Source organism: Streptomyces sp. NBC_00258 (assembly GCF_036182465.1).
In the GTDB taxonomy this organism is placed as follows: domain Bacteria; phylum Actinomycetota; class Actinomycetes; order Streptomycetales; family Streptomycetaceae; genus Streptomyces.
This window is the reverse complement of record NZ_CP108081.1, coordinates 2177494-2235164: the sequence shown is the minus strand read 5'-3', so window position 1 is coordinate 2235164 and position 57671 is coordinate 2177494. Positions and strand designations below refer to the sequence as shown.

Genomic DNA, 57671 nt, shown 5'->3' with positions numbered 1-57671 from the left:
CCCGCCCGCCGTACGGGCCGGCATGCGCGGCGGCGTGCGCGAACCGCAGCAGCGCGTCCGCGTACGCCGCCATCGAGCCGCTCACGTCCACCAGCAGCACCACCCGGCGCGGTCGCTCGGCCCGCGCCCGCATCCGGGGCGGCGCGGGCTCGCCGCCCCGCCGCAGCACCTCCTGCACGGTGCGCCGCGGATCGACGACCCCGCGCCTGGCCGGCCGCAGCCGTGCGGTTCGCCGGAGCTCGCCACGCAGCGCGAATGCGACCAGCAGCCGCCGGAGTTGACCCCGCTCGGCGTCGGTGAGCCCGGCGAAGTCCCGGTGCCGCAGCACCTCGGCGGAACTCGCCAGGACCGCTGTGGGTACGGCATCCCGCTCGCCCTCGACCTGCGCACGGGGAGCGGGCCCCGCGTCCCGTACGGTCATCCGCAGCCGCGGCGGGGGAGCGGCACGCATCCCCCGTCCCTCTGACGCGGCGCCCCCGAAGTAGGCGGCGAACACCCGGTCGTACCGCTCCAGATCGTCCCGGCTGCCGCACAGCGTGAGCCGCCCCGACCAGTACACGTCGGACCGCATCCCGGGCCGAAGTACGTCGAGCGCGCCGAGGAAGGCCTGCACGCGGTCGGGCCCTGCCTCGACCCCGGCGGCGCGCAGGGCACGGGCGAAGCCGACCAGGACGGCGGGCACGTCGACGGACGCCCCGGCACGCTCCCCGACGTCGGCCCCGCTCTCTGTCCCGGTCACCTCAGGCCCCGCTCCCCACGCATCTCACGCGCCCCGCACCGCCAGCAGCGCCGCCAGATCGAGCCCCCGGGCCCGCTCCAGGTCCTCCCGGTACTTCAGCACCGACCCCAGCGTGGCCACCGCCAGCTCCGCGTCGACCTCCGTGGCGCCGAGCGCGTCCAGCGCCTCCGCCCAGTCGATCGTCTCCGCGACCCCCGGCGGCTTCACCAGATCCTCCCCGCGCAGCGCCTGTACGAGGCCGGTCACCTGCTCGGCGAGCCGTGCCGTGACACTCGGCAACCGCCTTCGCACGATGGCGAGTTCGCGGGAGAAGCCGGGATGGTCGAACCAGTGGTAGAGGCAGCGCCGCTTCAGCGCGTCGTGCACCTCACGGGTCCGGTTCGACGTGAGGACCACGACGGGCGGCGACTCGGCGCGCAGGGTGCCGAGTTCGGGGACGGTGACCGTGTACTCGGACAGCAGCTCCAGCAGGAACGCCTCGAACTCGTCGTCGGCCCGGTCGATCTCGTCGACGAGCAGCACGCACGGCTGGGTCTCCAGGGCCCGCAGCAGCGGCCGGGCGATCAGGAACCGCCGCCCGTACAGCTCGCCCTCAAGACGGTCGGCGTCGGTGACACCGGCCGCCTCGGCCGCCCGCAGATGCAGCAGCTGGCGCGGGAAGTCCCAGTCGTACAGCGCCTGCGAGGCGTCGATGCCCTCGTAGCACTGGAGGCGGATCAGCGGAGCGTCCAGCGCGGCGGCGAAGGCCGACGCGAGCGCGGTCTTGCCCACGCCCGCGTCACCCTCGCAGAAGATCGGCCGACGCAGCTTCAGGGCGAGGAAGCACGCGACCGCCAGGCCGTCGTCGACGAGGTATCCGGTCTCCTCGAGCCGCTCCCGCACGTCCCCGGGTCCCGTCGGCCAGGCTGCCCCGCCACCGGGCGGCTCGTCCTCGTCCGAGCCGCCGAGGGACGCCCCACGGCCGCCCGGCCGGTCGTCGGAGGGCCCGTCGGCGCTCAAGTGGCCGTCGGGAAACTCGCCATGGCCCGAGCCCGGCCCGGAACCCGAGCCTGCACCCGGCCCTGGCGACGTCCCGGACCCCGGCCCCGCCCCATCCATGCGTGCGATCGGCTCCTCACCCCATCCCCGCGGCGGCCAGTACCGAACGACGCGTCAGCACCCGTGCCAGATGCGCCCGGTACTCGGGCGAGGCGGACGGATCGCCGGTCGGCCGGGTCCCCTCCGCCGCCGACCGGGCAGCCAGTGCCACCCCGTCCGCGTCCGCACCCGACAGTGCCTCCTCGGTCGCCGAGGCGCGCAGCGGAGTGGACCCCATGTTGCCGAGACCGATCCGCGCCTCGGCGATGTACCCGTTCTCGCGCCGCACCAGCGCCGCGACGCCGACCATGGCCCAGGCCTGTGCCACCCGGCTGAACTTCTCGTAGTGGAAGCCCCAGCCGTCGGACTCGTCGGTCTTCGGGAGCCGCACCTCCACGAGCAACTCGTCCGGCCGCAACGAGGTCTGGAGGTAGTCGACGAAGAACTCCTTTGCGGGGATGGTGCGTTGGCCTCCCGGCCCCGCCGCGACCAGTTCCGCGTCCAGCGCGAGCGCCACCGCCGGCAGATCACCCGCGGGATCGGCGTGGGCGAGCGAGCCGCCGAGGGTGCCCCGATGGCGTATCGCGGGGTCGCCGACCGTCGCCGTGGCCGCCGCGAGAAGGCCCGCGTGACGGCGTACCAGCGGATCCGCGAGGACGTCGTGGTGCGTGGTCAGCGCGCCGATGACGAGCGTGCCGCCGTCCTCGCGCACCCCGCGCAGCCCGGGTATCCGGCCGACGTCCACGACCAGTTCGGGGAAGGCGAGCCGCAACCGCAGCAGCGGGAGCAGGCTCTGCCCGCCCGCCAGTACCTTCGCGTCCTCGCCCGCGTCGCCGAGCGCCCGTACGGCCTCGTCGACGCTCGTGGGCCTGACGTAGTCGAATGCGGGAGGAATCATGACGACCCGGCCTCCTTCGCCGACGGCCGAGCGGACTGAGCGGCCTGCAGGGCCTCCCAGACCCGCCCCGGTGAGCAGGGCATCGCTATGTCCTGGACGCCCAACGGCCGCAGCGCGTCCACGATCGCGTTGACGACGGCGGGTGTCGAGGCGATCGTCCCGGCCTCGCCAACTCCCTTGACCCCCAAGGGATTGGAGGTGGCCGGCGTCTCCGTGCGACCGGTCGTGAACTCGGGCAGATCCACCGCGGAGGGCACCAGATAGTCGGCCATCGTGCCGGATACTAGGTTGCCCTCGTCGTCGTACACCGCTTCCTCGTACAGCGCCTGCGCGATGCCCTGGGCGAGCCCGCCGTGCACCTGTCCCTCGACGATCACGGGGTTGATGACCCGGCCGACGTCGTCGACGCAGACGTACGAACGGATCGATGTCCGCCCGGTCTCCGTGTCGACCTCGACCGCGCACAGGTGCGTGCCGTGCGGGTAGGAGAAGTTGTCCGGGTCGAGCAGGTGCTCGGCGTTGATGGTCGGCTCCATGCCGTCGGGCAGATCGTGCGAGGAGAACGTCTCGAAGGCGACCTCCTGGATCGTCTTCCGCGCCTCGGGCGAACCCTTCACGGAGAACACGCCGTCCGTGAACTCCAGGTCCTGCTCGCTCGCCTCCAGCAGATGCGCGGCCACCTTCCGTGCCTTGTCGACGACCTTCTGGGCGGCGTGATGGACTGCCGAGCCTCCGACGACCAGCGACCGCGACCCGTACGTGTCCATGCCCTGCGGCGCCGACCTGGTGTCGCCGTGCACGACCTCGACGTCCTCGAAGGGCACCCCGAGCACATCGGCGGCGATCTGGCTCCAGCAGGTCTCGTGCCCCTGCCCGTGCGGGCTGGTCCCGGTGATCACCTCGACCTTGCCGGTGGGCAGCATGCGGATGCTCGCCGCCTCCCAGCCGCCGGCCGCGTACCGCAGATCCCGCAGCACCCGGCTGGGCGCGAGCCCGCACATCTCGGTGTACGTGGACACCCCGATCCCGAGCCGCACGGAGTCACCGCTCTCGTTCCGCTTGGCTTGCTCGGCACGGAGTTCGTCGTACCCGAAGAGGGTGAGCGCCTTGTCGGTGGCGGCCTCGTAGTTGCCGCTGTCGTAGGTCAGCCCGGCGACCGACGTGTACGGGAACTCGTCGTGCCCGATCCAGTTCCGGCGTCGCAACTCCACCGGATCCAGGCCGAGTTCGACGGCCAGCTCGTCCATGATCCGCTCGATGGCGTACGTCGCCTCCGGTCGCCCGGCACCCCGGTACGCGTCCGTGGGCGTGCGCGTCGTGAAGACACCCGTGCACGTGAAGTCGTACGCGTCCATCTTGTAGATCGCCGGATACATGAAGGCGCCCAGGATCGGGATGCCCGGCGTGACGAGCATCAGATACGCGCCCATGTCGGCGAGCAGGTCGACCTTGAGGCCGAGCAGCTTGCCCTCGCGGGTCGCGGCGATCTCGATGTCCTGGATCTGGCCGCGCCCGTGGTGGGTGGCGAGGTAGCCCTCGGAGCGGGACTCGGTCCACTTGACCGGCCGGCCGAGGCGCCGCGCGATGTCGAGGGCGATGACCTCCTCGCCGTACACCTGGAGCTTGGACCCGAAGCCGCCGCCGACGTCGGGGGCGACCACGCGCAGTTTGTGCTCGGGGACGCCGGTGACCATGGAGAGCATCACGCGCAGGACGTGCGGGACCTGGGTCGCCGAGTACACCGTGTACTCGCCGGACGCGGCGAGCGGGGTGACGACCACCGCGCGGGGTTCCATGGCGTTGGGGATGAGCCGCTGCTGGAGATAGCGGCGGCGCACGACGACGTCGGCGCGCTGCCGAGCCGTCTCGTAGTTCTCGCCCGTGGCCAGCGGCCAGACGTAACAGCGATTGGTTCCCTTGTCCGAGTGGACCAGTGGCGCGTCGTCGGCGAGGGCGGCCTCCAGGTCGAGCACCGGGGGCAGCGGCTCGTAGTCGACCTCGATCGCTTCGAGCGCGTCGGCGGCCGCGTACCGGTCGCGGGCCACGACGACCGCCACCGGATCGCCCGCGTACCGCACCTCGTCGACCGCGACGGACGGGTGGTCCGGCAGCACGATGTCCTCGGTCACCGGCCACGCGCACGGCAGCGAGGCCGTACCCTCCGCGAGGTCGCGGCCGGTGAACGCGGCGATGACACCGGGCCGTTCGAGCGCGGGCGTCACGTCGACACGGTCGATGCGCGCGTGCGCCATCGGGCTGCGCAGGATGGCCAGATGCAGCAGTCCGTTGACGCTGATGTTGTCGGTCCAGTTCGTCTGACCGGTGATCAGCCGGGCGTCCTCCTTGCGGGCACGGGACCGGCCGACCTCGCGCTCGGTGATCTGCTCGCTCATGTCCTCGCCTCCTGGCCGGAGGCCGCGGAGGCCGCAGCGGTGGTGGAAGCGGTGGAGGCCACCGATGCCTCAGGGGATCCGGAGGCGGCGAGCACCGCGCGCACGATGTTCTGATAGCCCGTGCACCGGCAGAGGTTGCCTTCCAGCGCATGCCGTACGTCGTCCGCGCCCGGCTGCGGATTCTCGCGGAGCAGATCACGCGCGGCCATGATCATCCCTGGCGTGCAGTACCCGCACTGCAGGGCGTGGCACTCGTGGAACGCCTTCTGCAGGGGATGCCACTCCCCGTTCGAAGCGAGCCCCTGGACCGTGGTCACTTCGCTCCCGTCGGCCTGGACCGTCAGCACGGAGCAGCTCTTGACGGTCTCGCCGTCCAGGTCGACCGTGCAGGCCCCGCAGTTGGAGGTGTCGCAGCCAATCGGGGTGCCGGTCAGACCCAGCCGGTCACGCAGATAGTGGATCAGCAGAAGACGGGGTTCCACCTCGTCCTCGTACGTCGTGCCGTCCACCTTCACCGAGATACGGGTCATGTGCCCTCCCAGGGAACCGTGCGAGGGAAATCAGCCACCGGACGTGATGGGCGTCACTCTAGGACCGTGTCCGGGGAGGGGCGAGTGCCGCGACAGGCTTTGTTGAGCGTTAATCCGTTGCTCGCGTATGCCGGGGTCTGGTGGACTGAAAAGGATCAGCCGCTAGGCACGGTCGACCGGAATCAAGGAGCAGCAATGCGCGCACCGTTCATGTCCACCCAGGAAGGAATCCCCCTCACTTCAAAGGACATGACAAGCGGTGCACACGCTGAACCTGGGAATTCTGGCGCACGTAGACGCCGGTAAGACAAGCCTGACCGAGCGGCTGCTGCACACCGTCGGGATCATCGACGAGATCGGCAGCGTCGACGACGGCAGCACCCAGACCGACTCGCTCGCGCTGGAACGACAGCGCGGTATCACCATCAAGTCGGCCGTCGTCTCGTTCGAGATCGACGACGTCACGGTCAATCTGATCGACACACCCGGCCACCCGGACTTCATCGCCGAGGTGGAGCGCGTGCTGAGCGTGCTCGACGGCGCGGTGCTCGTGGTCTCGGCCGTCGAGGGCGTCCAGGCGCAGACGCGTGTCCTGTTGCGGACGCTGCGGCGGCTGCGCGTTCCCACGCTCGTCTTCGTCAACAAGATCGACCGCCGGGGCGCACGCGACGAGGCCGTGCTCCGGGCCGTCACCGAGCGTCTCACCCCGGCCGTGGTCGCGATGGGGCGGATCGCCGGGCAGGGCACGCCCGAGGCGCACTTCGTCCCGGGGCTCACCCCGGACGCGCTCGACGTGCTGGCAGACCACGACGACCGGCTGCTCACCGCGTACGTCCAGGGCGGCGTGCCGGACGGCCTGCTCCGCGCGGCACTCGCGGACCAGACCAGGCAGGCTCTCGTGCACCCGGTGTTCTTCGGCTCCGCCATGACGGGCGCGGGCGTGGACGAGCTGATCGCCGGCATCAGGGACCTGCTCCCCGCGGGCCGGGGCAACACCGAAGGACAGGTCTCCGGCACGGTGTTCAAGGTCGAGCGGGGCCGGGCGGGGGAGCGCGTCGCGTACGCGCGGATGTTCTCGGGCGCCCTCCGCACCCGGGACCGGGTGACCTTCGGAGACGGCAAGGAAGGCAAAGTCACCGCGGTCCGTGTCTTCGAACGAGGCTCGGACGCCCGGGACGGCCTGCTGTCCGCCGGCCGGATCGGCAAGCTGTGGGGCCTCGACGGCATCAGGATCGGCGACAGCATCGGCGTACCGCGCCCGTCGTACGAGCACTTCTTCGCTCCGCCGACCCTGGAAACCGTCGTCGTACCGAACCGCCCCGCCGACAAGGGCGCCCTGCACACCGCACTCACCCGGCTCGCCGAGCAGGACCCGCTGATCAACCTGCGTCTGGACGAGACGCGGCGGGAGATCTCCGTGTCCCTCTACGGCGAGGTGCAGAAGGAGGTCGTCCAGGCGACCCTGGCCGACGAGTTCGGCCTCGACGTCGGCTTCCGCGAGACGACGACGATCTGTGTCGAGCGGCCCGTCGGCAGCGGCGCGGCGGTCGAGTCCAACGGCAAGGAACCCAACCCGTTCCTCGCCACGGTCGGACTGCGCGTGGATCCGGCGCCGGTCGGTTCCGGCGTGGAGTTCCGGCTGGAGGTCGAGCTGGGTGCGATGCCGTACGCCTTCTTCAAGGCCGTCGAGGACACCGTGAAGGAGACCCTGGAACAGGGACTCCACGGCTGGCGGGTCACCGACTGCACGGTCACCATGACCCACTCCGGCTACTCGCCCCGGCAGAGCCACGCGCATCAGGGCTTCGACAAGAGCATGTCGAGCACGGGAGCGGACTTCCGCGGCCTCACCCCGCTCGTCCTGATGGAGGCACTGCGACAGGCCGGCAGTCAGGTGTACGAGCCGATGCACCGCTTCCGCATGGAGGCCCCGGCGGACACGCTGGGCGCTCTGCTCCCGGTCCTCGCCAGGCTGCGGGCGGTGCCCCGGACGACGGAGACGCGGGGCAGGTCATGTGTGCTGGAGGGCGCGATCCCCGCGGCCCAGGTGCACGGCCTTGAGCAACAGCTACCGGGTCTGACCAGCGGAGAGGGTGAGTTGGAGGCCGCGTTCGACCACTACGCGCCGGTAGCACGCGGCACGGTCCGGGAGCGGCCGCGAACCGATCACAACCCGCTCGACCGCAAGGAGTACCTGCTGAACGTGACGCGGCGAATCGGCGGGTGATCTGCACAGCGCCATTCCGGAAAAGGTGACTTACTCTCAAGTCAGGAGTCTTGACGGGCCAAAGATGCACCCGCGACTGTTGTGCACATGTCGAAGTTGCGTGTGCATCTGCTCGGCGTCCTCGTACTCCTGACCGGTCTCCTGACGACCGCCGGAGCTCAGCCCGCCTCAGCCCTCCCCGACGATCTGTGGTTCGACCCGGCCGCCGCCGCGACCCTCACGGTCCAGAACGGCCGCTTCACCGACGGCCTCGGCCGCGAGGTCGTGCTGCGCGGCTACAACGTCTCCGGCGAGACGAAACTCAAGGAGAACAACGGCCTTCCCTTCGCCTCGGTCGCGGACGCCAAGAAGTCCGCGACCGCGCTCCGGGCGCTCGGCGGCGGCAACTCCGTCCGCTTCCTGCTCTCCTGGGCGTACGCGGAGCCCACGCGCGGCCAGGTGGACCAGGCCTATCTGGCCGCGGCCACCGGCCAGATACGTGCGTTCCTGGACGCCGGCATCCGCGTGTACCCCGACTTCCACCAGGACCTCTACTCCCGCTGGCTGTTCGACTCGGACAGCTGGTACACCGGCGACGGCGCCCCCAAGTGGGCCGTCGACCTCGGTGACTACCCCGACGAGTACTGCGGCATCTGCCCGTTCTGGGGCCAGAACATCACCTCCAACGCGGCCGTGACACAGGCGACTTACGACTTCTGGCACAACGAGTACGGCCTCCAGGAGGCCTTCCTCGACACCGCCCAGAAGACGATGGCGTACGTGAAGCAGAACCTCACCGCGACCCAGTTCGCGGGCGTCGTCGGCTTCGACCCGTGGAACGAGCCGCACCCGGGCACCCTTGACTCGGGCCAGACCAGCCGGGCATGGGAGAAGGACGTCCTGTGGCCGTTCTACGTCAAGTTCCGCGCCCGTATGGACGCGGCGGGCTGGCAGGCCAAGCCGGCCTTCGTCGAGCCGAACCTCTTCTGGAACGCCAACATCGACTTCCAGAAGCAGGAGGGCGGACTGCTCGACGCGACCCTCGGCTCGCGCTACGTCTTCAACACCCACTTCTACGACCAGAAGGCCATCTCCGGCGTCTTCATGTGGGGCAAGGCGGAGGACGGCCAGTACGTCGGTGACTTCGGCACCGTCCGCGACCGGGCCACGGCCACCGGGACGACGGCGATCATCAGCGAGTTCGGGCACCCGCTCGCCGGCTCCGTCTCCGACAAGGCGCCGACGGTCTACAAGGCGATGTACCAGGCCCTCGACTCCCGAGTGAAGGGAGCCAACTGGTGGGCGAACCCGGCGAGTTCGGGTCCCGTCCTGTCCGGCTCACAGTGGCAGTGGGACATCTACAACGGCCGCCACCACGAGCTGATGAACGACAACCCGAACGAGGTGCAGACCGAGGGCGACGCCTGGAACGACGAGGACCTGTCCGCGGTACGCCTCGACGACTCGGGCAAGGCCGTACTGCGCCAGGACGCGCGGATGCTCGACCGCGTCTACCCCAGCGCCACGGCGGGCCGCTCGCTCGCCTTCACCTTCGAGGACCGTTCACGGGACGGCTCCACGACGCTGACGTGGAACCCGGTGCCGAGCTCCCTGCCGAACGTCGCCCAGCTGGTGGGCTCGGGCCAGTACGCGCTCCAGGTCTGGCGCTCCGACGGCAGTGCCGAGCCGACGGAGCTGCATCTCCCGGCGTCCTTCCCGAACGCGTCGACCACGGTGGTCTCCGACCTCGGGACGGTGTTCGGTCCGCCGGCGTACACCCGCACGACTCCGATCGCCGCGGCCGCCGAGCCGGGTGGTACCGGCAGCCGCCGGCTGCTGCTCACCGCGGCCGACACGGGCACGCTGCACTACGCCCTGGTCACCAATGGCGCGACCGCCCCGTCTGCTGCGGTGCTGAGCGCGGCGCGTTCGGAGCTGTCGTCGTGGATGGCTTCTGAGTTCAGCTAAGGGCTCCGCCGGTTCCGGTGCTTCGGACGCGGGTCCGTTGTGACTGGTCGCGCCCACGCGGCGGAGCCGCAAAGTGTCACAGCCCCGCGCCCCTCTGGGGCGCGGGGAAGCCGGGCGGAGCAGGTCAGTCGGCGGTCGGCCCCGTCCAGTTGGCCGGGACGTGGGCCAGTCGGACGCGCTGGGGGTGGTCGCCGACCGGCACGGACACCGTCTTCCTGCCGGTGGCGAAGTCGATCGCCGTGACCTGGTCGGCGCCGCTCTCGGAGACCACGCAGGACTTGCCGTCACCGCTGACGGTCGCCCAGTAGGGCTTGGAGGCGGTGACGAGCGGGCCCTCCTGGAGGGTGGCGCGGTCGACCACAGTCGCGTAGTCGTCCATCGTGCCCGCGACGCACAGCTTCGTGCCGTCGGGCTTCATCGAGATGCCGTGGTGGCGTGAGTCGTTGACCCAGGTGGTGCGGTCGGTGCTGGTCGCGGGGTTCATCGGCAGTGTCTTGGTGCGGGTGATCCGGTCCGTGGCGATGTCGTACTCGAAGAAGCCGTTGAAGAACGACACCTGGAAGTACAGCTTCGACTCGTCCGGGCTGAAGGCCGCCGGGCGGACCGCGTCGGAGTAGTCGGTGAGGCCGATCGCGTCGAGCCGCTGCCGCATGTCGATGACCTTCACCTGTTTGAACGTGGTCGCGTCGACGACCGTGATCTTGCGGTCGCCCTTCGTCCAGTCCAGCCAGGGGGCGTCGGTCGCGGTGTTGACGTCGCCGATCCCCATGTTCCAGATCTGCTTGCCGTCGCTGGTGAAGATGTTCTCGTGCGGCTTGTCGCCCGTGGCGAACGAGCCCGCCTGCTTGCCGGTGTTGATGTCCAGCACGTGCACCGTGTTGGAGGTGGAGGCCGAGACGGCGACACGCTTGCCGTCGGGGGAGACCGCCATGTGGTCGGCGCGGAAACCCGACACGGGGAAGCGCCAGTTGATGTCGCCCGAGGCCAGGTCGATCGAGACCACGTCGGCGAAGCTCGGGCGGGAGACCACCATCGACCTGCCGTCGGGCGTGGAGTACATGTCGTCGACGAACTGGTCGTGTCCCTCGCCCACGCTGTTGCGGATGGTCATGAAGGCGATCCACTTGATCGGATCGGCGTTGATCTCCGCCATCCGCGCGTCCTTGTCCGGGATGACGTTGATCCGGCCGACCTTCGCGAAGTCGCCCGTGGACTTGATGACGTCGGCGGTGCCCTCCCAGTTGTTGCCGACGAACATCACCTCTCGCAGATCCGCGGAGGCGTTCGGTGCGGCGGACACGGTGGCCGGTGCGGTGACGGTCAGCACGAGGGCGGCCGCGATGGACCAGGCGTGCCGGGCTCTGAAGGCAGACATGACCGATCTCTCCTATGTGTGGGGAGCATGACAAGGCGGAGAATCTGAAAACGCGCACGTTCAGATTGGACTTACTGGAAAGTAAGGAGCGGGGCCCGCTCTCCACAAGACTCCGGACAGGACAAGATTGGCCATCGGGTCGATCAGGGAGGTTCAGTGGCGGGCAGGCTCAGGGCGCCGACCGGCCGTTACGGTGGCAAGACCGCCGAGGAGCGCAAGTCCGAGCGGCGTCGAAGATTCCTCGACGCCGGACTCCAGCTGTTCGGGGACGCCCCCGGCTACCGCGCCACGACCGTCTCCGCCCTGAGCGAGACCGCCGGCCTGTCCACCCGCCAGTTCTACGAGGAGTTCCGGACCCTCGAGGACGTACTGGCCGCCCTCCACCTCCAGGTCAACGACTGGGCCGAGGAGGCCGCCCTGACCGGCCTCGCCGAGGCGGACGGACTGCCGATCGAGGGACGCGCCGCGGCCGCCTTCCGTGCCTACGCCGCAAACGTCACCGGCGATCCCCGCCGTCTGCGCATCACCTTCGTCGAGATCATCGGCGTAAGTCCGCGCCTTGAACGGCAGCGGCTGGCCCGCCGCTCCCGGTGGGTCGACTTCATCTGCGCCGAGGCCACGGCCGCCGCGGATCGGGGCGAGGCGGCGCCCCGAGACTACCGGGTCGCCGCGGCCGCGTTCATCGGCGGCGTCAACGGACTGCTGCACGACTGGAGTTCGGGCTGGGTCGACGCGAGCCTCGACGAGATCGTGGACGAACTGGTCGGGCTGCTGCTGGGGATTCTGCGACCGGCGGGGTGGCGGCCGGAGGACGCGTAGGCTCCGGTGGGGGAGCGGGCGAGGGACTGGAGAGTTCCGCTTCCGGGCACCAAGTTCCGCTCCACGGGCGGACATTGACAGGGAAGCCGCCCCCAACTATGAGAAGGCGTACGGCCTTCGCATGGCCGGATTTTTCTGGATGTTCCGTGTCCGGCAAGAGGGGTTCGTCCCCTGAAGGGGGTGCCTGATGCGTCATACGCTCAGCCCTGTACGACCAGTTCACGACTGTGCCGCCGCCTGCCCGGTCCCGTTGTCGCCGCAGGCCCTGGCGCAGCTGTACGCCCGCTATCTCGAACTGCTCAAGGAACGCCGTCTGCCGGGGAACATGACGTTCGAGGAGTACTACACCGTCTGGCGCGCGGGACGACGGGGCGAGAACCTCGTCGGCCTCGACGACGGAGCCCTCGACCCGGGCCCCAGCACCGACAAGCAGCTCATCACCCGTCCGGCGTCCCAACTCCGGGGAACCATCCGGACATTGGTGCTGCTCGTCGACTTTCCCGACCAGCCGCACGAGGTCGACCACGGCCCCGGCCACTACGACAGCATGCTCTTCGGCCTCGACGAGTTCCCGACCGGCAGCATGCGCTCGTTCTACCGTGACGTCAGCGCCTTCGACACGTCACCGAGCACCGGCATCGACGTCCAGGGCGCGGTGCACGGCTGGTTCCGGATGCCGCAGCCGCTCTCGTTCTACGCCGACGGCAACTCCGGCATGAACGCCAACTTCCCGCGCAACTCACAGGGGTTGGCACGTGACGCCGTACTGGCGGCCCGTGACGCCGGAGTCGACTTCACCTCCTTCGACGCACTCGACGAAGGAGTCGTCACCGCCCTGTTCGTCATCCACGCCGGACGCGGCGCCGAGCAGACGACCCAGCGCGGCGACCTGTGGAGCCTCAAGTGGACGATCCCCGGCGGCGTCGAGGTCGGTCCTGGCCTGTCCGCGCGCACCTTCCTGACCGTCCCCGAGGACAGCGCCGTCGGTGTCTGCGCCCACGAGTGGGGCCACCTCGCGGCACGCTGGGCCGACTACTACGACACCGGCCAACAGCAGCTGACCCGCTCGGCCGGACTCGGCAACTACTGCCTGATGGCGGGCGGTTCATGGGGCAACGGCGGCCTGACCCCGGTCTTCCCGACCGCCATGCTGCGCATGTTCCACGGCTGGATCGAGCCCCAGGTGGTGAACAAGACCACCCGGGACATCAGGCTGCGGCCCGCCGCGGAGGACGGCGAAGCGGTGTTCATCCAGAACCCCGCGACCATGTCCGACAGCCAGTACATACTCGTCGAGTACCGTCGCCGTCGCGGCCAGGACGCCTTCCTGCCCGACGAGGGGATCGCCGTCTACGTCGTCGACGAATCGATCGACAACGTCAACGACGAGCAGAACCTGGCCATCGAACTCCTCCAGGCGGACGGCCGCGGCGACCTCTCCCGGATGTTCGGCCGGGGCAACCGCGGTGACAGCGACGACCTGTACCCGTTCAAGGACAGCAACACCGTCGGCGAGAAGACGGCTCCGGCGCTGAACCTGCCCCAGGGCACCTGGACCGGGGTCACCATCGAGACGGTGGGCACGCCCGGGGCCGACGAGATGACGGTGCACGTCACCGTGGCGTAGGAGGCCGTCACCCGGGTCGCAGCGCGCTGACCTGCGGGGCAGGATACGCAGGGCGTCAGCTTCCTTCGGCCAGTCGGTCCACGGCGGCGAGGACGGGACCCACCCCGTCCTCGTCCCCGAGGCGGCCGGCCAGTGCCCTCGCGCGGCGCGCGTACACGGGCTCGGTGACGGCGCGTGCCACGGCACCTCCGAGCGCCTCGGCACCGAGCCCGCGCAGAGGAACGGCCTCCGGAGCCACCCCGAGCGCGACCAGCCGGGCAGCCCAGAAAGCCTCGTCGAACTGGATCGGCACGGGCACCGCCGGCACCCCGGCCCGCAGCGCTGCCGCGGTCGTGCCCGCACCCGCGTGATGGATCACCGCGGCCATCCGCGGGAAGAGCGCCGAGTGCGGGACCTCGTCCACGGTGAACATGTCGTCCCCGACGGCCCCCAGCCCGGCCCAGCCCCGCTGCACGACACCACGCACCCCGGCCGCGCGCAGGGCCCGTACGACCTCCTCGCTCAGCCGCTCGGGATTCGGCACGGTCGCGCTGCCAAGACCGAAGTAGACCGGAGGACTACCGGCGTCCAGGAAGTCCCGCAGCCCGCCCGGGAGTTGGGCTTCGCCGTCGTACGGCCACCAGTAGCCGGCGATGCCGAGACCGGGCCGCCAGTCGCGCGGCCGGGGCACCACCAGCGGGCTGAAGCCGTGCTGGACCGGCCAGTTCTGCCGCTCACGGGCACGCCGGGCGGCACGCGAACCGAGCGGCGGCAGCCCGAGCCGGGTCCGCAGCGACCGGGTGGTGTCGGCGAAGACGCGCTCGACGGCGACATTGACGGCACGACCCGCGAGCCGGTTCCCGGCCGGCCCCAGGGAGCGGGTGCCGATCATCGGGGGCGCGAACTCCCCGGTGGGAGCCAGCGGTTGGAGGTAGACGCCCATGCTCGGCAGCGCGTGCCCCTCGGCGATGGCATGACCGAGGGGCCCCAGCGAACTCGACAGCAACAGCACATCGGCTGCCCCGGCCGCGGCCACCAGGTCGTCGGCCATCTTTCCCACCAGCGACCTGGCCATCTCGACGATCCGGGCCAGCTTCCCGATCCCGGTGCCACTGCGATGCAGGGCGAGCCCGCGTACGGACTCCAGTTCGGCCCGTGGATCCACGGGCAGTGGATGAAACCCCACGCCGGCGGCCGTCACCAGCGGTTCGAAGCACGCGTGCGTCACCACGGTGACCTCGTGGCCGCCCCGTGCCAGCCCGTGCCCAAGCCCCGTGTACGGCGCGGCGTCGCCCCGCGACCCGGCCGTCATGATCACTACTCGCACGACGGCAAGTATGGCGGCGCGTGCCGCACGGTCATAGGGTCCGCACGCCGACGCGCCGCACCGCCGTCAGTCGTCGAGCACCGCGAGCTCCAGTTCGTCGAGGCGGTCGGGGTCCGCGACGACGTCGATCCGGGTGATCATGTCGTCCGTGATCGTGAAGGCGAGCACCAGGCGGAGCCGCCCCTGCGGAGCCATCGCGAGTCCGGCCGAACCGTTCACCAGCGCGGGACCGGTGAACCGGGCCCTGCCCGTGGCGGCCATCGCGCCCTTGGCGACCGGGTGCGCACCGCTCACCACGACCGGATCCGGCGTCGGGACGACCGACCTGTCGGCGTGCAGCACCACGTCCGGGTGGAGCAGGGCCACCAGCGCGTCGAAGTTCCCGCCGCGGGTGGCGGCCAGGAAGGCGTCCACGACCCTGCGCCGACGGGCCAGATCGGCCTCGGGCAGAGGTGAGGCACCCTTGACCCGGCGCCTGGCACGGCTCGCGAGCTGCCTCACGGCGGCCGGAGAACGCTCCAGCATCGGGCCGATCTCATCGAAGGGCACGGCGAACATGTCGTGCAGGACGAAGGAGAGGCGCTCGGCAGGGGACAGCGTGTCCAGCACGACCAGCAGGGCCACCCCGACCGAGTCGGCCAGCAGCGCCTCCTCCTCGGGATCGCGCCCGTCGTCCTGACCGCGTGCCGGAACGGGTTCCCTCGCTTCGAGCGACTCCTCACGCCGGTGCTCCCGCGAGCGCAGCATGTTGAGGCACACCCGCGCCACCACGGTCGTCAGCCACCCGCCGATGTTCTCCACGCTGTCGGTGTCGGCGCGACCGACCCGCAGCCAGGCGTCCTGAAGAGCGTCGTCGGCCTCACTCGCGGAACCGAGCATCCGGTACGCCATCGCGTGCAGACGGGGCCGGTGCTCCTCGAAACCCTCGGTCAGCCAGTCGAGCTCGTTCACGTGTCACATTCCTTCGTCGGCCGGGGTCATGGCAGTAGATCCACAAAAACCCAGCTGAAGGTACCGGGAGCCGGACTCCCGGGCCGAGCGATTGACGGAGGAACCATGACGACTCCCATCCTGGTCACCGGCGGTACGGGCACCCTCGGCAGCCACGTCGTCCCCCTGCTGCGGGAGGCCTGCCACGACGTACGGGTCCTCAGCAGGCACGGCCGCCCGTCCGGTGACGGCGTCGAGTACGTGACCGCCGACCTGCTCAAGGGCGAGGGCATGGAGGCCGCGCTGGCCGGAGTCGAGACCGTCCTCCACCTCGCGGGCGGTCCCAAGGGCGACGACGAGGCGACCCGCAACCTCGTGCGGGCCGCGTCGCGCGCCGAGGTACGGCACCTGGTGTACATCTCGGTGACCGGCGCGGACGCGGTCCCACTGGGCTACTTCCGGGCCAAGCTGGGCGCCGAGCGTGCCGTCGCCGACTCCGGCCTGCCGTGGACGACACTGCGCGCCGCCCAGTTCCACGACCTGGTCCTGAAGATGGCTCAGGGGATGACGAAGCTGCCCGTGATCCCTGTCCCGGGCGGCCTCCGGTTCCAGCCGGTCGACTCCCGCGACGTGGCCGCCCGACTCGTGGAACTGACCCTAGCCAAGCCGGCCGGCCTGGTCCCCGACCTGACCGGCCCGACCGTCTACGCCCTGGCCGACCTGCTCACCACCTACCTGAAGACCCAAGGCAAGCGCCGCCCCATGCTCCCCGTCCACATGCCGGGAAAGGCAGGCCGCGCGTACCGGTCCGGCGACAACCTCTCCCTCAAGAACACGACGATCGGCAAGCGGACCTGGGAGGACTTCTTGGCGGAGAGGGTCGGCTGAGCGGGTGGGTTCCGGTCCAGTACGGCGCGCCTTTTCAGGGGCGCGGGGAACTGCGCGACCAGCCACGGACGGCCCGCAGCCATCGAACGACAGGCTCGTTGGTCATTGCCGGACCAGTGACACAACCACAACGGCAGCCCCGCTGATGAGCGCCACCCCGAACACCCACACCGAGAGCAGCCGTTGACGCAACACCCGATACGCCTCCTCGTACTCACCCCGCAACTCGACGCCCCGCTGAACGGTCCGCCGCCAGGAGACCCGCGCAAGCGACACATACTCCTCCGCGAACCGCTCCTCGACCTCGGCCCGCTGGCTGTCGGTGAGCCACCCGAACTGCCGGCTGAAACGACCCGCTTCGGCCCGCCCTTCACCCAGGGTCGCCTCGATCAGAAGATGACCCTCCAACTCGTTGATCAACACCCCCGCATCGACCGGCCGTTCGTCCATCGCCGTCACCGCAGAACCCTCTCCGGCGCAGGCAACTGCCCGGCCGCGGCACCGATCTCGGGATAGTGCAGGTCGAACGCCGGGGCCTCGGAACGTATCCGCGGCAGGACGACGAAGTTGTGCCGCGGCGGCGGGCAGGAGGTCGCCCACTCCAGCGAACGGCCGTAACCCCACGGGTCGTCGGCCTCGACCTTCTCGCCGTACTTCGCCGTCTTCCACACGTTGTAGAAGAACGGCAGCAGGGACAGTCCGAGAACGAAGGAGAAGATGCTGGACACCGTATTGAGGACCGTCAGACCCTCCACGGCCAGATAGTCGGGAATCCGGCGCTGCATCCCGTTCGTGCCCAGCCAGTGCTGGACGAGGAAGGTGCCGTGGAAGCCGATGAACAGCGTCCAGAAGGTGATCTTGCCGAGGCGTTCGTCGAGCATCTTGCCGGTGAACTTCGGCCACCAGAAGTGGAAGCCGGAGAACATCGCGAAGACCACGGTGCCGAAGACCACGTAGTGGAAGTGCGCCACCACGAAATAGGAGTCCGAGACGTGGAAGTCCATCGGCGGCGAGGCCAGGATGACACCGGTCAGACCACCGAAGGTGAAGGTGATCAGGAAGCCGGTGGCCCACAGCATCGGGGTCTCGAAACTCAGGGACCCCTTCCACATGGTGCCGATCCAGTTGAAGAACTTCACACCGGTCGGCACCGCGATGAGGAACGTCATGAAGGAGAAGAACGGCAGCAGCACACCGCCGGTGACGTACATGTGGTGCGCCCACACCGTCACCGACAGGCCGGCGATGGCGATGGTCGCGCCGATCAGGCCCATGTAGCCGAACATCGGCTTGCGGGAGAAGACCGGGATGACCTCGCTGATGATGCCGAAGAACGGCAGCGCGATGATGTACACCTCTGGATGCCCGAAGAACCAGAACAGGTGCTGCCACAACAGGGCACCACCGTTGGCGGCATCGAAGATGTGTGCGCCGAATTTCCGATCCGCCTCCAGCGCGAACAGCGCGGCGGCAAGGACGGGGAAGGCGAGCAGCACGAGGACCGCGGTGAGCAGCACGTTCCACACGAAGATCGGCATGCGGAACATGGTCATGCCCGGCGCGCGCATGCAGATGATGGTGGTGATGAAGTTGACCGCGCCCAGGATGGTGCCGAAGCCGGAGAACGCCAGACCCATGATCCACATGTCGGCGCCGATGCCCGGCGAGCGGACCGCGTCCGACAGCGGGCTGTAGGCGAACCAGCCGAAGTCGGCCGCGCCCTGCGGGGTGAGGAAACCACCGACCGCGATCAGCGAGCCGAACAGGTACAGCCAGTAGGCGAACATGTTCAGCCGCGGGAACGCGACGTCGGGCGCGCCGATCTGCAGCGGCATGATCCAGTTGGTGAAGCCGGCGAACAGCGGTGTCGCGAACATCAGCAGCATGATCGTGCCGTGCATCGTGAACGCCTGGTTGAACTGCTCGTTCGACATGATCTGCGTGCCGGGACGGGCCAGTTCGGCGCGCATGAACAGCGCCATCACGCCGCCGATGCAGAAGAACGCGAACGAGGTGACCAGGTACAACGTACCGATCGTCTTGTGGTCAGTGGTGGTCAGCCAGCGGACGGCGGCGAGGCCCGGGCGACGGCCCGCACGCGGGGGCGCGAGCGCCGCGGCGACAGTGTTGCTCTCCATACCCCGCCTGTGTCCGAGGCCCATCCGGTCGTCACACTGGGGCGGAGCGACAAGGATCACCGCCTTCAGGTGTGACGATCGAGGAACTGCCGGACACCTACGGAACATGAGCAACGACGAGACCTTCGCCGCTGCCTATCGCGAGCACTACTGGGCGGTCAGCCGGTACGTTGCGCGGCGACTGGACGGCCGGACCAGCGAAGTCGAGGAAGTGGTGGCGGAGGTCTTCACCGTCGCCTGGCGGCGCCGGTCCGACCTGCCCGCGTCCCCCCTTCCCTGGCTGTACGGCGTGGCACGCAACTGCCTGTCCAACGCGGTACGCGGCTACGGACGCCGCCGGCGACTCGTCGACAAGCTCGGTCACGACGAGACCGCGCACGGCCGGCAGATCGTGGACAGCCCCGACTCGGAGCAGCCCGGCGCCTGGGTGCACGACGCGCTGGCCCGGCTGGCACCCGCCGACCAGGAGGTCCTGCGGCTCACCACCTGGGAGGAACTCGGCATCGACGAGGTCGCCGTGGCCCTCGGCTGCGGCAACAGAGCGGCGGCGATGCGGCTGCACCGCGCCCGCCGCCGGCTCAGAGCCGAGATCGACAGCATGAGGACCACCGTGGCCGCCGGTCCCACGACGCCTCGCCGCGACACCCCGAAGGAGCAGCGCCATGGCTGACGAACTCGAACTGCTGCGCCGCGCCAACCCGGTGCCGTCCGACGACCCCCGCTTCGGCGACGGACCCCTTGGCCACGATGCCGAACGCCGCCTCAACCAGCTCGTGGGGGCGGCGACCGACGAGCGCCCGAGGCCAGGCCGCTTCCTGCCAGGCCATGGCGGTCTCAGCCGGCTGCTGCGCGGCCCCCGCCCTCGCCGTACGCGTCTCGTGTGGGCCCTCGCGACGGCCGCGGCCGTCGCCGTGACCTCCCTCGCGCTCCTTCTCGCGGGACCGAGCACCACCCCCGCGGTGGCCGCGCCGCGCCCGCTCGTCGTCCGGGCCGACTCCACCCCCGTACCGCTGGACCGGCTGGCCGAGCGTGCCGACGGGGCCGCGGACGGTTCGTCCCGTCTGCGCAAGGGGACGCATGTGCAGTCGTGGAGCATGGGCATGTCGGAGGACAAGCCTCCGATCACGCTCCCCGTGGAGCGCATCGTGCGCTGGAACGCGGACGACAGCCACACGGAGTTGGTCGTCGCGACCGACCCGCGCCGTCCGGGCCGGCCGGTCCTCTCCGAGGGGGGCGGCGGCCCCCGCCTCGTCGACGACGGTCATGTCATCAGCGAGCAGACCTTCCCGCCGAGCTGGAGCGACGCCCCGCCCGAGTCGCCGCCCCCGCACGACGCCAGGCGGCTGCGCGCCTATCTGCAGGACGCGCAGCACACCGACACCCCGCTTACCACGTCCGAACTGCTGGACGTCACAAGGCTGTTGCTCGACACCTGGACCCTCGGCGCCCGTGAGGACGCGGCACTCGCCCGGCTCCTCGCGGACGCCGACGGACTGCGGCCCGTCGGCCAGGTGACCGATCGCCTGGGCCGGAGAGGCCAGGCGTACGTGTACGACGGCACCGGCTTCCGGGAGATGCTGATCATGGACCCGGTCACCGGTGCCGTCCTCGGCCTGGAGAGCACGGCCACGGCCGCCGAGCCCGAGTACGGGCTCAAGGCGGGTGACGTCATGGACTACAGCGCGTGGATGCGCTGATCAGGCGCCGGTCTGCCGCGTGGCCGCCTCGACGGTCTGGGCCAGCAGCGTGGCGATCGTCATCGGTCCGACCCCGCCCGGCACGGGGGTGATCAGCGAGGCCCGCTCCCGTGCGCTGTCGAAGTCGACGTCGCCGACGTTGCCGGGGTTGTAACCGGCGTCGACGACGACCGCGCCCGGCTTGATGTCCTCGCCGCGGATCAGCCGGGGCCGCCCCACCGCGGCCACCACGATGTCGGCCTCCCGCACGACCGCCGACAGGTCGGCCGTGCGCGAGTGGCAGTACGTCACCGTGGCGTCGCGTCCGAGCAGCAGCATGCCCACCGGCTTGCCGAGGATCGCGCTGCGGCCCACCACGACGGCCCGCTTGCCGGCCGGGTCGACGTCGTACTCGTCCAGGAGCCGCATGATCCCGCCGGGCGTGCACGACGCGAAGCCCGGCAGACCGAAGCTCATCGCGGAGAACGACGCCAGCGTGACGCCGTCGACGTCCTTCTCCGGAGCGATCGCCTCGAACGCCGCGCGCTCGTCGATGTGGTGACCCATCGGGTGCTGCAACAGGATCCCGTGCACGGTCGGGTCCGCGGACAGCGCGGTGAGCGTGCCGACCAGCTCGGCCGTCGGGATCCCGGCAGGCAGAGCCACGTGCCGCGACTCGATACCCGCCTTGCGGGAACGGTTCTGCTTCATGCGTACGTACGTGACGGAGGCGGGGTCCTCGCCCACCAGCACGGTGGCCAGACAGGGTGCCGCCCCCATGCGTTCGGTGAGGCCGGCCGCCCGCTTGGCCGTCTCCTCGACGATCCGCCCGGCGAGACCGGTGCCGTCCATCAGCTGGGCCTGGGACATGAGCTACTCCTGAGCGTCGTGGAAGATGCCCAGGCGCGCGGCGAAGACGTGTGCGTCGGGCCGCTCCCCGGTGGTACTCCACCTCAGCGCCAGTCACGGCCCACGCCCACACTAGCCGAGGGTCAGGACTCGTCCTCGGGCCCGGCCGTCGGGTCCACGCCCGCCAGGAACCCGGTCGCCTGTGCCTCGATGCGTACGGCACCGATCGCCCCCGCCCAGCGCGCCACCTCGTTCGCGAGGGCCGCGGCTCCCGCCTCGTCGCCGCGGTCGCGGGCCAGCACCGCCAGGAGCAGCTGCTGGGAGAGGGTGCCGGGGACGTTCCCCGCCCGAGCGCCGAGAGCGGTCGCCCGGGTCCAGCGCTCCCGTGCCCGTGCGTGGTCCAGGTCGTCGTGGTCGTGGTCGCCGAGATGCCGCAGCGCCTCACGGGCCAGCAGATCGTCGCCCGCCTCCCCGGCGCTCAGGGCGAGTTCGTAGTGCGCGGGGGCCGCGTCCCGCTCGGCGAAGAGGTTGTCGACGATCAGCCCGAGATACATCCGCGCCCAGCCCCGGCGCACCTCGTCGTCCGCCCGCTCGCACAGCTCCTGCGCACCCCGCCGCAGCTCCGCCAGCTCGGCGGGATCCTTGCCCGCCGGCCCGAACCGGAACGTACCGTCACCGCGGAGCAGCCGGAAATACGTGTGCCGCAGCCGTACGAAGTCCAGGTCCCAGAGGCCGACCGGCCCGGTGAGTTCGTCCAAGACCCTGTCCGCGGCGGCGATCCGCAGGTCCACGGTGTCCGTACCTCCGAACCAGTCGTGCTCAAGAGCGACCTCCGCCCCGGCGAGAGCGAGGACCGCGCGGTCGTGGGGCTCGTCCGTGACGGCCCCGTCGAGGAGGTCCAGGGCGCTCTGCCACCGCCCGGCCCGGGCCAGTTCACGCGCCGCCGCGACGACAACGTCCACCGGAAGGACGGCGTGGGCCGTGCTCGTCTTTTTTGTCATGGCGAGGAAGGTAGTAATCAGAAAAACTATCCACAAGAAAACTATCGGGCTGCCGCCCGGACGTCAGGAGGGGATCGGTGGGCGATTCGGTCGACCGGCATGTCGAGCTCTGGTCGAAGGAGCTCGGCTGGATGGACCCGGTCAAGGAGGCGATCTTCGCGCGGCTCGGCATCCTCTCGCGGCACGCGGCGCAGGCCCGCCGGGACACCCTGGACTCCGACGGGCTCAGGCACTGGCAGTTCAAGGTGCTGCTCACCCTGCGCAGGCTCGGCCCGCCCTACGAGACGAGCCCGTCACGGCTCGCCGATCTGCTCGGTCTGACCCGGGGCGCGCTGTCCGCACGGCTCGGCCCGCTGGAGGACGCCGGCCTGATCACGCGTACGCACGACGCGGCCGACCGCCGCCGGGTCCACGTACGGCTCACCGAGGCGGGATACGACGCGTTCGAGCGGCACGCGGCCTCCGAAGAACATGGCGAGAACGCGCTGCTCTCAGTGCTGACAGAAGCAGAGAAGCTGACACTCGCCGACCTGCTCCGGAAGCTGGTCGAGGCCGCAGAGGCCGCCCCGGACGCGTCCGAGCCGAGAAGGTCCAGGTCAGACGAGTCGTGATCCGGACCCCCGGCATACCCCTTACTGCTCTTCGTCGTCCCATGCCTGCAGCAAGGTCTGGTCGACGATCTTGCCGTCGCGCAGCGACATCATCGAGTTCGAGAGCACCCTGGTGCCGTCCGCGTACTGACAGGACTCGGTGAAGGCGACATGGTCGCCCTGGATCACACACTGTTCCAACTTGTGTGTCATGTCGCGGCTGTAGACGTCGTCGAGCATCTCGCGGATCTGCTCGCGGCCGTGCATGACCTTGGGGTGGCTGGGCTGGGTGTTGCGGTCGACGACGCGCATCTCCGCGTCGTCCGCGTACAGCGACAGGAGCGCGGACGCGTCCTGGCCTTCGATGCCCCGGCGCAGGGCTTCGGTGTCGAAGCCGGGGCTTGCCGCAGTGCCCATGATGGACCTCCCTTGTGGACCACTGGCGAAGGCCGCGGCCCGGTATGGAGCGGGCCTTTGAGGGCCTCTCCCTCTGAGACTCCTCCGGCGCGGCGGTCACGGCAAGCGCAGGCGGAACGATGAGCCTGTCGGGTGAGGGGCCGGGCGCGGCCGTGTCCGCGGGCGGCCCGCCACCGTTGCTGAAGGCATGATCTCAACACGACGTATCGTCGCCGCCGTTGGCCTCGCCGTCGGCGTCACGGGCCTTGCCGTACCGTCCGCGAGCGCTGCCACCACCCCGGAGACGGGAAAGGTGAATCCCATCGCGATGCTCGACTCGCTCGCCGTGAGCGACCTTCCCGCTGAGCACAAGGCCGAGATGCCGAGGGTCTCCGACCAGCTCGACAAGCTCAACGAGCTGAACGGCCTCTACCAGCTGGAGCAGCTCCACCAGGTGACCGACCTCGCCGCCCCCGCCATGGGACTGGTCGGGGCCGTCGAGTAGAGCCGTCGTGCAGTGAACGGCCCGGTCCGTCGGCGTGCGTCTCGTGGGGAGGCGCACGCCGACGTCGTTCTCGGCGAAGCGGCGGCCGCCCCCGGATGCGCGCAGAGGCGGACCGGGTGAGGCTGAGGGCATGTCGGAACATCCCGTAGTGGTCGTGCATCCGCCGCAGGAGGAAGCCGGCCGGCGTGTGACGGTCCACGGCGAGCCGATCGGTGTCGCCATGAACCTCCCGGACGTCGTCGAGTTCCTGCGCCGCGCGGGCCTGGAGTTCGACGACAACGAGGTCGCCGTGTCACCGCTCATCGAGTGGCGCGGCGGGGGTCCCTCCTACTGGGGGCCGGAGCCGCGCCGCCCCTGACGGCCGTGCGCAGGTGAGAGGGCGCCTGTAGGGGGCCGCCTCCTTCCTCCGGAGTACCTCGCCCCCGGCGAGTGCCGCCACGGGACCAGGGCGAAAGCCTCCATGCGCACGATGTGCGGGGCCGCGCCGGCGCGGAGGCTGGGTGATACCAGGAATGAGGAGGGCGTCATGAACCGCCGGATCCGCATCCGTCCCACCCGTCGTACGACCACCGCGCGCGGCACGGCGATCGACCGCAGGACCCCCTCGGGCCGACTCCTGCCGTACTGACTGCCGTACCGACCCCGTCAGCAGATGCTCTGGGAGCTGTTGACCAGGGTGTTGTTGCGGAACGTGGTGTTGTCACCGCAAGGGCTCTCCCGGATGGAGGAGTTGGTCACCCTCAGGTTCTGGACGGTGATGTCCGAGTTGTTCGGGAACTCCGAGCGTGCCGCCAGCCGGATCTCGCCGCCGCCCGTGACACTGCCGCTCTGGGCGGCGAGGTTCACGTTGTAGCAGTTCTCGATCAGGATCGCGTTGTTGCCCGTGTTGGAGATGGTCACGCGGTCGATGGTCGCGCCGCCGCTCTCGGACACGCAGAAGACGCCCCGGCCGCCGCCGCGCGCGACGACCTCGCCGACCCGCACATTGGTCGGGTAGCCGCTGCCGATCCGGCCGTTGCGGTTGGCCATGCGGAAGGCCGCGTAACCCGTACCGGCGCCCGCGCCGTCCGCGTCGACCTTCGTGACGGTCGCGTTGATGGTCTGGTTCAGCAGAAGACCGGACTCGCCCACGTTGCGCGCGGTGACCGTGCCGATGGTGATGCCGTCGACCCCGTACGTCTCCACGGCGTGGCTGCTCGCCCCGGAGACGTACACGTTGTCGATCCGGACGTTGCGTGTCCACTGGCTGGTGTCGCCGCGGTTGTCGATGCGTACGCCGAGACCGCGTGAGAGGCGCATGTCGATCTGGCCGAGCACGACGTTGGTGACGTTGCGCATGAAGATGCCGTACAGCGGGGTGCCGGTGAGGTTCAGGTGCTGGACCTCGATGTCCCGGGCGCCGCGTGCGTAGACCGGGGCCTGGTCGCCGGAGCCCGAACCGGTGACATTGATGGTGCCGCACACGTCGAGCACGGTGTAGCTCGGCAGGGAGACCCGGGAACCGGCACCGATGGCGCCCGAGCCGCGCACCACGACCCGTTCCTTCGAAGTGCGGCCCGCCGTGAGGCTGTTGACGGCCGCCTGCATCGCGGCCCGCATGTCGGTGCCGGTGTACGTGACACTGCTGCCGCGCCGGGCGGTCCAGGTGCTGCCGTTCAGTACGGCTTCCGCCTGGTACGAACCCTCGCCGCACGCTGCCGCCGCCTGTTGCGGGGCCGCGCTCGCGGGGGCCGTGAGCAGGGCCGCCCCGGTGAGCAGGGCGGTCGCGCATGCGACCGTGACGCCGGCCCGCCTCCCGCGGGTCCCGGCGGTCGTGGGGGGTTCGGTGGTCCTGGTGGTCCTGCGGATGAGGTGAGGTGCGGCTCTGCGTCCCATCTCGTCTTCTTCTCCTGTGTGGGGGTCTGCCGCCCGCGCGACAGCGTCGCAGCAAGCGTTTTCTATGGCGGGCGGTGAGTGTGGCAAGGGCTTTCTACGGCGTCAAGAGGCTGGTGTGACAAAGGAGTTGGTCACATCTCGCGACGTACGAGGAAAGCCAGCAGCGCACGCAGATCGTCGGCCGCGTGCGGGGCCGTGGGGAGGCTGTCGAGGCACGCGTGGACGTGGGCGATGTGACGGCGGGCCTCCGCCAGCGCGGCGCTCCGGCCGCCGGCCTCCTCGATCACGGCCGCGGCCCGGCGGGCGGTCGTGTCGTCGAGTTCTTCGGCGCCCTCCAGAAGACGGGCGAGGGGGCGGCCGACGGACGGGGTGTCGAGAACCGCCAGAACCGGGAACGTCTTCTTGCGCCGACGCAGGTCGGCATGGACCGGCTTGCCCGTGACGGAGGGGTCGCCCCAGATGCCCAGGAGGTCGTCGATCACCTGGAAGGCCACGCCGAGATGACGGCCGGCGCGGTCGAGCGCGGAGACCGTCGCCGCCGGGGCTCCGGCGAGTACGGCACCCAGGGCGGCGGCACAGCCCAGCAGCGCGCCGGTCTTGTGCTCGGCCATCGTCCGGTACTCGTCGGGGCCGACGGCCTCCGGACCCGTCCAGGGGCGGGACTCGAAGAGCAGGTCGTCGGCCTGACCGCTCACGAGATCGTTGAGCGCGGTGGACAGGTGACGGACGGCCGACGGGACGTGGCCGCCGGGCGCGGCGGCCAGGGTCTCCACGGCCAGGGCGAACAGCGCGTCCCCCGTGAGGACGGCAGGGCCCGTGCCGTACGTCTTCCAGACCGTGGGGCGGCCACGCCGGGTCGCATCGCCGTCCATGATGTCGTCGTGGAGCAACGAGAAGGTGTGCACCAGCTCCACCGCGACCGCCGCGCTCACTCCCGCGCCCGAGGGCGCCCCGGCCGCCTCCGCGCCCAGGACGGCCAAGGCCTGCCGCAGCCCCTTGCCGCCTGCCGCGGCGGATGGCGCGCCACCGGCCTCGCACCAGCCGAAGGAGTACGCCGCCATCTCACCCACCCACGGGTGCAGCCGCCCCACCGCCTCGGCCAGCGCGGGGCGCACCAACGCCCGGCTGTGGTCGAGGAGTTGAACGGCTCGCTCGGCTTCGGCCGTGGTCGAGACGGGCGGACGCAGTACGGAGGTCGTCACCGTCATCGCCGAACCGCCGTGCCTGCGAGGGCCGTCACGGGGGTGCCGGCATCAGTCTCCGTATCCGTGTCCGCACCCCTGTGCGTATCCGCCACGATGCCGAACTCCGCCTGGGCGCGAGCCACCATCTGTCGTGCGTGCCGCAGGCCGATACGTTCCAACACCTTGGCGAGATCGGCCAGTTCGGCGGCCGTGTCGGCGAGGTCGTGGCCCAGGTGGGCGAGGGACTTGGCGAGGCCGAGCCGGGAGAGCGCCTCCCCGCGGGGCTCGCTCATCGCCCGGAACTCCGCCAGCGCCTGGGTGTAGACGTCCCGGGCCTCCGCGTAACGCCCGGCCCGGTAGAGGACGTTGCCGCGCATCTTGTGGTTGTACGCCAGCGCGCTCGACAGGTTCATCTCCCGGCAGGTCACCTCGGCCTCGGCGAGCAGGGCGAGCGCGCGCTCGGCGTCCCCGTCGCGGACGGACACGATGTCGGCCAGGCCGCGCAGCGCCCACGCGTGACCGCGCCGGTCGTCGGCCCGTCCGGCGATCTCCGCGGCCTCCTCGAACATCGCGTACGCCGTGTCGTACGACCCGGTGTTGCGGTGTATCTGCGCGATACCCTCCAGGGCCCACACGGTGTGCCGCGCCTCGCCGCGCTTGCGTGCCTCGGCCAGGAGCTGTTCGTGCAGCGCGCCGACCGCCTCGTAGTCGCCCTGGATGCGGCCCGTCTCCGCCATCCCGGCGAGCGAGTAGCCGCGTACGACTATGTCGCCGCCGCGCTCGCCGAACTCGGCCGCGAGCCCCAGCAGCCGCCAGGCGAGCGGGAACGCACCACGCTGGCGTGCCAGTGTGCCGCCGCTCCACAGGGCCCAGGCCATCGCGGCGGTGTCCCCGGCCTCCCGGGCCGCACGGTAACTCGCCTTCCACGCGCGGTCGGCGTCGCCCACCTGCCCGAGCCGCCGATGGGCCTCCGCGACCGCGAGCCCCGAGCGCGCCACCTCTCCCCGTGCTCCGGCGCGCTCGGCGGCGGCCAACTGCTCGGTGCCCGCGGCCAGTACGTCGACCAGGGAGGAGTTCACGGACAGGGTGGTGAGCGCACCCTGGTACTCGGGTGCGAATGCCTTGCCGTACATGCGTGCCTTTCGGTCTGCCGGTGTTCGGATGGGGCGGCGGACCTGACTTCGCTGGTATACATGGCGTGTATACGCGATGTGTATAGTGCCCTGTTTTCCACCCTGAACCATGTGTCTCGGGTCGATGGGGCACCGGCGCCGCCGCGCCACCTCGTTGTCGATCAAGACGTCGGTGTCGGCGGCGGGGTTGCCTCTGCGGTGTAGATCACAGTCGGGGTTGGGGGAGTGGTGGTGGGTCGGGGCCTCCGGCCGGATTGTCGTGGCCGACTCGGATCGATCGGCTTCTTGAGGGCGATTCGACCGATTGATCCGAAGTGCGTCTCCCGGTGGTCGGCGCCGAGATTTCTGAAACATCTTGTGGTTGCCGAGAGGTGAAATCCTGTCGGCGGTTCGGGGGAGGGCTTCAGTAAAGGGAAATTCCCGCGAATGAGCCGGAGCGGTGTCCCGTGATGGAGTCAGATGTGTGGGGATTCGGTTCTCGACATCGCGCCACGTGTGGATCTTCGGAGTGAGGCTTGACGAGGACTTCTGGCGCGGACATGTGAATTTTACAAAATGGCGTTGTGCTGCAGTCCGTGTTTCGCGGGAGTGAATCATGACGCTGCTTTTGGCGGACTTGCGGCGCTGTCGTCCGAGTAGCGTAGTGACTGATTGCAATTGGCCGGGTTTTTGGTTCTTGAGGCTTGGCGGGGCCTGGCTGAATCGATTCCACGGTGTAGCGCGAAGCCGGGGCGATGTTGACCCGTGAGTAAGTTGGCGCTAGCTTCCAACAGGTTGGTTTTCGCGCGGGTGTTTCCCTTGACGCCGCGTAAACGGTGTATGTCCGCGTGGGCCAATTCGTCGTCTCCAGGCACCCCCCACCGTGCAGTCTCACCGATTATTTCGGAGAATCATGACGTCTGCTGTGCGCGCCGAGGACATGATCATTGGAATCACCCCGTTCGGTGAACCCGAAGCGAGGCTTGCCGCCGCAGTCAGCCGTGCGGGCGGCCTCGGCGTACTTGACCTGGGGGTCGGTGACCGAAGAGCCAGAGAGGCGCTGGCATCCCTCCGGCGCTGGGCGCCCGGACCGTTCGGAGTGCGGGTCGGTGCGCACTGCCGGATCGCTCCCGGAGAACTCGATCCCGGGAAACTCCATCCCGGAGAATTCGCGCCCGGAAAGAACACCGGAAAGCCGGGAAAGCGAGACGACGGTGGCCTCCATACCGTCGTCCTCGGCGCGGATTCGCCATGGCAGATCGACGAGGTCACCGCGACGTACCGGGTCCTGGTGGAGGTCACGGACCTGGAGCAGGCTCTGGCGGCGGTCGGTGCCGGAGCGCACGGCCTGATCGCCCGTGGCGGCGAGAGCGGCGGCCGGACCGGTGAACTCAGCACCTTCGTCCTGCTCCAGCACCTGCTCGCCGAGCCCGGCGTGGACCTCCCCGTATGGGCCTGCGGAGGCATCGGCCCCCGTACGGCGGCGGCCGCCGTGGCCGGCGGGGCGGCCGGAGTGGTCCTGGACAGCCAGCTGGCGCTGCTCGCCGAGGCGAGACTTCCTGAGCCGGCGGCCGCGGCACTGCGGTCCATGGACGGTTCGGAGACGGTCGTGGTGGGCGGCCACCGGGTACTGCACCGCCGGGGTCCGGACGCCCCGCGCGTCCCGGCCGGCGATCCGCTGCTCGTGTCGGGGATGCTGGGTGCCCAGGACCCGCGTGCCCAGCTCCTGCCGGTCGGTCAGGACGGCTTCCTCGCCGCCCGCTTCGCCGAGCGCTGGGGCGACGCGGGCCGGACGGTCCGCGCCCTGACCGCCTCCGTACGGGACGCCGTACGCGATGACGGACCGGCCGGAGCGCTGCGTCCCGGTTCCCCGATGAGCCGGGCGCTCGGCACGCGCGTGCCCGTCGCACAGGGGCCGATGACCCGGGTCAGCGACCAGGCGCGGTTCGCCGCCGCCGTCGCCGGGGACGGCGCCCTGCCGTTCATCGCGCTGGCCCTCGCGAGCGGTGAGCAGACGCGTACCGTCCTGGAGGAGACCCGCGCCGCCGTGGCCGGCCGGCCCTGGGGCGTCGGCGTGCTCGGCTTCGCACCCGAGGAGACCAGAAACGCCCAGCTCGAAGCCGTACGGGACCTGCGGCCCACGCACGCGATCATCGCGGGCGGACGACCGTCCCAGGCCGAGGCGCTGGATCGGGCCGGCATCAGCACCTTCCTGCACGTGCCCTCGCCGGGACTGCTCCGCCAGTTCCTCGACTCCGGAGCCCGTCGATTCGTCTTCGAGGGCTCCGAATGCGGCGGCCACGTCGGTCCGCGCGCGAGCTTCCCCCTGTGGGAGGCCCAACTCGCCGTGCTGGAAGACTTCTTGGACGGAGCGGACGCCGAAACTGCCGAACGTGTCGAGGTGTTCTTCGCAGGCGGTGTCCACGACGAGCGCTCGTCGGCGATGGTCGCCGCGCTCGCCGCTCCACTGATCGCGCGCGGGGCCGCCGTCGGCGTTCTCATGGGAACCGCCTATCTGTTCACCGACGAAGCGGTGGAGTGCGGGGCGGTCCAGCCGCTCTTCCAGCAGCAGGTCCTGGCCGCGACACGCACCGCACTGCTGGAGACCGCACCCGGCCACGCCACCCGTTGTGTGCCCAGCCCGTTCAGCGAGAACTACCGGCAGTTCGAGGCGGAGTTGCGCGAGCGCGGCGTGCCCGAGCGGCGGATCTGGGAGGAACTGGAACGGCTCAACGTCGGTCGGCTGCGGATCGCCAGCAAGGGGACCGAGCGGGACGCCACTGGTGAACTCACGGCCGTGGCCGAGGAACGCCAGCTGTCCGAGGGCATGTTCATGGCCGGGGAAGTGGCCGTGCTGCGCTCGGTGACCACCACGATCAACGCGCTGCACGGCTCGGTCACCACCGGCGCGGCGGGATTCCTCGCCGCCCGCACGGCTCTCCTCAGGGAACGCCTCGGGATGGACGCGGCCGAGGAGCCCGCGGCGCCCGAGCCGCTGGACGTGGCAGTGGTCGGCATGGCCTGCATGTTCCCGGGGGCCCCCGACCTCGCCGCCTACTGGGCGAACATCCTCGGCGGCCACGACAGCGTCGGTGAGGTCCCCGCCGACCGCTGGGACCCCGCCGTGCACTACTCGGAGGACGCGGACGGCGCCACCCCGTCGAAGTGGGGTGGCTTCCTGCCGCGGATCCCCTTCGATCCGTTGCGCTACGGCATCCCGCCGACCTCGCTGGGCAGCATCGAACCCGTACAGCTGCTGGCGCTGGAGGCCGCGCGGCGGGCACTGGAGGACGCCGGCTACGGGGAGCGCGGCCGAGGGTTCGACCGGTCGCGGACCTCCGTGGTCTTCGGCGCCGAAGCGGGCAGCGACCTCTCCAACGCCGCCACCCTGCGTGCCGTACTGCCCTCCTACTACGGGGACGTTCCCGAGGGTCTGGACGGGCAGCTGCCCCGGCTCACCGAGGACTCCTTCCCCGGCATGCTGGCCAACGTCATCTCGGGGCGGATCGCCAACCGGCTGGACCTGGGCGGCGCCAACTACACCGTCGACGCGGCGTGCGCGTCGTCACTGGCAGCCGTCGACGTGGCGTGCAAGGAACTCGTCGGCGGTACGAGCGACGTCGTCCTGTGCGGGGGCGCCGACCTGCACAACGGCATCAACGACTACGCCCTCTTCTCCTCCGTGCACGCGCTCTCCCCGACCGGCCGGTCGCGGGCCTTCGACAGCTCGGCGGACGGGATCGCCCTGGGCGAGGGCATCGCCTGTGTCGTGCTCAAGCGGCTCGTGGACGCCGAACGGGACGGCGACCGGATCTACGGCGTGATCAAGGGAGTCGGCAGTTCCAGCGACGGCCGCTCGCTCGGACTGACGGCACCCCGCCCCGAGGGGCAACGTGCCGCGCTGGAGCGGGCCTACCGCAACGCGGGGATCTCACCGGCCGACGTCGGCCTGGTCGAGGCCCATGGCACCGGGACCGTGGTCGGGGACCGTACCGAACTGACCATCCTCAGCGAGGTGTTCACCGAGGCCGGGGCCAAGGCGGGCGGCTGCGCGCTCGGTTCGGTCAAATCGCAGATCGGGCACACCAAGTGCGCCGCCGGTCTCGCGGGTCTGATCAAGACCGTGCTGTCTCTCTACACGGGAGTCAAGCCGCCCACCCTGCACATGAAGCGGCCGAACCCGGCGTGGCGGGAGGAGAGCAGCCCGTTCGTCTTCCACGCTCGGGCACGGCCCTGGGCGGTTCCCGCCGATGAACGCGTCGCCGGACTCAGCGCGTTCGGCTTCGGCGGGACCAACTTCCATGTGGTGCTCAGCGCCCACTCGGCCGCAGAACCGCCCGCCCACGGCCTGAACAGCTGGCCCGCCGAGCTGTTCACCTTCCGCGGTACGGATCCGGCGGCGGCCCGGCGAGCCATCGAGGACGTACTCAAGGCCGCCGAGACCGACGGCCTCCCGTGGCGCCTGCGCGATCTCGCGCTGAGCGCGTCCCGCCGTGCCGACGCCCGCCACGAACCGGTCCAGGTGGCCGTCGTCGCCGCCGACGTCGAGGGGCTGACCGGCCAGCTGCGCCGGGCCCTGGTCGGCGAGCACGATCCGGCCGGAGGCATCCACCTGGCGGAGGCCGGACGAGCCCCGGCCGACGGGAGCGAGCAGGCGAGTTCGGAGGCGGGGCAGCTGCAGGCGGACGCGGGACAGACGCCGCCCGGTCCGCGTCGACCGGCCCCGGCCGACGGCAAGGTCGCGTTCCTCTTCCCGGGCCAGGGCAGCCAACGGCCCGGGATGCTCGCGGACGTGTTCATCGCCTTCCCCGAGCTCCAGCACTACCTGCACCTCGGCCGCGACCACGCCGACGCGCTGTACCCGCCCGCCGCCTTCGACACGGCCGCCAGGGACCGCCGGCGGGCCGGGATCACCGACACCCGGGTCGCCCAGCCCGCGCTGGGCATCGCCGGACTCGCCGCCCACGCCCTGCTCACCGCGGCCGGGGTGCGCCCTGACATGGCCGCCGGGCACAGCTACGGCGAACTGGTCGCCCTCTGTGCCGCGGGCGCGATCACACCGGAGGCGCTGCTTGAGCTGAGCGCCGAGCGGGCGGCGGCGATCCTCTCGGCCGTCGGTGACGACCCGGGAACCATGGCGGCCGTCGCGGCCGGTGCCGAAGACGTCGAACGGGCCCTGAGTGAGGCGGGCGCCCCCGCGACGGTCGTCGTCGCCAACCACAACTCGCCCCGGCAGACGGTGATTTCCGGACCGACGGAGGCGATGGCCACCGCTGTGGCGCTGCTGCGCGCCGCGGGATTCGGCGCCGAACGCATCCCCGTCGCCTGCGCCTTCCACAGCCCGGTCGTGGCCGCCGGCGGAGAGCGGTTCGCCGACGCACTCTCGAACCGGCCCGTACGTCCGCCCGAGTTCCCGGTGTGGTCCAACCGCACAGCGGCCCCGTACGGCGACCACGCCGACGAGATCCGCGCGGAACTCGCCGCCCAGATCGGCGCCCCCGTCGGATTCGTCGCACAGATCGAGGCCATGTACGAGGCCGGGGCGAGGATCTTCGTCGAGGCCGGCCCCGGCTCCGTACTCACCCGGCTGGTCACACAGATCCTCGGCGACCGCCCGCACCGCACCGTCGCGTGCGAGCCGCGCCACGACAGCGGACTGCGCGGATGGCTCGACGCACTGGCCCAACTGGCCGTGGCGGGGCTGCCGGTACGCACCGGATGGCTGTTCCACGGGCGCGACGCCGTCGACGCGACCCGGACCCCGCAGCCCAAACGGCCAGGATGGACGGTCGACGGGCAGCTGGTCCGTACCGCCGCCGGCGAACTCCTCCCCGGTGCCCTCGCACCGGCCCGACGCGTTGTGGAGACGACAGTGACGACGAGCCACGCGAACCACGGAGAGGGCGTCCCGGCCGACAGGGACGCGCTGATCGTCGAGTACCTGCGCACCAGCCGGGAGATGGTGGCCGCCCAACGGGACGTGCTGCTGACCTACTTCGGCGCCACGGCGGGGCAGTGGATCCCCGCGCCCGTCGCGCCCGCCGGGGTCGGCACCCACCCGCAGGCCGTACCGGCCGCTGAGCTGGCCATGGCCCAACAGCCGGTTCCGCGGCCGGAGTCGGAGTCGGCACCCGCGCTCGCCGCCGCCGCGACGCTCGCGCCTGAGGCGGCCACGGAGACGGTCACGAAAGCCGTCACGGAAGCGGACGTCCTTGCGGTCGTGCTGGAGATCATCAGCGAGCGCACCGGCTATCCCGTGGACATGATCGAGCCCGATCTCGACCTGGAGGCCGACCTCAGCATCGACTCCATCAAGCGGGCCGAGATCGCCGGTGAACTGGCCAGGCGCCTGGGCGCCGGGGGCGGCGTGGACATCGCCGGGCTGGACGACGCGGAACTGGAGGACCTGGCAAGGGCCCGTACGGCCGCGTCGGTGACGGGCTGGCTCGCGGCGCGTCTCGCGGGGCCCGCCGAACCGTCCGGCAACACGCCTTCGAGTACGGCTCCGAGTGCGTCTCCGACTACGACCGGACAGCCGGAAGGGGTACGGAACGGCACTGCGGTCGGGCGGGCCGAGATGCCGGAGTCGGTGGAGGTCACGGGCGAGGCACCGAAGCGGTTCGAGCTCCGGCCCGTGCTTCTGGGGCAGCAGGACGGCGACGGCTCGGCGGACCCGTCCGCCGTACTGGCCGGAAAGCGGTTCGTCCTTCTCGGCGACGAGAACGAGGACGTGGCCCGGGAGGTCCGCTCCCGGCTCGCGGGGCACGGGGCCGACGCCGTGTTCCTCGGCCCGGAGCACCTGCTCACCGAGGCGGACGGCCGGGTGGACGGCGTGCTGTACCTCGACTCTCTCGCCGATTCCTCGTCACCGGTGCTGCCCCACGCCTTCCCCGTGTTCCAGGCCGCCCTGCGCCGGGGGCCGCGCTGGCTGCTCGCCGCCCGGCCCGCCGACGGGAACTCCCCGAGCCTCCGGCCGGCGGGGCTGCACGGCCTGTTCCGTACCGTCGCGCGCGAGTACCCGGACACCGTCGCGCGGATCGTCGACCTCGACGACACCACGCCGGCTGCCGTCGCCGACGCGCTGCTCGCCGAACTGCTCGCGCCCGACCCGGCCCCGGTCGTCCTGCGCACGGCAGCCGGTCGCCACGGACTGGAGCTCGTCGAGACCCCGCTGGGAACCCTCGGTACCACCGGAGCCGGACCGGCGGGTGACGGAGCCGCCGAGGCAGCCGCCATCGGCCTCGACCGGGACTCCGTGGTGCTGCTGGTCGGCGGGGCCCGCGGCATCACCGCGACCTTCGCCGCCGCGCTCGCCGCGGCCTCCCGGTGCCGTGTCGAACTGCTCGGCAGGACTCCCGCGCCGACCGGACCCGAGGATCCGGCGATCGCCGCCGCCGCGGACCGCGCCGCGCTGCGTACGGCACTGGCCGCCCGCGCGGGCGGCGGAGTGACGCCCGCCGACATCAACCGAGAAGCCGAACTCGTCCTGGCCCGGCGGGAGATCACCGCAACCCTGGCGGAACTCACGGCGCTCGGCAGCACGGCCCGCTACCACTGCGTGGACTTCAGGGAGCCGGACGCCGCGCTCCAGGCGGTCAAGGAGATCCACGCCGAGCACGGCCGGCTCGACGGTGTCGTCTACGCGGCCGGAGTGATCGAGGACCGGCTGATCACCGACAAGACCGTCGAGTCCTTCCAGCGCGTGTACGACACGAAGACGAGCGGCGCGGAGACCTTGCTGACAGCACTGGAGGAGTTCCCGAACGGGCCCGCGTTCGCCGTCCTGTTCGGCAGCATCTCGGCCGTCCTCGGCAACCGGGGCCAGGTCGACTACGCGGCCGCCAACGACGCCCTGCAGAGCCTCGGCGCCGACTGGGCCGCCCGCACCGGTCACCGGGCCCTGACCGTGCACTGGGGACCGTGGGCGCCCACCGGCGGTCACACCGGAATGGTGACCCCGGAACTCGGACGCGAGTACGCCAGGCGCGGGATCAAGCTGATCGACCCCGAGGAGGGCACCGCGGCGCTGCTGCGCGAACTCGCCTGGGGCGACGAGTCGGCCGGAGCCGTCGTCTACACCTCGTCGGGCTGGTGACATGACCGGCCCGACGGATCAAGCGGACCGGGACCAACTGAGCCGGGACCAACTGAGAGGGCGTCAACTGCCTTCTCCTGTCGCCATCGTGGGGATGGCGGTGCTGCTGCCCGGTGCCGCCGACCTCGACGCGTACTGGCGGAACCTCCTGGCGGGCACGGACGCCATCACCGACGTACCGGACGGGCGGTGGGACGCCGACTACTACCGACCCGATTCCGCGACCGGGCCGGCCGTCGCCGACCAGGTGTACTGCCGACGCGGCGGCTTCGTCGACGAGCTCGCCGACGTGGAGGTCAGCCGGTTCGGGATCATGCCGAACTCCGTGCCCGGCACCGAGCCCGACCAGCTCATCGCGCTGAACGTGGCCGCCGCCGCCCTCGCCGACGCGGGCGGCGAGGACCGGCTGCCCGACCGGCATCGCATCGGCGTCGTCCTCGGCCGGGGCGGCTACCTCACCCCCGGTCTGGTCCGCCTCGACCAACGGGTCCGCACCGCCGGTCAACTCGTGCGTACGCTCGGCGAGTTGCTGCCCGACCTGGACTTGGTCCAACTCGACCGCGTCCGGGCGGCGTTCACCGAGCGCCTCGGGCCCGACAGCCCCGAGTCGGCCATCGGTCTGGTGCCCAACCTCGCGGCCTCACGCGTCGCCAACAGACTCGATCTGCGCGGCCCCGCCTACACCGTGGACGCCGCCTGCGCGTCGTCGCTGGTCGCCGTCGACCAGGCGGTGAGTGAACTCGCCTCCGGGCGCTGCGACCTGATGCTCGCCGGGGGAGTGCACCATTGCCACGACATCACGCTCTGGAGTGTCTTCTCCCAACTCCGCGCGCTCTCCCCGAGCCAGCGGATCCGCCCCTTCCACCGTAGCGCCGACGGGATCCTGATCGGCGAGGGCACCGGTGTGGTGGTGCTCAAGCGACTGGCTGACGCCGAGCGCGACGGTGACCGGATCTACGCGGTCATCCGGGGCACCGGCGTGGCGAGCGACGGCCGCGCCGCCGGTCTCGTCAACCCCGACCCCGGCGGCCAGGCCCACGCCGTACGCCAGGCCTGGCAAGCGGCGGGCCTCGATCCCGCCCAGCCCGGATCCATCGGCCTCCTGGAGGCCCACGGCACCGCGACCCCGGCAGGCGACGCGGCTGAACTGAGCACCCTGGCCGAGGTGTTCGGGCCCGGCGCGGACGGTGACCCCGCGGTGATCGGCTCGGTGAAGTCGATGATCGGGCACACCATGCCCGCCGCCGGAGTGGCCGGCCTGGTGAAGGCCGCCCTCGCCGTCCACCACGGGATGCTCCTGCCGACGCTCCACTGCGACGACCCGCACCCCGCGCTCGCGGCCACCCGGTTCCGTCCGTTGGAGACGGCGATGCCCTGGGAGACCAGTCGCGAGCGGCCGGTGCGCCGGGCAGCCGTCAACGCGTTCGGCTTCGGCGGTATCAACGCGCATGTCGTACTGGAGCAGGCGCCTGGCGTAAGGGCCACCCGGCACACGGCGACCGTTTCCGTCGCCGAGCCGGAGCAGGTGTTCCTGGTCGGCGCCGACAGCCCCGAGCGCCTCGCCGCTCTGCTGGAGGGCGACGACTCGGCCCTGCTCGCGGCCGGTCTCGACAGCGACCGGACACATCCGGACGCGGGCCGGGCCCGGCTCGGCATCGTCGCCCCCACCGCCAAGCGGCTCGCCCTGGCCCGCCGGGCGGTCGCCAAGGGACGTGCCTGGCACGGCCGAAGCGACGTCTGGTTCACGCCGAGCCCGCTGCTCGGCGGCGGTGCGGACGGGAGCAAGAGCGGCAAACTGGCCTTCGTCTTCCCGGGACTGGAAGGCGACTTCGAACCCCATGTCGACGACGTCGCCGCCCACTTCGGCCTTCCTGGCTTCCCGGAGCCCACCCCGAACACCGAGAAGACGGCCCGGGTTTCGGACGTGGGCCGGCACGGATTCGGTGTCGTCGGCGTCGGCCGGCTGCTCGACGGGGCGCTGCGCCGCATGGGCGTCGTCCCGGACGCGGTGGCCGGGCACAGCGTCGGCGAGTGGACGGCGATGGTTGCCGCAGGGATGTACGCAGGTGACGAAGTGAGCGACTTCATGGAGTCGTTCGACCCCGACTCGCTGACCGTTCCCGGTCTGTCCTTCGCCGCTCTCGGCGCCCCCGCCGGGCGCGTCCTGGAAGCCCTCGACGACCGGTGGACGGACGCCGGAATCGTCCTCTCCCACGACAACGCGCCGAACCAGTCGATGGTGTGCGGACCGCACGAGGCGGTGGAGGAGTTCGTACGCTCCTTCCGCGCCCGGGGTGTGCTCAGCCAGGTGCTGCCCTTCCGGTCCGGCTTCCACACACCGATGCTGAAGCCCTACCTCGCACCCATCGAGGAAGCGGCGAACCGCTTCCGGCTGCATCCGCCGACCGTGCCCCTGTGGTCGGGAACGACCGCGGCGCCCTTCCCCGCCGACGAGGCCGCCGTACGCGACCTGTTCGTCAGACACCTGCTGGAACCGGTGCGCTTCCAGCAGTTGACCGAGGCCATGTACACGGCGGGCCATCGTGTCTTCGTCCAGGTCGGCACCGGGCAGCTCGGTTCACTCGTGGGCGACACACTGAGCGGGCGCGACCACTTGGTCGTGGCGGCCAACTCGCCCCACCGCACCGGCCTCGCCCAGCTCCGCCGCGTGGCGACGGCGCTGTGGACCGCGGGCGCGGCGGTCGCTCCCGCGCTGCCGCCGTCCGTTGTTCGTTCCGCCGTTCCCTCCGCTCCTACCGCTGGTCCCTCCGCCCGATCTACGGGGCCCGTCGGCTCGGTGCGCCCCACGCGGGTGGACCGGCCCACCGTCCGACTCGACCTCGGCGGGGCGCTCATCTCGCTCGACGGCCCGGCCCTCACACAGCTGCGAGCCGAGCTGCGTACCGGGCCGCCCGTCTACCAGGCTTCGGCTGCGCACCACCACCGCGTTCCGGCAGGGACGGGCACACAGGCCCCGAGCGATTCCATCCCCACGCCGGCCGCCGCGGGCCCGTCGGCTCTGGACGCGCTCGCCGAGCGCATGCCGGTCGCCGCCGAACTGAGCGCGCTGTTGAGGGACACGGCCGACACGGCCGCCGCACTGATCACGGCAGGCAGCCGCCACTCCAGCCCTGACACGAACCCTGATCCTGCCCACACCCTGGTGCCTTCTCCGATCCGGGCCCCGGCCCGGGCAGCCGCCCCCGCCCAAGCTCCCGCCCCCACCCAAGCCCCCGCCCCCACGGTTCCTCACCTCACAGCCACGCCCCCCACCCCCGAACCACCCGCACAGGTATGGCGCACCGCTATCCGCGTATCCCCGGAAGCGATGCCGTACCTCCTGGACCACTGCTTCTTCCCGCAGCGGCCCGGCTGGCCCGACGTGTCCGACCGCTGGCCGGTCGTCCCCGCGACGACGATCGTTCACCACATCATGGAGGCGGCCCGGGACGCGGCCCCCGGCATGCGGGCGGTCGCCGTGCACGGGGCCCGGTTCGACCAGTGGCTCACCGCCACACCGGAGGTCGAGGTACCGGTCACCGCCGTCCCCGACGGTCCCGGCCGCCTCGCGGTCGCCTTCGGCCCTCGAGCCCGTGCGGTGGTCGAGTTCGCGGCACACTATCCAGTGACGCCCCCGACCCCATGGCGTGCGGATCCCGGCTCCGAACGAGCCCCCGAGCACACCGCGGCCCAGCTCTACGACGAGCGCTGGATGTTCCACGGACCCGCCTTCCAAGGGGTCACAGAACTCACCGCGATCGGCGACAGCCACGTACGAGGCGTGATCACCACGCCGCCGGCCCCCGGTGCCCTGCTCGACAACGTGGGCCAGCTCCTCGGCTACTGGATCATGGCGGCCCGTACGGAACGGACCGTCGTGTTCCCCGTCCAGATGCGGCACATGCGGTTCTACGGGCCGCACCCGCGCCCCGGGACCGACGTGGAATGCCTGGTGAGGATCACCTCCCTCACCGACACCTTGCTCGAAGCCGACGTCCAACTGGTCGTCGCGGGCGAGGTGTGGGCGGAGCTCACGGGCTGGCAGGACCGCCGTTTCGACAACGACCCGCAGACCAGGCCCGTAGAGCGGTTCCCCGAGCGAAACACCCTCTCCCAGGCGCGGCCCGGCGGCTGGTCCCTGCTCCACGAGCGCTGGCCCGACCTCGCCTCGCGTGACCTGATCATGCGCAACTCCCTCAGCGGCGCGGAGCGTTCGGAGTACGAGCGGCACGCTCCCCGAGGGCGCAGACAGTGGCTGCTCGGTCGGATCGCCGCCAAGGACGCCGTACGGCAGTGGCTGTGGGACCACGGCGAAGGACCGGTCTTCCCGGCCGAGATCCGCGTGCGCAACGACGAGTCGGGGCGGCCGTACGTCACCGGGCTACACGGCCGGACTCTGCCCGCGCTGGACATCTCGCTGGCCCACCGCGCGGAGGCCGGGGTCGCGATCGTACGGCCGCACAGGCCCGAACCGGGGCCGGGCATCGACATCGAAGAGGTCGTCGAGAGGGACGCGCAGACCCTCGCCGTCGCCCTCGGTGAGGACGAGCTGAGGCTGTTGAGCGCCAGATGTGCCGCCACCGGCGAACCGGAGGCGCTGTGGTTCACCCGGTTCTGGGCGGCCAAGGAAGCGGTCGCCAAGGCGGAGGGCACCGGATTCCGCGGACGCCCCCGGGACTTCACCGTGCTCGAAGCGACAGCCGGTGGCGCCAGTGACGCCGGGCACCGGCTGTTGGTCTCGGGGCGCCTCGAACGCGCGTACACCGTGCACTGCGAGCGGACCGGCAATCCGCCAGGACTGCCGGACAGGGACTACGTCGTGGCCTGGACGACCGGACCGACGGACCAAGAGGAGAGCGATCGATGAACCCGAGTCAGCCGACCGGTGCGACCGAGGCCGAACCCGTGGGCGCGGACGAGGAGTCGGTCCTCGCCGACCTCACCGGCATGCTCGCGACCCTCCTTGACGAGTACGGCCTCGACGGCGTCGAGGTCCGCATGGAGACCACGTTCAACCGCGATCTGGAACTGGAGAGCATCGACCTCGTGACCCTGGCGGGCCTCTTGGGGGAGAGGTACGGGGATCAGGTCAACTTCGCCGAGTTCCTGGCCGGCATGGAGTTCGACGAGATCATCGAACTCACCGTCGGCAGGCTCGTCGAGTACGTCGTGCGGAGCCTCGAAGTGGCGGAGGCGGGCTGAGCCATGGCGATGGTCGACACCGGCGACGTCCGGCTGCACGTCCAGCGGATGACCCCCAAGGGAGGGCGTCCCGTCACCGCGACCGCGGTTCTCGTCCACGGCCTGCTCACCGACAGCCTGGCCAGCTACTACTTCACCCTGGCACCGGTGTTCGCGGTGTCCGGCATCGACGTGATCATGTACGACCTGCGCGGCCACGGCCGCAGCGAGCGCCCGGAGAGCGGCTACCGCCTCGACGACCACATCGACGACCTGGAGGCACTGCTCGACCGGCTGGAGGTGACGGGACCGGTCCAACTGGTCGGCAACTCCTTCGGCGGATCCGTCGCCTTCGGCCACGCCGCCCGCCACCCGGAGCGGGCGGCCGGCGTCTCCTTGATCGAATCGGAGCCGGCGACCGCGGGGTGGGCGGCGACCATGGACGGCGTCCTGCGGCAGGTGCTGACCGAGCTGGCGCACAACGAGGCCGCCGCGCTGGCCTGGATCACCGCCAACCGCAGCCAGAACACCGCCCGTCTGGCGAAGGGCGCGGCCCGCCTGGCCCGCGAGACCACCCTCGCCCGGGACATCCCGGTCAGCCAGGTACTGACCGAGGACCAGATCCGGTCCGTACGCTGCCCGGTACTCGCCCTTTACGGTGGCGAGTCGGCCCTCGTCGAGCGGGCACCGTGGCTGGAGTCGCTGTTGCCCGACTGCCGGACCGTCGTGGTGCCGGGGCACGAACACTCCGTGCTCGTCGAGGCGCCGGGAGCCGTCGGCGGCCACATCCTCTCCATGATCCAAGGGGAGACGGACCAGCGGGGCGTGGACGAGCAGAGCGCGGGCGCGCTCGTGAGGGCTGCTGAGGCCCCGTGAGCCGCTTCCTGTTCGTCGTGCCGCCGCTGGTCGGCCACATCAATCCGACGGTGGGCGTCGCGGCGGAACTGACCGCGCGGGGACACCGGGTGGCCTGGGCGTCCGCCGATCCCGGGCTCGTCCGGCGGCTGGCGGGGGACGAGGCGCTGGTGTTCCCGTGCGCGGGACCGGTCCTGACAGGGGAAGACGGAGTGCGGCCACCGGAACTCCGGGGCCCGGAGGCGCTGAAGTTCCTGTGGGAACGGTTCCTGGTGCCGCTGGCCGAGGCGATGGCCCCCGGCGTACGGGCGGCCATCGGGGAGTTCGGCCCCGATGTCGTCGTTGCCGATCAGCAGGCCTTCGCCGGAGGGCTGGTCGCCGAGCGGCTGCGCGTGCCGTGGGCCACCTCGTCCACCACCTCCGCCGAATTCACCTTCGCCGACGCGCTGGCGGGCATGCCCAAGGTCGCGGACTGGCTCGACGCGCTGCTCCACGATCTGCGCGGCAGGATCGGTGATCCGTCGGGCACGGCCGATCCGCGGTTCTCCCCGCACCTGGTGCTCGCGTTCAGCACGCCGGAACTGGCCGGCTCCGGGGCGGGAGCGGGATCTGGAGCAGCGGGAGAGGTGGGCGCCGGCGCGGGCGACCGGATCCGCTGGATCGGTCCCTCGATGGCCACGCGGCCGGCCTCGGCCGACTTCCCCTGGACCTGGCTCGACCCAGCCCGTGCCACGGTGCTCGTGACCCTCGGCACCGCCAACACCGACGTCGGGGCCCGCTTCCTCGCCGAGTGCCACGATGCCCTGCGCTGCCGTGCGGACCGGGTGCAGGCGGTCATCGTTGATCCGGCGAACGTGCTCGGCGCACACGCGGACCGGGACGACAAGGACATACTGATCCGTTCCTCGGTCCCTCAACTCCCGCTCCTCGAACGGGTCGACGCGGTCGTCTGCCACGCGGGGCACAACACCGTGTGCGAGACGCTGTGGCACGGCGTCCCCCTCGTGGTGGCCCCAATCCGCGACGACCAGCCCGTCGTGGCCGGGCAGGTCGTCGACGCGGGAGCGGGCATCCGGGTCAGGTTCGGGCGGGTCACCGCGCCCAGGCTGGGCGCGGCGGTCGACGCCGTACTCCACGAACCCGGCTACCGCGTCGCCGCCGAGCGGATCCGTACCACGTTCCGTGCCGCGGGTGGTGCCCGCGCGGCGGCAACTCACCTCGAAGAACTGGCCATCGGCGCGCCCTCCAAGGAGGCCCCATGAGCGACGAAGAGCACGAACCACAAGGGGCGGACGGCGAGCGGACGCCGAGTCGCGCCGAACAGGTCACGGACAGCGGGCCGACGCCGAGTCGCGCCGAGCAGGTCGCCGCGCTGCGCCCCGCCTACCAGGCAGATCTGGCGCGCGGCCTTGACCGCTTCTTCGAACCCCAGCGCACCGACTGCCCCTGGTGCGGCTCGGCACGGCTGAAGACGCGGCTGCGCACCACCGACCTGCTCCAGCACAAGCCGGGCCACTTCGTCCTCGACCGCTGCCAGGACTGCCGGCACACCTTCCAGAACCCCCGACTGAGCGCCGAGGGGCTGGAGTTCTACTACCGCGACTTCTACGACGGTCTGGGGGAGAAGCAGCTCGGCAGCGCCTTCGGGGGCCGGACCGCGATGTACCGGCAGCGCGCGGAGTCCCTGCTGCCGTTCGCCTCGACGCCCAAGAACTGGCTGGACGTCGGCACCGGCCACGGCCACTTCTGCGAGTCGGCGCGAACTGTCTTCCCCGGCACGACCTTCGACGGGCTCGACTTCACGGACGGCGCCGAACTCGCCGAGCGCGCCGGACGGGTGGAGAGGGGCTACCGCGGCAGCTTTCCCGACCTGGCCCCGGAACTCGCCGGCCACTACGACGTGGTGAGCATGTTCCACTACCTGGAGCACAGCACCGAGCCCGGCCGTGAACTGGAGGCCGCGCACCGGGCGATACGCCCCGGCGGCCATCTGCTCATCGAGGTCCCCGACCCCGACAGCCGCTACGCGCGCCTCCTCGGCCGCTGGTGGCTGCCCTGGCTCCAGCCGCAGCACCTGCACCTCGTCCCGGTCGAGAACCTGCGGCGCAGACTGACCGACCTCGGCTTCACGGTGGTGGCGGAACAGCACGCCGAACCGCACGATCCGGTCGACCTCCTCGCCGGCGCCTGGCTGGCCCTCGACGCGGCCGCTCCTCGCGAGGACCTGCCGTGGCTGCCGCATCCGCCGAATCGTTGGCGGCGGACGTTGCGCACCACGACGCTGATCGCCGGCGTGCCCTTCCTGATCCTGGGCACCCTGCTGGACCGGTACGTGATCAGACGTCTGTCGCACCGACTGGGTCTGTCCAACGCCTATCGGCTCCTGGCGCGCCGCGACTGACGCGACCGCGTGGTGCGACCGACTGGTGCCGACGGGCTCACGGCACGGCCGTCGTCCTCAACGGCTCTCCAGGATCCCCCGTGCGAACGCCGCCTGGCCCACGTGCTGCAGGTCGTCGGAGAGCACGCTGACCAGGCGGGCGCCCAGGGTGACGGGCGGGGACCAGTTCTCGTCGACGATCCGGTCCAGGTCGTCGGCGCGCAGGTCGCGCAGGGCGGCCAGCGTCTGCTCGTGGACGGCGTCGTAGTAGCCGAGCAGCAGGTCGCCCGAGTCGACCTGGACCTTGGCGACCTGCCGTGGGGTGTGGCCGTAGCCCGTGTCCCGGCCGGGCAGGCCCAGGGCGAAGCGGTCCGGCCAGTCCTGCGAGAGCCAGACCTGTTTGAGGCCGAAGGCGTCGGCGACGTGGTCGTCCTGGACGCGGGTGAGATGCCAGACCAGCCAGGTGATCGAGTTGGTCCGGTCGTCGAGGCGGGTGTTGAGGTCGTCGGGGGAGAGGCCGTCCACGGCGGCGTGGACCTCTTCCCGGATGCGACCGTACGCGTCGACGAGAACGTCCTTGGCGTGCATGGGCTCCTCCACGCTCTCCGCGGGTTCCTGACCCTGCCCAGTGTCCCCCGTGGATCCGCCACGCGCGTCGCGCCGGTGTGAGCGCCGGTCAGTGCCAGCCGGTGTACGGCTCCTCGACGAGCTTGAACACCGGTTCGCGGCGGACCGGGTCCAACGCCGTGGTGAGCTGGACGCGGTCGCCGGTACGGATCGCTATGAGCGGTCCCGAGACCCGGCCCCGGACGGTGAATCCCTCCGCCATCTCGACGAGCGACACATTGCGCGCGCCCGGAGTGTTGCGCTGGACGACGGTGGCGTGACGGATGACGCCCAGGCCCGCGCTGCGCTCCGTGCGAAGGTCGCTGCCCTGGCAGACCGGGCAGAGCAGCCGGTGGAAGGTGGCGGTCCCGCACCAGCGACAACGCTGGTAGAGGAGCCCTTCCTCGGCGGCCGGGCCGCTGGTCGTCGTCTCCGGGTCGAGTACGCCCGTCGTGGTCCCGCTTCCTCGGTGGAACACGATGTCATCTCCCTGCGCCGGGCCGGAATCTGAAGAAGTGCGCGGAGCGCCGTGCACGACCTCAGATTATGGCACGCAGTGCCACGCGTAAAGGCACTCAGTACCCTGAATCAGTCGGGATTTCGACCGAGAGCCGTCTCGACCTCCTGGACGACCCTCCACATCGGCGCACCGCGCCTGGAGATGACGACGACCACGTCGTCCCCCGCCGGCTCCTTCACCGGCTCGTCGGCAGGCTCCTGCGCCGGTCCGACGGGCCCGGGGTCCGGACCGAAGACCTGCTGGACATGGGCGAGCGCGTGGTCCACCTCCGCGGACGCGTCGCTCTGGCCGTCCGAACGCAGCCAGGACCGCAGCCCGTTGTTGTGAGCGGCGACCACGGCCGCGGCGATCACGTCGGCCCGAAGCGTCCCGTCACGACGACCGGCGAAACGCCCGCGCAGATACTCGGCCAGCGCGCGCTCGTACCGCCAGACCACCGACAGTTCGTACGTCCGCAGTCCCGGGACCTTCTTGGTCAGGCGGTAGCGCTGGACGGAGAACGTGGGGTTCTCGGCGTACATGCGCAGCACGACGCGAGCGGCGTCGCAGACCCTGGCCACCGGGTCGTCCGCACCTCCGCCCTCACCACTGCTGTTGCCGTTGTCCTTGCCGAGGAAATCGTTCATCTCGGCCAGACAGCGCTCGTGGTCCGGGAAGACCACGTCCTCCTTGGACGGGAAGTACCGGAAGAAGGACCGCCGTCCGACCCCCGCGAGCGCCACGATCTCGTCGACGGTGGTCTGCTCGTACCCCCGCTCCAGGAACAGCTGGAACGCCGCCGCGACGAGGGAGTCCCGCATCGGCGGCTTCGGAGGTGCCACATCGGCCGCCTGGTCAGGGCGGGGTGCCTCGCTCATGGTGGGGAACCTAGCACCGGACGGGGAGCGGATGGCACTCGGTGTGCTCCGATCAGGGAACTGAGTGCCATGCCCGGCCGGGGTCGGGTGCGCGCCGGTCCGAGGCGCCGAGTAGGGTCCGGGCCTGCCCGGCCGTGAGGCCGGAGCGAATGCCGGTGCGGGTGTGACGGGGGTCGGAAACGGTGCGGCGCTGGATCAAGGTGTCGGTGGCGGCTGCGGCGGTGCTGGGCATCGGCGGCTACGTGGCCGAGCCGTACGCACGGGACTGGATGCTGGCCGGCAGTGCGTGCGGTGGGGCACTGCCCCGGGACGTCGTGGACCGGCTCACCCCGGACGACGCACACCTGGAGAGCGAGGAGTCCCGGCAGACCGGCGCCCTGGGCTCCTACACGTGCGACCTCACCATGGAGGGCGACGAGGTGAACGACTCACGCCTCATCGGCATGGAGGCGTACACCCGGCGCGACGACCAGGACCGGGAGCTCTTCCGCGCCTTTCCCGAGGAGGGGTTCTCCTCGCAGTCCGCGGTGCCCGAAGGCCTGCCCGGGTTCATCGACCGCCTCGGCGTGATCCAGCTCCTGATGCCCTGCCCGGACCTCCCCAAGGACGCCGAAGGGCGGCAGAGCAAGCTCCTGGTGCGCACCTGGATGGGCCGCGACACGCTGTACGGGGTGCCGGGAGCCGCTTACCAGGCGGTAGTCGCGCTCGCCAACTCGGCCTCGGACCGGCTGGGTTGCGGTGCCGAGCCGCTCAGGGCGCCGAAGGGGAACGCGGTGCCGCCCGCCCTCGGGGACGAGCCCGAGGCCGTGCCGCTGACGCGGGCCAAGGGCACCGGCTGTGAGTGGGTGACCAGGGCGGGCCTGCCGGAGGACGGCGACTGGCGCGTCGAGGCAGGTATGAACGACTCGGCGCCCACGGGACAGTGCGACCTGAGCAGTGAGGCGGGCGACTACGGGAACGACAAGGGGATGTACTTCGTCGCCTGGTACGGCGACTGGAGCAACCGCCTCGTCTTCGAGGACAGCAACGGCGAGTTCCTGTCGACCACGGCCACTGCCCGCTGCGACGGCGAGGCCGCCAACTTCGCACTCAGCGCCTCCGACGACATCCCCGGCGTCGACAAGGCGGCCGAGCAGCGCATGTTCAAGCAGTTCGCGCAGGACCAGGCGAACCGGCGAGGCTGTTCCGGGCTCCGGTTCCGCTTCTGACCGCTTGCCGGCCGGTAGATCGCCCCGCTGGTGGCCCGTCCCGCTAGTAGATCGTCATCCACAGCGCCCGTACGTACCAGTCGTCCACCAACTGCCGCATCGTGGCGGCGCGTTCGGCGGACACGTTCCGATCCTCGGCCCACCCTTCGAGGACCGTGAACAGCTGGTGGCGGCCGTCCATCAGGTCGCCCCGCACCGGACCGACGGCCTTCCGGTCCGCGATGTCGCCCATCGGCGGGCGGTCGTCGAGCTGCCGGGACGCGGGGCGGAACGTGCCACGCGTGTGCTCGCGCACCGCCTTGTCGAAGGCGGCGAGGTCGGGGATCGTCCCGTTCCTGACGTACGCGGCGCGGTACTTCATGAGGTTGCCGATCCGGCCGGACATGTCCTGGAGGTCGTTGTCCGGCCAGTCCTGCGGAGTCGACTCGAAGCGCTTGTCGGTCGGGGGGCGGAAGTCGGGGTCGCCCCCCGAGTCGGTCAGACGCTCCAGGTAGTACGCGAAATAGGCGCGCTCGGCGTCGTAGAGGATCGCGAACGCCTCCGGATCCTTGGCGAGTTCGGCGACGAGGTACTCGATGTTCGCGTCGGCGTCCGCGTGGCTGTCGCTGTGCTCGAAGACGACGTGTGCCTCGTCGGCCGCCAGGAAGCGTCCGTACCGGGAATAGCCGTTCGGGTCGAGCAGGGCCTCCTCGGCGGGCACCGCTGGGCGGTTCGCGTCGTCGTCGCCGAGCGAGCCGTCGCGCCCCGAGTCCACCACGTACTCGGCCAGCATCCGCGCCACACCGGGCGCGAGACCGTCGGGGATCTCCGCGTCGTGGAGGACCGCCGCCACCGCGTACGCGCCGCGGGCCTGCGCCAGGGTGTGCGGTGCGCCCGAACTCTTCGCACGGGTGGCCGTGTTCACGATGTCGCCGAGTACGCGGGCGCCGTCGTCGCACACCTTCCCGTGCGCCAGCAGCTTTCTGACCGAGCCGAGCCGTTCGAGGTCCTCGCCGGGATCCAGTGCCCTCGTGGCGGCCGTCGCGTCGTCGGCGAGCGCCCGCGTCGAGGCGGGCAGCCGCCAACAGGGCTTCTCCGAACCGGAGTCGGCGAGCGCGAGCGGAAGGGAGACCCCGGCGGCGAGGACGACCACGGCTCCGCCCACGACGGCCCAGCGGCGCTTCCGCGGTTGCCCCCGCAACGAGAGGCGCGACGAGAGACGCCTCGTCAACGATCCGAACCGGCCCCGAGGTTCGGCCGACGGCTCCTCGTCGAGACCGTCAAAGCCCTCGTCACTCCCGCTTCCCCCATCACGCATCCCGGCAGACTAGCGAGCGTCCGCAGTCGCGAACCCGCCGGGTCCGCGGGCGACCGGCTCAGTGGCCGTGGCGCGTGTTGTGGCTCTCCACCAGGGCCTGGGAGACGACACGTACACCCCGGGCGATGTGGTTCAGCTGCGTGAGCTCGGCCGCGTACAGCTTGATCGTGTTCTCGATGACGGACTCCGGCATCCCCAGGGCGGGCAGCTCGGCCCGGGCGCTGTGCAGCGCGGTGCGCACGACCCGGATCTCCTGTTGGAGCTGGATCTGCGCGTGACGGGCGAGCAGCACGGGCTGACGGATCAGCAGCGGATAGCTGGCGTAGCGGGAGGGCACCAGGTCGCGCAGCCATTTGGCGGCCGATCGTTCCCAGTCCCGGTTGCCGGGCGTCTTGACCTGACACGGCCAATCCGTGCTGATGGGGGAGTACGTCAGGGACATGGACATCGCTTCCGAGGTGGCCGGCGGGTGGTGAGGGTGGTTCTTGGCGGCCCCGGCCTAGGGGATGGACCGGGGCCGCCACGGGCGAGCGTGAGCGGTGCCCGTTCAATGCGCCCGGGGCCGATGCGAGAAGGGAGCGCGGTCCCGGGCCGACCAGGACCCCACCGGATCCCGATCAGCGAGAAGTATTCATATATACCGTCCGGTACGCAAGGGTATGAAAAAATTCATGTGGAGGTACGGCTGAATCGCCCCTTGCGCACACCGGTCATCACATGCCGGAGAGGTCAGTCCTTGACGAAGAAGGCGTGCTCGTCCGCGACCTGTTCGTAGTCCTCCAGGCGGGCCTGCGTACGCTCGGGATCGGCGTCGGTCATGGCCTGGAGCAGGGCCGCGGACAGCACGACGGGCGCCGCGTACGAGTCGAAGACGAGGCGTGAACCGGTGCCGGTGGCGAAGACGACGTCGGCCTCGTCCGCCAGCGGTCCCAGCCCCAGGTCGGTGACCAGGGCGACACTGAGCCCGGCCCGCCGGGCGACCCGCATGGCCATCAGCGTCTCGTGCGCGTGCCGGGGCATGGTGAAGGCCAGCACCCACGTGCCGCCCGCCTCGCGCGACTGGAGCAGGGCGTCGTACGCGACACTGCCGCCGCGCGTGACCAGCCGGACGTCCGGGTGGATGCGACGGGCGGCGTACGCGAAGTATTCGGCCAGCGAACCGGAGATCCGCAGCCCGAGGATGGTGAGCGGGGTCGATTGCGACAGCGCGCGGCCGGTCTCGATGACCTGTTCCGGGTCCGCGAAGTCGCGGCGCAGGTTCTCCAGGTTGTCGATCTCGGCGTCGACGGCCGCCTGCAGTTCGTTCGGCCGGGCCGCCTCCGCCTCCTCGGCGGCCTCGGGCGTGCTGGCCAGCTTGCTGAGTGCGATCGACTGGAGGCGCTCGCGCAGCGCGGGATAGCCGCTGAAGCCCACCGCCGTCGCGAAGCGGGTCACCGAGGGCTGGCTGACGCCCACCCGCTCCGCGAGATCCGTGATCGACAGGAACGCGGCCTCGGTGATGTGCTCGATCAGGTACTGGGCGATGCGGCGCTGCCCGGGAGAGAGCCGGGGGCCGTCGAACAGTGCCCGCAGCCGTGTGGTGGGAGCGGCCTCCGCCTCCGGGACCGCTTTCCCCGCGCTGATCGCGGACGCCTGCGCGCGGGCCTGCTGCGGCGATGGCACCGATGCGCCTCCTTCGTGTCCCACTCAGGTTCAACATAACTCACAGGAAGGGGGGTCCGGCGGACAGTTGCGCGTGGTCAGAGGGCCGCTGTCCGGACGGTTTTCCGGGGTGTGCTTCGACGCCGCGACGAGACGGGTCCCGGGCCGGACGGACTCGCCCCCGACCACCCGCCGTCCCGGAGGTACCCCGACCCCTGGCATGATCGAGCCCATGGGTGAACGCGTAATCGCCGCATGCGACGGGGCATCGAAGGGCAACCCGGGCCCCGCCGGCTGGGCCTGGGTCATCGCCGACGGGACGGGTACCACTCCCACCGAGTGGGAGGCGGGACCGCTCGGCACGGCGACCAACAACGTCGCCGAACTTACCGCGCTGGAGCGGCTGTTGACCTTCGTGGCCCCGGATGTGCCACTGGAGATCCGGATGGACTCCCAGTACGCCATGAAGGCCGTCACGACCTGGCTGCCGGGCTGGAAGCGCAAGGGCTGGAAGACGGCGGCGGGCAAGCCGGTGGCCAACAAGGAACTCGTCGTACGGATCGACGAGCTGCTCGACGGCCGCTCGGTCGAGTTCCGGTACGTGCCCGCGCACCAGGTCGACGGCGACCCGCTCAACGACTTCGCGGACCGGGCCGCGAGCCAGGCGGCCTTCGTCCAGGAACCGGCGGGGAGCGAGCACGGCTCTCCGGAGCCGCCGAAGTCGCCCGCGGCCAAGAAGACGGCCAAGAGCGCGGGACCGCCGCGCAAGCGCACCGCGTCCTCCTCCGCCGCGTCGGCCTCGTCGTCCTCGCGCACGCTCAAGGCCAAGTTCCCCGGCCGCTGCCGCTGCGGCCGCTCGTACACCGCGGGCGAGACCATCGCGAAGAACCCCGATGGCTGGGGACACCCGGAGTGCCGCACCGAGGCCTAGGTCCAGGCCCCTGACCGGCTGTTTTCCCGCCCGGATGCGAAATCAGCCACCTGCGGTGACCCTGGAGGCGTGGGGGTGAACTGATCAGGAGGATGACTCATGTCCGTTATGGACAAGATCAAGGGCATGCTGAAGGGCCACCCGGACCAGGCCAACAAGGGCGTCGACAAGGCCGGAGACTTCGTCGACGACAAGACCCAGAGCAAGTACAGCGGTCAGGTCGACGGCGCCCAGGACAGGCTCAAGGACCAGTTCGGTTCGAACCCGGACCAGGACCGGCCGCCGCAGTCCTGACACCGCGACGGCACGATCGCGCACCGGCGGCGAGGGCCAGCCTCGCGACCGCCACGGGCCGGTCCCCTTGTGGGGCCGGCCCGGTGGTGTTCCTGGCGCCAAGTGGTCAGTGCCCGCGGGCACTTGACCGCGCGCAACCGGCCGTCGGGCCGGCGAGCATGCCTCCGGTGTAGAGGCTCTGGCCCCGGGGCATCCAGTAACCCAGCTTGGACACGACGGTCGTGCAGACGTCCGCGAGCCGGGCCCGGACGACCACCGTGGAGGGACGGCCCGGCTGGAGGTCGGTGAGGGCACAGTCCAGGGCGTACATGCTGCGGGCGCTCGACGGATAGCGGCCGACGAGCGGATTGACGCAGCGCGGATCGGACGTCGTCAGCTCCACCCCCGAGGCCTCCTCGCCGATGAGCCCGAAACGGGCGCTTCCGTCCCCCTCGTCGCTGTCGCGGGAGACGGTGTACGTCACCGTCGTGGTCGTGTTCGGCCGCAGTGTGTGCCGGTCGGCCTCGATGCGATGGGTGGCGACGGGCTTCGGGTCGGTGAGGGTCAGGCCGGCGCGGACCGTGCCCCGCAGGTCGACGCCCGCGGGACCCGCGGGCGTCGAACGTACGTGCACGGTGGCGCTGACCTCGTACGTGCCCGGACCGGGGTTCTCCCTGCCGCCCGGAAGCGGGCCGGTGGCGACCGTTCTGCCGTCGCGTCGCAGGGTCCAGGTGCCGGACGTCCGACAGGTGTACCGGACGGAGGATCCGGCCCGCCCGCAGGTGGCCGGAGCCGACAGGGACGTACCGGCGCCCCCGCCGCTCGCGCACAGGCTGACGGAGGCGCGCTGCCCGCCCTCGCCCTTCAGGGTGCCCGCGGGGGCGCAGAGCATGGCCGGCGGGGGCGGCTCGGGTGCCAGGGTCCGGTGTGCGGCTCCCGCCGGCTGGCCCACGGCGGTCCAGCCCGCGGCGGCCAGTACCGCCGCCGCGGTCAGCAACAGGGGTGTCCTGCGAGGCGTGGGGTGGGACGGCATCGACTCCTCCTCCGGCTCCGGGGCGCCAACGGCCGGACATGCGTCGGTCGTGTGCGCTCAGGCGTGGTCGCATGCGGTCGAACGTGGTCGCACGCGTCGAGGAGAGGATGCGGGAAGCGCGGACGGCCGGACCGTTCCCACGCCGGGCGGGACGGGTCAGGGCCGGTACGCGTCGCCCGGATGGGCCAGGTCGTAGGGGCGCAGGTACGGGGTGGGGCGGTACGCGCTGTAGCGGGCCGGAGTCGTCGGATCGGCCTGCGCCGCCCGTGAGTTGAGGGCGTCGGCCCCCGTGTCGCCCCATCGGCCCGTGTCCACCCGGTGCTCCAGCGCGTCCAGGGCGGCGACCTGTTCGGCGGGGCTGAACGTGCAGTGGCCGGCGTTGTCGACGTACGCCTGGCGCAGCAGCGGGCGCGAACCGCCGGCCGTGGCGGCGCGCAGATAGGCGCTCTCGGTCTGTACGGGGACGAGTGCGTCGCCGGTGGTGTGGATGGTGAGCTGAGGCTTCGTCAGCCGGCCGGTGAAGGCGCTGGTCCGGCTCATCCAGTCGACCGCCTTCTTGTCGGCCTTGACCCGCGGGGCGGTGTTGAGCGTCTTGAGGTCGGCCTTCAGGGAGCGCCCGGCCGCCTTGTAGAGGCCCTTGACCTCCTTGTACGCCGAGGACGTGCGCAGCAGCTTGGCGTAGTCGACGCCCGTGTTCCAGGACGAGTTTCCGCCCGCCAGGGTCTCCGTGTCCTGGCGCCAGCTGAACGCCGCGGTCGCGAGGAGGCCCCGGACGGCCGTGTACTGGTTGGCCTGCTGCGCGTTCCAGTCGTCGGGAGCGGGGCGGGGCTGGGAGGGGTCGTTCCAGCCGGGGATGTTGTGCAGGGCCGCCGCGAGGGCGATTTGGGCGCGGCCGTCGGCGGAGGTCTGTGCCTCGGTGACGACGCCGGTCAGGGTGGTGGCGGCGGTCGTGGCGGCTGCCTGGTCGCGGAAGCCGGCCAGGGGTATCGAGGCGTCGGGCGCCAGGAGGGTCTTGAGGGCGAAGACCGGGTCGAGCGTGTTGTTCCAGTTGGCGACACCGCCGTGGACCAGTCCGCAGGCGGACAGTGATCCGTGGATCCGGTCGCCGTGGCGCTCGGCGATCTTCGTGGTCACGAACCCGCCGTACGACTGGCCCCAGGCGAGGGTCCGCCGGGCCTCCCCGAACCGCTCGGTGAACGCGTCGAGCGTCGCCAGCTGGTCCGGCACCGCGTGCTCCACCGCCCAGCCCGTGGTGGCGTACGAGGAACCGACCAGTGCGTAGCCGTCCTCGAGGAGCAGCGCGCGGGTGGCGGGGTCGGTGACGTTCTGGGCCGGATTGGGCGCGCCCTTCGGCCGGAAGCCGTGGCTGAACAGGAGGACGGTGCCGTTCCAGCCCGCGGGGACGTCCATGACGTACGTCGCGCCGGAGGCGAGCGTGCCCTCGACGTGGACGTCCTCTGCGGTGGCCGGATGAGCCGGGGCCGCGGTCACCATCAACAGGACGGCGACCGAGAGGAGGAGGCGGCGATTCACGAGGGGATCCCTTCAGCGGTGGGGGGCATGACGGCGCAACCGGCGGTGCCCTCAGGGCGGTTGGCGCGACATGCGCACAGCGGGCTTCCTGTGACGGGGTGGGCACAGTGAAGCTAGGCAGTATTGCGGCAGTGGTCAAGAATTTGCGCAACATGACTTCACGGTGATGTGCGCGAACCGCGGTGCCCGCCTGCGGACGCACGTGTGCTCGCCGAGGTCCGCCGGGACCTCGACGAGCACGTGTGGGCCGCGCGGTCCGCGTACGGACCGCGCGACCGTCCCCCCTGGGGTGGGCTATCCCGTGGGGCAGGTGTTCCGGTACTCGCTGATCTGTGTGTTGGGTGCGGGTGCCGGGCAGAGGAACTGCTCGTACCGCACGTCCTCGTCGACGAACCGCTTCAGCCAGGCGATGCTGTACTTCGCGATCGTCACGTTGGAGCCGAGCGCCACGTTGTGGTCCGCGCCCCGGAGCTCCACGTACGCCTTCTCCGGCGCGGCGGTGAGGCTGTTGTAGAACACCTCGGCGTGCGAGGCCGGCGAGGCGATGGCGTCGTTCTCGGCGCTGATGATCATCGTGGGCACCCGGTCGGTCTGCCAGGTCTTGTCGTTGCTCCACGGCATGAGCGGCACGGCCGCCTTGAGCGCGGGGCGTGACTCGGACGCCTTGAGCGAGCCGCCCCCGCCCATCGAATGCCCCATCACCGCAAGGCGGTTGGGGTCGATGCGGTTGCGCACCGAGCTGGATTGGACGAGGTAGTCCAGCGCGTTGAGCATCTGGGTGGCCCGGTCGTCGGGCTGGTCGAAGCCCGAGTTGGTCTCCAGCGTCAGGACGACGAAGCCCTGTGAGGCGAGGCGGGGGCCGTACCAGCTGATCAGCGCCTCCGGTGTCACGAAGCCGGGGCTGACGACGACGGCCCCGAACGTGCCCTGACTGGTGTCGGTGGGGTAGTAGGCGGTGCCCTGTTTGAAGGTCGGACCGTCGACGGTGGTCTGAGCCGTGGCGAAGGGACCTCGCTCGGCGGTGATGGACTGTTCGGTGGGGTCGGGGCCCCGTTGGAAGTCTCCGGGCCCGGCCTGGGCCTCCTGGGGAAGGAGGCCCAGACCCACCGCCAGAGCGGCGGCGCCGGAGAGGAGGCCGAGGCGTTTCGCTGCGCGGGTGCTGGCATGTCTCATGCGGCCAGAGCATGCTGACCGAAAGTCAGTACCGCTTCTGGTTCAACTGCTGAATTCCGTACGGAAGTTTGTCAGGGCAGTAAGGAACGGCGCACTGACCTGCTGCGCAGCGCCAGCTGAACGTCGAACCGGAATGCCGGGTCGTCGAGCTTGTCGCCGTACAGCGCGGCGAGTTGGCGCAGCCGGTTGCGGGCGGTCTGCGGATGGATGCCCAAGGTGGCGGCGACTTCCGGGGCGGTCCGCCCACCGGAGGTGAGCAGCGCGTCGAGCGTGTCCGTGAGCCGCTCCGCCTTGCCCGGCGGCAGGGTACGCAACGGCTCGAGTACCTGGTCGGTGAGGAGAGTTCCGATCGGCGAACCGTGCAGTAGGTGCAGTTCCGCGAGATGGTCCTCGGCCTTGAGCCTCCCGAGGCGCCGCCCCAGCCGGGCACAGTGCAGCGAGACCCACGCCTCGTTGAGCAGCACACTCGGGCCCACCGCCACCTCCGTTCCCTCCAGGACGGTCAGCAGGCTGTCGTCGGGCGCCACCAGATGCAGTTCGCCGCCCCGGCTCACCCGCAGCACGTCCTCGTGGACCGCGGTCAGGTCGGCGGAGGCGGGCAGTACCGCGCACCGCACCCGTTCCGGCAGCGGCCAGGCGGCCCTGCGGGCGAGATCGGGAAGCGGTTCCGCGAGCGGATCCCGGTTGCGTTCCAGCAGCCGCGCGGCGAGCAGCCGCCGGGTGCGCAGCACCTCGTCGGCCGCTCCGGCCCGCGCCTCCTCGAAGCCCGCCACCGACCCCTCGGCCATCGCGTGGATGTGCGTGAGCACGGCCTCGCTCAGCGGGACGGCGATCTCCCCGGAGAACGCGGCCTCCCGGGCCACGTCCATATAGCGGCGGCACGCCACCCGGGCGCCGATCCGGTACGCGGCCTGCAGCCCGTCCATGCCGCGCCCGCTCAGGTACTCCAGTCTGCCCAGCCGCTTGAAACGCGGCACATAGTGCTGCTGCGGCGCGTCCGGCTCCTCCACCAGCTCGGTGAACTGCGTCGCGGCCAGCCGGACCGCCTCGGCGAGGTCATGGGCGACGGCGGAGCCGATCGGCTGCCGGTAGCCGCGCACCTCTCTGCGGATGGCCTGCACCATCTCCGTGGTGAGCTCCGGAAGCCGGGCCCGGAGCAGCGGGGCGAGCGCCGGAGGCAGATCGTGCCAAGGGCGCCTGGATAAGAGCGGATCGACAGCAGACACGTCCAACTCCCTTACTAGACCCTGTGGTCGAACTCCCGTCTGCCCTTGCGACGCCGTGTGCGCATGCGCACACGGCACGCCGAGAGCACGATTGTGCGAGCTCTCGACTTCGCTCGACCAGGGGGACCCCCATGCCGCCGAAGGGCCCGCCCTCCGGGCGGACGACGGGAGTTGGCGACAGGGCCTAGCACGGGACAGTGAGTCGTCGTGGTCCGGAGTGTAAGCCGGGTGACACTTTCGCCGCCGGTCCGCGCGCGGAATCTGGCGTACGTCACACAGGTCCCGGAGGCTGCCCAGCCCCACGGGAATCCACGGGAGGCCCCTTGACCCCCACGCACGAACGGGCCGCGCGCACCAACACGCACGAACGATCCGCGCGCACGAAGGACCCGCACCCTCAGTACACGCCGCTCCCGGGCGAGATGCGGCGGATGCTGCTGCTGCACATGCCGGCCGCCATCGACGAGATGGAGGAGGCAGTCCGCACCGGCCTGCCGCACTACACGCACATCGTCGACGGCACATACGGCTACTCGGTGCGCCAGATCATCGACCGCACGGTCAACTGCTTCGTCTCGATCCACGACACCGGTCGGCCCGGCCCGGCCGCCACCGCCGAGATCATCGCCCTGTACGAACGCATCGGCGCGCGGCACGGCCGCCTGGGCTGCCCCCTCGACGTGTTGCGGGACGCCCTCGACCTGGCGGGACGGGTGGCGTGCCGCCGGCTCATCAAGGACGCGTACCGCCTCCACTGGCCGGCGCCCCTGCTGGCGACGC

General features: G+C 71.1%; 46 protein-coding genes and 1 riboswitch (2 of these 47 only partly in view). Of the genes, 20 read left to right on the top strand and 26 right to left on the bottom strand.

Going from position 1 to position 57671, the window contains the following annotated elements; all coding sequences use genetic code 11:
• The 5 genes from OG718_RS10335 to OG718_RS10315 form a co-directional block, all read right to left on the bottom strand.
• Window positions 1-739 carry the 5' portion of a vWA domain-containing protein gene (locus OG718_RS10335; RefSeq protein ID WP_443054976.1) on the bottom strand. 440 nt of this gene lie to the left of the window's left edge, so the window shows 739 of its 1179 coding nt (coding positions 1-739); the start codon lies at window positions 737-739; the stop codon falls past the left edge of the window.
• 24 nt (window positions 740-763) lie between these two features.
• A complete protein-coding gene (locus tag OG718_RS10330; protein ID WP_443054973.1) occupies window positions 764-1738 on the bottom strand; it encodes an AAA family ATPase in 975 nt (324 codons plus the stop codon).
• Window positions 1739-1853: 115 nt separating this feature from the next.
• Window positions 1854-2714 (bottom strand): FAD binding domain-containing protein, encoded by an 861-nt coding sequence (locus OG718_RS10325; RefSeq protein ID WP_328843977.1) that lies wholly within the window; start codon window positions 2712-2714, stop codon window positions 1854-1856.
• Window positions 2711-5107: a xanthine dehydrogenase family protein molybdopterin-binding subunit gene (locus OG718_RS10320; protein ID WP_143635032.1), complete on the bottom strand. Its 2397-nt coding sequence runs from the start codon at window positions 5105-5107 to the stop codon at window positions 2711-2713. The genes OG718_RS10325 and OG718_RS10320 overlap by 4 nt, the downstream gene beginning before the upstream one ends.
• Window positions 5104-5637 carry a (2Fe-2S)-binding protein gene (locus OG718_RS10315; protein WP_143635033.1) on the bottom strand — a complete coding sequence of 178 codons (534 nt, stop codon included), beginning with the start codon at window positions 5635-5637 and terminating at the stop codon, window positions 5104-5106. The genes OG718_RS10320 and OG718_RS10315 overlap by 4 nt, the downstream gene beginning before the upstream one ends.
• A gap of 259 nt (window positions 5638-5896) precedes the next feature.
• Between OG718_RS10315 and OG718_RS10310 the strand changes: the two genes are divergently transcribed.
• Window positions 5897-7864, top strand: a complete 1968-nt coding sequence (locus tag OG718_RS10310; protein WP_328843976.1) for a translation factor GTPase family protein — start codon at window positions 5897-5899, stop codon at window positions 7862-7864.
• Between the two features lie 87 nt (window positions 7865-7951).
• Window positions 7952-9811 carry a cellulase family glycosylhydrolase gene (locus OG718_RS10305; protein ID WP_328843975.1) on the top strand — a complete coding sequence of 620 codons (1860 nt, stop codon included), beginning with the start codon at window positions 7952-7954 and terminating at the stop codon, window positions 9809-9811.
• A 124-nt stretch (window positions 9812-9935) separates the two neighbouring features.
• On the opposite strand, the gene OG718_RS10300 is transcribed toward OG718_RS10305, so the two are convergent.
• Window positions 9936-11186 (bottom strand): YncE family protein, encoded by a 1251-nt coding sequence (locus tag OG718_RS10300; protein WP_306936131.1) that lies wholly within the window; start codon window positions 11184-11186, stop codon window positions 9936-9938.
• Window positions 11187-11342: 156 nt separating this feature from the next.
• Here OG718_RS10300 and OG718_RS10295 point away from each other — a divergent pair, with 156 nt between their 5' ends.
• On the top strand, window positions 11343-12005 hold the full coding sequence (locus OG718_RS10295; protein ID WP_328843974.1) for a TetR/AcrR family transcriptional regulator: 663 nt from the start codon (window positions 11343-11345) through the stop codon (window positions 12003-12005).
• 187 nt (window positions 12006-12192) lie between these two features.
• Complete coding sequence (locus tag OG718_RS10290) at window positions 12193-13632, top strand: M6 family metalloprotease domain-containing protein (RefSeq protein ID WP_328843973.1); 1440 nt, start codon at window positions 12193-12195, stop codon at window positions 13630-13632.
• Between the two features lie 55 nt (window positions 13633-13687).
• Here OG718_RS10290 and OG718_RS10285 read toward each other — a convergent pair whose 3' ends face one another.
• Together OG718_RS10285 and OG718_RS10280 are read right to left on the bottom strand one after the other, a co-directional pair.
• On the bottom strand, window positions 13688-14923 hold the full coding sequence (locus OG718_RS10285; protein ID WP_328847721.1) for a glycosyltransferase: 1236 nt from the start codon (window positions 14921-14923) through the stop codon (window positions 13688-13690).
• An 81-nt stretch (window positions 14924-15004) separates the two neighbouring features.
• A complete protein-coding gene (locus OG718_RS10280) occupies window positions 15005-15889 on the bottom strand; it encodes a sigma-70 family RNA polymerase sigma factor (RefSeq protein WP_328843972.1) in 885 nt (294 codons plus the stop codon).
• Window positions 15890-15994: 105 nt separating this feature from the next.
• On the opposite strand from OG718_RS10280, the gene OG718_RS10275 reads away from it, so the two are divergent.
• Window positions 15995-16756 (top strand): SDR family oxidoreductase, encoded by a 762-nt coding sequence (locus OG718_RS10275; protein ID WP_328843971.1) that lies wholly within the window; start codon window positions 15995-15997, stop codon window positions 16754-16756.
• 102 nt (window positions 16757-16858) lie between these two features.
• Here the strand turns inward: OG718_RS10275 and OG718_RS10270 are convergent, their stop codons facing one another.
• Entirely contained in the window at window positions 16859-17206 is a 348-nt protein-coding gene (locus OG718_RS10270) for a hypothetical protein (protein ID WP_328843970.1), read from the bottom strand.
• 5 nt (window positions 17207-17211) lie between these two features.
• Window positions 17212-18894 carry an aa3-type cytochrome oxidase subunit I gene (gene ctaD, locus OG718_RS10265; protein WP_328843969.1) on the bottom strand — a complete coding sequence of 561 codons (1683 nt, stop codon included), beginning with the start codon at window positions 18892-18894 and terminating at the stop codon, window positions 17212-17214.
• A gap of 106 nt (window positions 18895-19000) precedes the next feature.
• Here ctaD and OG718_RS10260 point away from each other — a divergent pair, with 106 nt between their 5' ends.
• Both OG718_RS10260 and OG718_RS10255 read left to right on the top strand, forming a co-directional pair.
• A complete protein-coding gene (locus tag OG718_RS10260) occupies window positions 19001-19564 on the top strand; it encodes an RNA polymerase sigma factor (RefSeq protein ID WP_306936124.1) in 564 nt (187 codons plus the stop codon).
• On the top strand, window positions 19557-20591 hold the full coding sequence (locus OG718_RS10255) for a CU044_5270 family protein (protein WP_143641067.1): 1035 nt from the start codon (window positions 19557-19559) through the stop codon (window positions 20589-20591). The genes OG718_RS10260 and OG718_RS10255 overlap by 8 nt, the downstream gene beginning before the upstream one ends.
• Here OG718_RS10255 and OG718_RS10250 read toward each other — a convergent pair whose 3' ends face one another.
• Together OG718_RS10250 and OG718_RS10245 are read right to left on the bottom strand one after the other, a co-directional pair.
• Window positions 20592-21440 carry a bifunctional 5,10-methylenetetrahydrofolate dehydrogenase/5,10-methenyltetrahydrofolate cyclohydrolase gene (locus OG718_RS10250; protein WP_328843968.1) on the bottom strand — a complete coding sequence of 283 codons (849 nt, stop codon included), beginning with the start codon at window positions 21438-21440 and terminating at the stop codon, window positions 20592-20594.
• Between the two features lie 20 nt (window positions 21441-21460).
• A riboswitch (ZMP/ZTP riboswitch) is annotated at window positions 21461-21547 on the bottom strand.
• A 15-nt stretch (window positions 21548-21562) separates the two neighbouring features.
• Window positions 21563-22420, bottom strand: a complete 858-nt coding sequence (locus tag OG718_RS10245) for a hypothetical protein (RefSeq protein ID WP_328843967.1) — start codon at window positions 22418-22420, stop codon at window positions 21563-21565.
• Window positions 22421-22497: 77 nt separating this feature from the next.
• On the opposite strand from OG718_RS10245, the gene OG718_RS10240 reads away from it, so the two are divergent.
• A complete protein-coding gene (locus OG718_RS10240; protein WP_306936120.1) occupies window positions 22498-23031 on the top strand; it encodes a MarR family winged helix-turn-helix transcriptional regulator in 534 nt (177 codons plus the stop codon).
• A 21-nt stretch (window positions 23032-23052) separates the two neighbouring features.
• Here OG718_RS10240 and OG718_RS10235 read toward each other — a convergent pair whose 3' ends face one another.
• Window positions 23053-23427, bottom strand: a complete 375-nt coding sequence (locus OG718_RS10235; RefSeq protein ID WP_143641071.1) for a nuclear transport factor 2 family protein — start codon at window positions 23425-23427, stop codon at window positions 23053-23055.
• 187 nt (window positions 23428-23614) lie between these two features.
• Here OG718_RS10235 and OG718_RS10230 point away from each other — a divergent pair, with 187 nt between their 5' ends.
• A complete protein-coding gene (locus OG718_RS10230) occupies window positions 23615-23911 on the top strand; it encodes a hypothetical protein (protein ID WP_143641072.1) in 297 nt (98 codons plus the stop codon).
• A gap of 130 nt (window positions 23912-24041) precedes the next feature.
• The gene (locus OG718_RS10225; RefSeq protein ID WP_328843966.1) at window positions 24042-24269 is read left to right on the top strand and encodes a hypothetical protein; all 228 of its coding nucleotides are present in this window, start codon (window positions 24042-24044) and stop codon (window positions 24267-24269) included.
• Between the two features lie 287 nt (window positions 24270-24556).
• Here OG718_RS10225 and OG718_RS10220 read toward each other — a convergent pair whose 3' ends face one another.
• The 3 genes from OG718_RS10220 to OG718_RS10210 all read right to left on the bottom strand — a co-directional run bounded on the left by OG718_RS10220 (window position 24557) and on the right by OG718_RS10210 (window position 28103).
• Entirely contained in the window at window positions 24557-25786 is a 1230-nt protein-coding gene (locus tag OG718_RS10220; protein WP_328843965.1) for a hypothetical protein, read from the bottom strand.
• 131 nt (window positions 25787-25917) lie between these two features.
• On the bottom strand, window positions 25918-26994 hold the full coding sequence (locus OG718_RS10215) for a polyprenyl synthetase family protein (RefSeq protein WP_328843964.1): 1077 nt from the start codon (window positions 26992-26994) through the stop codon (window positions 25918-25920).
• On the bottom strand, window positions 26991-28103 hold the full coding sequence (locus OG718_RS10210) for a tetratricopeptide repeat protein (RefSeq protein WP_328843963.1): 1113 nt from the start codon (window positions 28101-28103) through the stop codon (window positions 26991-26993). The genes OG718_RS10215 and OG718_RS10210 overlap by 4 nt, the downstream gene beginning before the upstream one ends.
• 892 nt (window positions 28104-28995) lie before the next feature.
• Between OG718_RS10210 and OG718_RS10205 the strand changes: the two genes are divergently transcribed.
• The 6 genes from OG718_RS10205 to OG718_RS10180 all read left to right on the top strand — a co-directional run bounded on the left by OG718_RS10205 (window position 28996) and on the right by OG718_RS10180 (window position 44614).
• Window positions 28996-36177 carry an SDR family NAD(P)-dependent oxidoreductase gene (locus tag OG718_RS10205; RefSeq protein WP_328843962.1) on the top strand — a complete coding sequence of 2394 codons (7182 nt, stop codon included), beginning with the start codon at window positions 28996-28998 and terminating at the stop codon, window positions 36175-36177.
• 94 nt (window positions 36178-36271) lie between these two features.
• Window positions 36272-41044, top strand: coding sequence for a beta-ketoacyl synthase N-terminal-like domain-containing protein (locus OG718_RS10200; protein WP_443055329.1), 4773 nt, complete (start codon window positions 36272-36274; stop codon window positions 41042-41044).
• The gene (locus OG718_RS10195) at window positions 41041-41379 is read left to right on the top strand and encodes an acyl carrier protein (protein ID WP_143641077.1); all 339 of its coding nucleotides are present in this window, start codon (window positions 41041-41043) and stop codon (window positions 41377-41379) included. Before OG718_RS10200 ends, OG718_RS10195 begins: the two co-directional genes overlap by 4 nt.
• A gap of 3 nt (window positions 41380-41382) precedes the next feature.
• Complete coding sequence (locus OG718_RS10190) at window positions 41383-42234, top strand: alpha/beta fold hydrolase (RefSeq protein ID WP_328843960.1); 852 nt, start codon at window positions 41383-41385, stop codon at window positions 42232-42234.
• Window positions 42231-43475: a glycosyltransferase gene (locus tag OG718_RS10185; RefSeq protein WP_328843959.1), complete on the top strand. Its 1245-nt coding sequence runs from the start codon at window positions 42231-42233 to the stop codon at window positions 43473-43475. The genes OG718_RS10190 and OG718_RS10185 overlap by 4 nt, the downstream gene beginning before the upstream one ends.
• Window positions 43472-44614, top strand: a complete 1143-nt coding sequence (locus tag OG718_RS10180) for a class I SAM-dependent methyltransferase (RefSeq protein WP_328843958.1) — start codon at window positions 43472-43474, stop codon at window positions 44612-44614. Before OG718_RS10185 ends, OG718_RS10180 begins: the two co-directional genes overlap by 4 nt.
• A gap of 57 nt (window positions 44615-44671) precedes the next feature.
• Here OG718_RS10180 and OG718_RS10175 read toward each other — a convergent pair whose 3' ends face one another.
• The 3 genes from OG718_RS10175 to OG718_RS10165 all read right to left on the bottom strand — a co-directional run bounded on the left by OG718_RS10175 (window position 44672) and on the right by OG718_RS10165 (window position 46519).
• The gene (locus tag OG718_RS10175; protein WP_143641080.1) at window positions 44672-45181 is read right to left on the bottom strand and encodes a mycothiol transferase; all 510 of its coding nucleotides are present in this window, start codon (window positions 45179-45181) and stop codon (window positions 44672-44674) included.
• An 88-nt stretch (window positions 45182-45269) separates the two neighbouring features.
• The gene (locus OG718_RS10170; RefSeq protein ID WP_143641303.1) at window positions 45270-45680 is read right to left on the bottom strand and encodes a Zn-ribbon domain-containing OB-fold protein; all 411 of its coding nucleotides are present in this window, start codon (window positions 45678-45680) and stop codon (window positions 45270-45272) included.
• 107 nt (window positions 45681-45787) lie between these two features.
• Window positions 45788-46519: a TetR family transcriptional regulator gene (locus tag OG718_RS10165; RefSeq protein ID WP_328847720.1), complete on the bottom strand. Its 732-nt coding sequence runs from the start codon at window positions 46517-46519 to the stop codon at window positions 45788-45790.
• A gap of 239 nt (window positions 46520-46758) precedes the next feature.
• Here OG718_RS10165 and OG718_RS10160 point away from each other — a divergent pair, with 239 nt between their 5' ends.
• Window positions 46759-47784 carry a hypothetical protein gene (locus OG718_RS10160; protein ID WP_328843957.1) on the top strand — a complete coding sequence of 342 codons (1026 nt, stop codon included), beginning with the start codon at window positions 46759-46761 and terminating at the stop codon, window positions 47782-47784.
• Between the two features lie 43 nt (window positions 47785-47827).
• On the opposite strand, the gene OG718_RS10155 is transcribed toward OG718_RS10160, so the two are convergent.
• The 3 genes from OG718_RS10155 to OG718_RS10145 form a co-directional block, all read right to left on the bottom strand.
• Window positions 47828-49081, bottom strand: coding sequence for a hypothetical protein (locus OG718_RS10155; RefSeq protein ID WP_328843956.1), 1254 nt, complete (start codon window positions 49079-49081; stop codon window positions 47828-47830).
• Between the two features lie 58 nt (window positions 49082-49139).
• The gene (locus OG718_RS10150) at window positions 49140-49529 is read right to left on the bottom strand and encodes a hypothetical protein (protein WP_143641084.1); all 390 of its coding nucleotides are present in this window, start codon (window positions 49527-49529) and stop codon (window positions 49140-49142) included.
• 281 nt (window positions 49530-49810) lie between these two features.
• A complete protein-coding gene (locus OG718_RS10145) occupies window positions 49811-50743 on the bottom strand; it encodes a MurR/RpiR family transcriptional regulator (RefSeq protein ID WP_186001335.1) in 933 nt (310 codons plus the stop codon).
• Between the two features lie 199 nt (window positions 50744-50942).
• Between OG718_RS10145 and OG718_RS10140 the strand changes: the two genes are divergently transcribed.
• On the top strand, window positions 50943-51653 hold the full coding sequence (locus OG718_RS10140) for a ribonuclease H family protein (RefSeq protein ID WP_328843955.1): 711 nt from the start codon (window positions 50943-50945) through the stop codon (window positions 51651-51653).
• Window positions 51654-51752: 99 nt separating this feature from the next.
• Window positions 51753-51947 carry an antitoxin gene (locus OG718_RS10135; protein ID WP_143641087.1) on the top strand — a complete coding sequence of 65 codons (195 nt, stop codon included), beginning with the start codon at window positions 51753-51755 and terminating at the stop codon, window positions 51945-51947.
• A 106-nt stretch (window positions 51948-52053) separates the two neighbouring features.
• Here the strand turns inward: OG718_RS10135 and OG718_RS10130 are convergent, their stop codons facing one another.
• The 4 genes from OG718_RS10130 to OG718_RS10115 all read right to left on the bottom strand — a co-directional run bounded on the left by OG718_RS10130 (window position 52054) and on the right by OG718_RS10115 (window position 56891).
• A complete protein-coding gene (locus tag OG718_RS10130; protein ID WP_328843954.1) occupies window positions 52054-52959 on the bottom strand; it encodes a hypothetical protein in 906 nt (301 codons plus the stop codon).
• A 156-nt stretch (window positions 52960-53115) separates the two neighbouring features.
• The gene (locus OG718_RS10125) at window positions 53116-54453 is read right to left on the bottom strand and encodes an alpha/beta hydrolase family protein (RefSeq protein WP_328847719.1); all 1338 of its coding nucleotides are present in this window, start codon (window positions 54451-54453) and stop codon (window positions 53116-53118) included.
• Between the two features lie 333 nt (window positions 54454-54786).
• The gene (locus OG718_RS10120) at window positions 54787-55665 is read right to left on the bottom strand and encodes a poly(ethylene terephthalate) hydrolase family protein (RefSeq protein WP_143641089.1); all 879 of its coding nucleotides are present in this window, start codon (window positions 55663-55665) and stop codon (window positions 54787-54789) included.
• 71 nt (window positions 55666-55736) lie between these two features.
• On the bottom strand, window positions 55737-56891 hold the full coding sequence (locus tag OG718_RS10115; protein ID WP_306936106.1) for a helix-turn-helix domain-containing protein: 1155 nt from the start codon (window positions 56889-56891) through the stop codon (window positions 55737-55739).
• 323 nt (window positions 56892-57214) lie between these two features.
• Between OG718_RS10115 and OG718_RS10110 the strand changes: the two genes are divergently transcribed.
• Window positions 57215-57671, top strand: partial view of a helix-turn-helix domain-containing protein gene (locus OG718_RS10110; RefSeq protein WP_186001337.1) — the 5' portion only. 860 nt of this gene lie beyond the right edge of the window; 457 of the gene's 1317 nt are visible here — the first part of the coding sequence; the start codon lies at window positions 57215-57217; the stop codon falls past the right edge of the window.

Bases quoted from the DNA above. Each gene is read 5' to 3' on its own strand.
- OG718_RS10150 (WP_143641084.1), bottom strand. From the start codon at position 49,529: ATGTCCATGTCCCTGACGTACTCCCCCATCAGCACGGATTGGCCGTGT.
- ctaD (WP_328843969.1), bottom strand. From the start codon at position 18,894: ATGGAGAGCAACACTGTCGCCGCGGCGCTCGCGCCCCCGCGTGCGGGC.
- OG718_RS10260 (WP_306936124.1), top strand. From the start codon at position 19,001: ATGAGCAACGACGAGACCTTCGCCGCTGCCTATCGCGAGCACTACTGG.
- OG718_RS10190 (WP_328843960.1), top strand. From the start codon at position 41,383: ATGGCGATGGTCGACACCGGCGACGTCCGGCTGCACGTCCAGCGGATG.
- OG718_RS10225 (WP_328843966.1), top strand. From the start codon at position 24,042: ATGTCGGAACATCCCGTAGTGGTCGTGCATCCGCCGCAGGAGGAAGCC.
- OG718_RS10195 (WP_143641077.1), top strand. From the start codon at position 41,041: ATGAACCCGAGTCAGCCGACCGGTGCGACCGAGGCCGAACCCGTGGGC.
- OG718_RS10300 (WP_306936131.1), bottom strand. From the start codon at position 11,186: ATGTCTGCCTTCAGAGCCCGGCACGCCTGGTCCATCGCGGCCGCCCTC.
- OG718_RS10175 (WP_143641080.1), bottom strand. From the start codon at position 45,181: ATGCACGCCAAGGACGTTCTCGTCGACGCGTACGGTCGCATCCGGGAA.
- OG718_RS10250 (WP_328843968.1), bottom strand. From the start codon at position 21,440: ATGTCCCAGGCCCAGCTGATGGACGGCACCGGTCTCGCCGGGCGGATC.
- OG718_RS10220 (WP_328843965.1), bottom strand. From the start codon at position 25,786: ATGGGACGCAGAGCCGCACCTCACCTCATCCGCAGGACCACCAGGACC.
- OG718_RS10120 (WP_143641089.1), bottom strand. From the start codon at position 55,665: ATGAGACATGCCAGCACCCGCGCAGCGAAACGCCTCGGCCTCCTCTCC.
- OG718_RS10140 (WP_328843955.1), top strand. From the start codon at position 50,943: ATGATCGAGCCCATGGGTGAACGCGTAATCGCCGCATGCGACGGGGCA.
- OG718_RS10200 (WP_443055329.1), top strand. From the start codon at position 36,272: ATGGCGGTGCTGCTGCCCGGTGCCGCCGACCTCGACGCGTACTGGCGG.
- OG718_RS10290 (WP_328843973.1), top strand. From the start codon at position 12,193: ATGCGTCATACGCTCAGCCCTGTACGACCAGTTCACGACTGTGCCGCC.
- OG718_RS10305 (WP_328843975.1), top strand. From the start codon at position 7,952: ATGTCGAAGTTGCGTGTGCATCTGCTCGGCGTCCTCGTACTCCTGACC.
- OG718_RS10320 (WP_143635032.1), bottom strand. From the start codon at position 5,107: ATGAGCGAGCAGATCACCGAGCGCGAGGTCGGCCGGTCCCGTGCCCGC.
- OG718_RS10270 (WP_328843970.1), bottom strand. From the start codon at position 17,206: ATGGACGAACGGCCGGTCGATGCGGGGGTGTTGATCAACGAGTTGGAG.
- OG718_RS10130 (WP_328843954.1), bottom strand. From the start codon at position 52,959: ATGCCGTCCCACCCCACGCCTCGCAGGACACCCCTGTTGCTGACCGCG.
- OG718_RS10315 (WP_143635033.1), bottom strand. From the start codon at position 5,637: ATGACCCGTATCTCGGTGAAGGTGGACGGCACGACGTACGAGGACGAG.
- OG718_RS10215 (WP_328843964.1), bottom strand. From the start codon at position 26,994: ATGACGGTGACGACCTCCGTACTGCGTCCGCCCGTCTCGACCACGGCC.
- OG718_RS10165 (WP_328847720.1), bottom strand. From the start codon at position 46,519: ATGCGGGACTCCCTCGTCGCGGCGGCGTTCCAGCTGTTCCTGGAGCGG.
- OG718_RS10275 (WP_328843971.1), top strand. From the start codon at position 15,995: ATGACGACTCCCATCCTGGTCACCGGCGGTACGGGCACCCTCGGCAGC.
- OG718_RS10255 (WP_143641067.1), top strand. From the start codon at position 19,557: ATGGCTGACGAACTCGAACTGCTGCGCCGCGCCAACCCGGTGCCGTCC.
- OG718_RS10235 (WP_143641071.1), bottom strand. From the start codon at position 23,427: ATGGGCACTGCGGCAAGCCCCGGCTTCGACACCGAAGCCCTGCGCCGG.
- OG718_RS10210 (WP_328843963.1), bottom strand. From the start codon at position 28,103: ATGTACGGCAAGGCATTCGCACCCGAGTACCAGGGTGCGCTCACCACC.
- OG718_RS10135 (WP_143641087.1), top strand. From the start codon at position 51,753: ATGTCCGTTATGGACAAGATCAAGGGCATGCTGAAGGGCCACCCGGAC.
- OG718_RS10245 (WP_328843967.1), bottom strand. From the start codon at position 22,420: ATGACAAAAAAGACGAGCACGGCCCACGCCGTCCTTCCGGTGGACGTT.
- OG718_RS10125 (WP_328847719.1), bottom strand. From the start codon at position 54,453: ATGGTGACCGCGGCCCCGGCTCATCCGGCCACCGCAGAGGACGTCCAC.
- OG718_RS10180 (WP_328843958.1), top strand. From the start codon at position 43,472: ATGAGCGACGAAGAGCACGAACCACAAGGGGCGGACGGCGAGCGGACG.
- OG718_RS10155 (WP_328843956.1), bottom strand. From the start codon at position 49,081: ATGCGTGATGGGGGAAGCGGGAGTGACGAGGGCTTTGACGGTCTCGAC.
- OG718_RS10285 (WP_328847721.1), bottom strand. From the start codon at position 14,923: ATGACGGCCGGGTCGCGGGGCGACGCCGCGCCGTACACGGGGCTTGGG.
- OG718_RS10205 (WP_328843962.1), top strand. From the start codon at position 28,996: ATGACGTCTGCTGTGCGCGCCGAGGACATGATCATTGGAATCACCCCG.
- OG718_RS10230 (WP_143641072.1), top strand. From the start codon at position 23,615: ATGATCTCAACACGACGTATCGTCGCCGCCGTTGGCCTCGCCGTCGGC.
- OG718_RS10325 (WP_328843977.1), bottom strand. From the start codon at position 2,714: ATGATTCCTCCCGCATTCGACTACGTCAGGCCCACGAGCGTCGACGAG.